General features: G+C 56.0%; 56 protein-coding genes (1 of these 56 cut by a window edge). 34 read left to right on the top strand and 22 right to left on the bottom strand.

The window, feature by feature from the left end; all coding sequences use genetic code 11:
- The 4 genes from feoB to greB all read right to left on the bottom strand — a co-directional run.
- Nucleotides 1-2,078 carry the 5' portion of a Fe(2+) transporter permease subunit FeoB gene (feoB, locus tag F0319_RS13200; RefSeq protein ID WP_149367153.1) on the bottom strand. 241 nt of this gene lie to the left of the window's left edge, so only the first 2,078 of its 2,319 coding nucleotides appear in the window; it begins with the start codon at nucleotides 2,076-2,078; its stop codon lies beyond the left edge, outside the window.
- Nucleotides 2,079-2,108: 30 nt separating this feature from the next.
- Nucleotides 2,109-2,336 (bottom strand): ferrous iron transporter A, encoded by a 228-nt coding sequence (gene feoA, locus F0319_RS13195; RefSeq protein WP_008503050.1) that lies wholly within the window; start codon nucleotides 2,334-2,336, stop codon nucleotides 2,109-2,111.
- Nucleotides 2,337-2,672: 336 nt separating this feature from the next.
- Nucleotides 2,673-5,003, bottom strand: coding sequence for a Tex family protein (locus F0319_RS13190; protein ID WP_149367152.1), 2,331 nt, complete (start codon nucleotides 5,001-5,003; stop codon nucleotides 2,673-2,675).
- 88 nt (nucleotides 5,004-5,091) lie between these two features.
- The gene (gene greB / locus F0319_RS13185) at nucleotides 5,092-5,565 is read right to left on the bottom strand and encodes a transcription elongation factor GreB (protein ID WP_111963763.1); all 474 of its coding nucleotides are present in this window, start codon (nucleotides 5,563-5,565) and stop codon (nucleotides 5,092-5,094) included.
- A 232-nt stretch (nucleotides 5,566-5,797) separates the two neighbouring features.
- Between greB and ompR the strand changes: the two genes are divergently transcribed.
- Together ompR and envZ are read left to right on the top strand one after the other, a co-directional pair.
- Nucleotides 5,798-6,517 carry an osmolarity response regulator transcription factor OmpR gene (gene ompR, locus F0319_RS13180; RefSeq protein ID WP_001157751.1) on the top strand — a complete coding sequence of 240 codons (720 nt, stop codon included), beginning with the start codon at nucleotides 5,798-5,800 and terminating at the stop codon, nucleotides 6,515-6,517.
- On the top strand, nucleotides 6,514-7,860 hold the full coding sequence (gene envZ / locus F0319_RS13175; RefSeq protein WP_023309494.1) for a two-component system sensor histidine kinase EnvZ: 1,347 nt from the start codon (nucleotides 6,514-6,516) through the stop codon (nucleotides 7,858-7,860). Before ompR ends, envZ begins: the two co-directional genes overlap by 4 nt.
- 66 nt (nucleotides 7,861-7,926) lie before the next feature.
- Here the strand turns inward: envZ and pckA are convergent, their stop codons facing one another.
- From pckA to F0319_RS13150, 5 genes are all read right to left on the bottom strand, one after another.
- Nucleotides 7,927-9,546: a phosphoenolpyruvate carboxykinase (ATP) gene (gene pckA, locus F0319_RS13170; protein ID WP_149367151.1), complete on the bottom strand. Its 1,620-nt coding sequence runs from the start codon at nucleotides 9,544-9,546 to the stop codon at nucleotides 7,927-7,929.
- A gap of 360 nt (nucleotides 9,547-9,906) precedes the next feature.
- The gene (gene hslO / locus F0319_RS13165; protein ID WP_161495995.1) at nucleotides 9,907-10,791 is read right to left on the bottom strand and encodes an Hsp33 family molecular chaperone HslO; all 885 of its coding nucleotides are present in this window, start codon (nucleotides 10,789-10,791) and stop codon (nucleotides 9,907-9,909) included.
- A 17-nt stretch (nucleotides 10,792-10,808) separates the two neighbouring features.
- Entirely contained in the window at nucleotides 10,809-11,210 is a 402-nt protein-coding gene (gene hslR, locus F0319_RS13160; RefSeq protein WP_149367150.1) for a ribosome-associated heat shock protein Hsp15, read from the bottom strand.
- Nucleotides 11,207-11,890 (bottom strand): GMP/IMP nucleotidase, encoded by a 684-nt coding sequence (gene yrfG / locus F0319_RS13155; RefSeq protein ID WP_032641117.1) that lies wholly within the window; start codon nucleotides 11,888-11,890, stop codon nucleotides 11,207-11,209. The genes hslR and yrfG overlap by 4 nt, the downstream gene beginning before the upstream one ends.
- A 66-nt stretch (nucleotides 11,891-11,956) precedes the next feature.
- A complete protein-coding gene (locus F0319_RS13150) occupies nucleotides 11,957-14,092 on the bottom strand; it encodes an intracellular growth attenuator family protein (protein ID WP_149367149.1) in 2,136 nt (711 codons plus the stop codon).
- Nucleotides 14,093-14,416: 324 nt separating this feature from the next.
- Between F0319_RS13150 and nudE the strand changes: the two genes are divergently transcribed.
- Entirely contained in the window at nucleotides 14,417-14,977 is a 561-nt protein-coding gene (gene nudE / locus F0319_RS13145; protein WP_008503041.1) for an ADP compounds hydrolase NudE, read from the top strand.
- A gap of 87 nt (nucleotides 14,978-15,064) precedes the next feature.
- On the opposite strand, the gene mrcA is transcribed toward nudE, so the two are convergent.
- On the bottom strand, nucleotides 15,065-17,617 hold the full coding sequence (gene mrcA / locus F0319_RS13140) for a peptidoglycan glycosyltransferase/peptidoglycan DD-transpeptidase MrcA (protein WP_188035106.1): 2,553 nt from the start codon (nucleotides 17,615-17,617) through the stop codon (nucleotides 15,065-15,067).
- 120 nt (nucleotides 17,618-17,737) lie between these two features.
- Between mrcA and pilM the strand changes: the two genes are divergently transcribed.
- From pilM to trpS, 12 genes are all read left to right on the top strand, one after another.
- Complete coding sequence (gene pilM / locus F0319_RS13135; protein WP_149367147.1) at nucleotides 17,738-18,514, top strand: pilus assembly protein PilM; 777 nt, start codon at nucleotides 17,738-17,740, stop codon at nucleotides 18,512-18,514.
- Nucleotides 18,511-19,005 (top strand): PilN domain-containing protein, encoded by a 495-nt coding sequence (locus tag F0319_RS13130; RefSeq protein WP_149367146.1) that lies wholly within the window; start codon nucleotides 18,511-18,513, stop codon nucleotides 19,003-19,005. Before pilM ends, F0319_RS13130 begins: the two co-directional genes overlap by 4 nt.
- A gap of 105 nt (nucleotides 19,006-19,110) precedes the next feature.
- The gene (locus tag F0319_RS13125; protein ID WP_240168102.1) at nucleotides 19,111-19,464 is read left to right on the top strand and encodes a HofO family protein; all 354 of its coding nucleotides are present in this window, start codon (nucleotides 19,111-19,113) and stop codon (nucleotides 19,462-19,464) included.
- Nucleotides 19,454-19,858: a HofP DNA utilization family protein gene (locus F0319_RS13120; protein ID WP_149367144.1), complete on the top strand. Its 405-nt coding sequence runs from the start codon at nucleotides 19,454-19,456 to the stop codon at nucleotides 19,856-19,858. The genes F0319_RS13125 and F0319_RS13120 overlap by 11 nt, the downstream gene beginning before the upstream one ends.
- The gene (hofQ, locus tag F0319_RS13115; protein WP_111963771.1) at nucleotides 19,770-21,008 is read left to right on the top strand and encodes a DNA uptake porin HofQ; all 1,239 of its coding nucleotides are present in this window, start codon (nucleotides 19,770-19,772) and stop codon (nucleotides 21,006-21,008) included. Before F0319_RS13120 ends, hofQ begins: the two co-directional genes overlap by 89 nt.
- 286 nt (nucleotides 21,009-21,294) lie before the next feature.
- Entirely contained in the window at nucleotides 21,295-21,816 is a 522-nt protein-coding gene (gene aroK / locus F0319_RS13110) for a shikimate kinase AroK (protein WP_003861630.1), read from the top strand.
- 57 nt (nucleotides 21,817-21,873) lie between these two features.
- Nucleotides 21,874-22,962, top strand: a complete 1,089-nt coding sequence (gene aroB / locus F0319_RS13105; RefSeq protein ID WP_111963772.1) for a 3-dehydroquinate synthase — start codon at nucleotides 21,874-21,876, stop codon at nucleotides 22,960-22,962.
- A 92-nt stretch (nucleotides 22,963-23,054) separates the two neighbouring features.
- Nucleotides 23,055-24,371: a cell division protein DamX gene (gene damX / locus F0319_RS13100; protein ID WP_149367143.1), complete on the top strand. Its 1,317-nt coding sequence runs from the start codon at nucleotides 23,055-23,057 to the stop codon at nucleotides 24,369-24,371.
- Nucleotides 24,372-24,438: 67 nt separating this feature from the next.
- Nucleotides 24,439-25,251: an adenine-specific DNA-methyltransferase gene (gene dam, locus F0319_RS13095; protein ID WP_111963774.1), complete on the top strand. Its 813-nt coding sequence runs from the start codon at nucleotides 24,439-24,441 to the stop codon at nucleotides 25,249-25,251.
- A 41-nt stretch (nucleotides 25,252-25,292) separates the two neighbouring features.
- On the top strand, nucleotides 25,293-25,970 hold the full coding sequence (gene rpe / locus F0319_RS13090; RefSeq protein WP_024907923.1) for a ribulose-phosphate 3-epimerase: 678 nt from the start codon (nucleotides 25,293-25,295) through the stop codon (nucleotides 25,968-25,970).
- Entirely contained in the window at nucleotides 25,963-26,724 is a 762-nt protein-coding gene (gph, locus tag F0319_RS13085) for a phosphoglycolate phosphatase (RefSeq protein ID WP_111963775.1), read from the top strand. Before rpe ends, gph begins: the two co-directional genes overlap by 8 nt.
- Nucleotides 26,717-27,721 (top strand): tryptophan--tRNA ligase, encoded by a 1,005-nt coding sequence (trpS, locus tag F0319_RS13080; RefSeq protein WP_111963776.1) that lies wholly within the window; start codon nucleotides 26,717-26,719, stop codon nucleotides 27,719-27,721. The genes gph and trpS overlap by 8 nt, the downstream gene beginning before the upstream one ends.
- A gap of 143 nt (nucleotides 27,722-27,864) precedes the next feature.
- On the opposite strand, the gene F0319_RS13075 is transcribed toward trpS, so the two are convergent.
- The 4 genes from F0319_RS13075 to nirB all read right to left on the bottom strand — a co-directional run bounded on the left by F0319_RS13075 (nucleotide 27,865) and on the right by nirB (nucleotide 32,553).
- Complete coding sequence (locus F0319_RS13075) at nucleotides 27,865-28,035, bottom strand: YhfL family protein (RefSeq protein ID WP_008503029.1); 171 nt, start codon at nucleotides 28,033-28,035, stop codon at nucleotides 27,865-27,867.
- 143 nt (nucleotides 28,036-28,178) lie between these two features.
- Nucleotides 28,179-29,552, bottom strand: coding sequence for a siroheme synthase CysG (cysG, locus tag F0319_RS13070; protein WP_149367142.1), 1,374 nt, complete (start codon nucleotides 29,550-29,552; stop codon nucleotides 28,179-28,181).
- Between the two features lie 134 nt (nucleotides 29,553-29,686).
- Entirely contained in the window at nucleotides 29,687-30,013 is a 327-nt protein-coding gene (nirD, locus tag F0319_RS13065; protein ID WP_008503027.1) for a nitrite reductase small subunit NirD, read from the bottom strand.
- Nucleotides 30,010-32,553, bottom strand: a complete 2,544-nt coding sequence (nirB, locus tag F0319_RS13060) for a nitrite reductase large subunit NirB (RefSeq protein ID WP_149367141.1) — start codon at nucleotides 32,551-32,553, stop codon at nucleotides 30,010-30,012. The genes nirD and nirB overlap by 4 nt, the downstream gene beginning before the upstream one ends.
- 240 nt (nucleotides 32,554-32,793) lie before the next feature.
- On the opposite strand from nirB, the gene F0319_RS13055 reads away from it, so the two are divergent.
- A complete protein-coding gene (locus F0319_RS13055; protein ID WP_149367140.1) occupies nucleotides 32,794-34,095 on the top strand; it encodes a cytosine deaminase in 1,302 nt (433 codons plus the stop codon).
- Nucleotides 34,096-34,113: 18 nt separating this feature from the next.
- Here the strand turns inward: F0319_RS13055 and tsgA are convergent, their stop codons facing one another.
- Entirely contained in the window at nucleotides 34,114-35,298 is a 1,185-nt protein-coding gene (gene tsgA / locus F0319_RS13050; RefSeq protein WP_115876870.1) for an MFS transporter TsgA, read from the bottom strand.
- A gap of 278 nt (nucleotides 35,299-35,576) precedes the next feature.
- Here tsgA and ppiA point away from each other — a divergent pair, with 278 nt between their 5' ends.
- From ppiA to argD, 4 genes are all read left to right on the top strand, one after another.
- Nucleotides 35,577-36,149 carry a peptidylprolyl isomerase A gene (gene ppiA, locus F0319_RS13045; RefSeq protein WP_014885514.1) on the top strand — a complete coding sequence of 191 codons (573 nt, stop codon included), beginning with the start codon at nucleotides 35,577-35,579 and terminating at the stop codon, nucleotides 36,147-36,149.
- 106 nt (nucleotides 36,150-36,255) lie between these two features.
- Nucleotides 36,256-36,840 carry a putative adenosine monophosphate-protein transferase Fic gene (locus F0319_RS13040; protein WP_149367139.1) on the top strand — a complete coding sequence of 195 codons (585 nt, stop codon included), beginning with the start codon at nucleotides 36,256-36,258 and terminating at the stop codon, nucleotides 36,838-36,840.
- 30 nt (nucleotides 36,841-36,870) lie between these two features.
- Nucleotides 36,871-37,434 carry an aminodeoxychorismate synthase component 2 gene (pabA, locus tag F0319_RS13035; RefSeq protein ID WP_111963783.1) on the top strand — a complete coding sequence of 188 codons (564 nt, stop codon included), beginning with the start codon at nucleotides 36,871-36,873 and terminating at the stop codon, nucleotides 37,432-37,434.
- Between the two features lie 86 nt (nucleotides 37,435-37,520).
- On the top strand, nucleotides 37,521-38,741 hold the full coding sequence (gene argD / locus F0319_RS13030; protein WP_188035105.1) for a bifunctional acetylornithine/succinyldiaminopimelate transaminase: 1,221 nt from the start codon (nucleotides 37,521-37,523) through the stop codon (nucleotides 38,739-38,741).
- On the opposite strand, the gene F0319_RS13025 is transcribed toward argD, so the two are convergent.
- Nucleotides 38,738-40,825 (bottom strand): YccS/YhfK family putative transporter, encoded by a 2,088-nt coding sequence (locus F0319_RS13025; protein WP_149367192.1) that lies wholly within the window; start codon nucleotides 40,823-40,825, stop codon nucleotides 38,738-38,740. The two genes, argD and F0319_RS13025, sit on opposite strands and share 4 nt — an antisense overlap.
- Nucleotides 40,826-40,882: 57 nt before the next feature.
- Nucleotides 40,883-41,515, bottom strand: coding sequence for a cAMP-activated global transcriptional regulator CRP (crp, locus tag F0319_RS13020; RefSeq protein ID WP_000242758.1), 633 nt, complete (start codon nucleotides 41,513-41,515; stop codon nucleotides 40,883-40,885).
- Between the two features lie 311 nt (nucleotides 41,516-41,826).
- On the opposite strand from crp, the gene F0319_RS13015 reads away from it, so the two are divergent.
- Nucleotides 41,827-42,231, top strand: coding sequence for an OsmC family protein (locus tag F0319_RS13015; RefSeq protein WP_149367137.1), 405 nt, complete (start codon nucleotides 41,827-41,829; stop codon nucleotides 42,229-42,231).
- Between the two features lie 66 nt (nucleotides 42,232-42,297).
- Here the strand turns inward: F0319_RS13015 and F0319_RS13010 are convergent, their stop codons facing one another.
- The 4 genes from F0319_RS13010 to F0319_RS12995 form a co-directional block, all read right to left on the bottom strand.
- The gene (locus F0319_RS13010) at nucleotides 42,298-43,167 is read right to left on the bottom strand and encodes a phosphoribulokinase (RefSeq protein WP_008503017.1); all 870 of its coding nucleotides are present in this window, start codon (nucleotides 43,165-43,167) and stop codon (nucleotides 42,298-42,300) included.
- Nucleotides 43,168-43,197: 30 nt separating this feature from the next.
- On the bottom strand, nucleotides 43,198-43,416 hold the full coding sequence (locus F0319_RS13005; RefSeq protein ID WP_008503016.1) for a YheU family protein: 219 nt from the start codon (nucleotides 43,414-43,416) through the stop codon (nucleotides 43,198-43,200).
- The gene (locus F0319_RS13000; protein ID WP_111963786.1) at nucleotides 43,413-44,435 is read right to left on the bottom strand and encodes a hydrolase; all 1,023 of its coding nucleotides are present in this window, start codon (nucleotides 44,433-44,435) and stop codon (nucleotides 43,413-43,415) included. Before F0319_RS13000 ends, F0319_RS13005 begins: the two co-directional genes overlap by 4 nt.
- Before the next feature lie 112 nt (nucleotides 44,436-44,547).
- Nucleotides 44,548-46,452, bottom strand: coding sequence for an ABC transporter ATP-binding protein (locus F0319_RS12995; protein ID WP_149367136.1), 1,905 nt, complete (start codon nucleotides 46,450-46,452; stop codon nucleotides 44,548-44,550).
- 138 nt (nucleotides 46,453-46,590) lie between these two features.
- Here F0319_RS12995 and kefG point away from each other — a divergent pair, with 138 nt between their 5' ends.
- The 4 genes from kefG (at nucleotide 46,591) to slyD (ending at nucleotide 49,846) form a co-directional block, all read left to right on the top strand.
- Nucleotides 46,591-47,142, top strand: a complete 552-nt coding sequence (gene kefG / locus F0319_RS12990) for a glutathione-regulated potassium-efflux system ancillary protein KefG (RefSeq protein ID WP_014885493.1) — start codon at nucleotides 46,591-46,593, stop codon at nucleotides 47,140-47,142.
- A complete protein-coding gene (gene kefB / locus F0319_RS12985) occupies nucleotides 47,142-48,947 on the top strand; it encodes a glutathione-regulated potassium-efflux system protein KefB (protein WP_149367135.1) in 1,806 nt (601 codons plus the stop codon). Before kefG ends, kefB begins: the two co-directional genes overlap by 1 nt.
- A 13-nt stretch (nucleotides 48,948-48,960) precedes the next feature.
- Nucleotides 48,961-49,161: a YheV family putative zinc ribbon protein gene (locus F0319_RS12980; protein WP_010436300.1), complete on the top strand. Its 201-nt coding sequence runs from the start codon at nucleotides 48,961-48,963 to the stop codon at nucleotides 49,159-49,161.
- A gap of 94 nt (nucleotides 49,162-49,255) precedes the next feature.
- The gene (slyD, locus tag F0319_RS12975; RefSeq protein ID WP_008503010.1) at nucleotides 49,256-49,846 is read left to right on the top strand and encodes a peptidylprolyl isomerase; all 591 of its coding nucleotides are present in this window, start codon (nucleotides 49,256-49,258) and stop codon (nucleotides 49,844-49,846) included.
- Between the two features lie 51 nt (nucleotides 49,847-49,897).
- On the opposite strand, the gene F0319_RS12970 is transcribed toward slyD, so the two are convergent.
- Nucleotides 49,898-50,116 carry a protein SlyX gene (locus F0319_RS12970; RefSeq protein WP_008503009.1) on the bottom strand — a complete coding sequence of 73 codons (219 nt, stop codon included), beginning with the start codon at nucleotides 50,114-50,116 and terminating at the stop codon, nucleotides 49,898-49,900.
- A 238-nt stretch (nucleotides 50,117-50,354) separates the two neighbouring features.
- On the opposite strand from F0319_RS12970, the gene fkpA reads away from it, so the two are divergent.
- The 9 genes from fkpA to F0319_RS12925 form a co-directional block, all read left to right on the top strand.
- Entirely contained in the window at nucleotides 50,355-51,176 is an 822-nt protein-coding gene (gene fkpA, locus F0319_RS12965) for an FKBP-type peptidyl-prolyl cis-trans isomerase (protein ID WP_111963789.1), read from the top strand.
- Between the two features lie 165 nt (nucleotides 51,177-51,341).
- Entirely contained in the window at nucleotides 51,342-52,064 is a 723-nt protein-coding gene (locus tag F0319_RS12960) for a helix-turn-helix transcriptional regulator (protein WP_003861697.1), read from the top strand.
- Nucleotides 52,064-52,450 carry a sulfurtransferase complex subunit TusD gene (gene tusD / locus F0319_RS12955; RefSeq protein ID WP_111963790.1) on the top strand — a complete coding sequence of 129 codons (387 nt, stop codon included), beginning with the start codon at nucleotides 52,064-52,066 and terminating at the stop codon, nucleotides 52,448-52,450. Before F0319_RS12960 ends, tusD begins: the two co-directional genes overlap by 1 nt.
- Entirely contained in the window at nucleotides 52,450-52,809 is a 360-nt protein-coding gene (gene tusC, locus F0319_RS12950; RefSeq protein WP_111963791.1) for a sulfurtransferase complex subunit TusC, read from the top strand. Before tusD ends, tusC begins: the two co-directional genes overlap by 1 nt.
- 7 nt (nucleotides 52,810-52,816) lie before the next feature.
- A complete protein-coding gene (gene tusB / locus F0319_RS12945) occupies nucleotides 52,817-53,104 on the top strand; it encodes a sulfurtransferase complex subunit TusB (protein ID WP_045909310.1) in 288 nt (95 codons plus the stop codon).
- A 124-nt stretch (nucleotides 53,105-53,228) separates the two neighbouring features.
- Nucleotides 53,229-53,603 (top strand): 30S ribosomal protein S12, encoded by a 375-nt coding sequence (rpsL, locus tag F0319_RS12940; protein WP_000246815.1) that lies wholly within the window; start codon nucleotides 53,229-53,231, stop codon nucleotides 53,601-53,603.
- A 96-nt stretch (nucleotides 53,604-53,699) separates the two neighbouring features.
- Nucleotides 53,700-54,170: a 30S ribosomal protein S7 gene (rpsG, locus tag F0319_RS12935; RefSeq protein ID WP_004106370.1), complete on the top strand. Its 471-nt coding sequence runs from the start codon at nucleotides 53,700-53,702 to the stop codon at nucleotides 54,168-54,170.
- Between the two features lie 96 nt (nucleotides 54,171-54,266).
- Nucleotides 54,267-56,381, top strand: coding sequence for an elongation factor G (fusA, locus tag F0319_RS12930; protein WP_008503004.1), 2,115 nt, complete (start codon nucleotides 54,267-54,269; stop codon nucleotides 56,379-56,381).
- A 69-nt stretch (nucleotides 56,382-56,450) separates the two neighbouring features.
- A partial coding sequence (locus F0319_RS12925) for a GTP-binding protein (RefSeq protein WP_044347782.1) occupies nucleotides 56,451-56,638 on the top strand: 188 nt, incomplete at its 3' end.

Genomic DNA, 56,638 nt, shown 5'->3' with positions numbered 1-56,638 from the left:
ATCCAGCCGCGGCTGGACTCGCGAGCAATCGCCCCCATCACGGAGATGCACGGAATGTAGAGCAGAACAAAAATGAGGTAGCTGTAGGCCGCAGACGCGCTGCCAAATTTCTCGCTCATCACCCCCATGGCACCCGTCGCCATTTCGCCGTCGCCTTTACTCGCTTCAATCGGGTTCGCCAGCACGCTCAGGCTGAAGGTGTCCTTCAGGCTCTGCCAGGTTTCCTCTACGGCACCCAGCAGTTCATCACCGAGATGAAACTCAGCCGGATTAAATTCCTGCTCCTGAATGTTCTCGGCGGTGTAGAGCGTGTTCAGGGTACCGACAACCACCTCTTTTGCCATCGCGCCGGTAAACAGCCCGACGGTTGCCTGCCAGTTATCCTCATGCACGCCAATCGGTTTGAAGACCGGCGTGATGACGCGGCTGACGGAGGCGAGGGCAGAGTCGTTAATGTTATCTGCCGCCTGTCCGCTGAGGGTGAAGCTGTTCAGCGCGCTCAGGAAAATACTGACGATGACAATCACCTTACCAGCGCGCAGGACGAAGCCTTTCAGGCGCTGCCAGGTCTGGATCGCCAGGCTTTTCAGATGGGGGACGTGGTACACCGGCAGCTCCATCACGAACGGTGACGCTTCACCGCGCATTATGGTGTGTTTCAGCATTAAGCCGGTGAGGATCGCCATCACGATGCCCAGCACGTAGAGCGAGAAGACCGCCAGCGCGCCCTGCTGGCCAAAGAAGGCTGCCGCAAAGACCGCGAAGATCGCCAGTCGGGCACCGCAGGACATAAACGGCGCCATCATAATGGTCATCAGACGTTCACGCGGCGCATCCAGGGTGCGTGCGCCCATCACCGACGGCACGTTACAGCCGAAGCCGACAATCAGCGGGACGAAGGATTTACCCGGCAGGCCCAGCGCCTGCATCAGACGGTCCATCACGAACGCCGCGCGCGCCATGTAGCCGGAATCTTCCAGAAACGAGAGGAACAGGTACATCATACCGATCTGCGGCACCAGCGGCAGAACGGTATTAATACCGCCGCCGATCCCCTGCGCGAGGAAGATGGTTAGCCATTCCGGGAAGTGCAGAGTGTAACCTACCCACTGGATCCCGTGGACGAAGACCGCGACGGAACCGGCGTCAAAAATCGGCTGCAGTGCGCCACCGATGTTAATGGCAAGCAGGAACATCACGTACATCACCAGCAGAAAGATCGGCAAACCCAGGAAGCGGTTAAGCACGACCTTATCCACCGCCGCCGTAAAGCGGCTGGGTTCCGCCGTCAGCGCGTTACTCACCACGTCGCAAATCGAGGCGATGGCCTGGTAACGGGCATCGGCTATGTGCAGCGCCGGGTCGTCCAGCTCGTCGCTAAGACGAGCCATCGTCGCGTCCAGCTTCTCTGCTGCATGCCCGGCGTAAGCGCGGCTGTAGATATCCCCTTCCAGCATCTGCAGGCCAAGCCACAGGCGCTGTTTTGCTGGCATACCGGTATCCATCTCCTGCGCCAGCACGTTGGCTTCACGCAGGAGGGGCTTCGCGTAATGCACCAGCTCAACGTCGCGATTTCCCGCGTGACGGTCAATGGCCAGCTTCAGCGCATCAATACCGCGAGCCCGCGTCGAAACCAGCGGAACTACCGGGCATCCCAGGCGCGCGGAGAGGGCATCGACGTCGATGCGCAGCTTTTGTTTCTCTGCGATGTCGAGCATGTTGAGCGCCACGATGCAGGGGATACCCAGCTCCAGCAGCTGCAGCGTCAGATAGAGGTTACGCTCGAGGTTTGAGGCATCGACCACGTTGATCAGCAGATCCGCGTCGCCGCCAAGAATATAGTGACAGGCGATTTGCTCATCGAGCGAGGTTTGTGACGAAATGGTGGTTAAGGAGTAGGTGCCGGGAAGGTCAACCAGCGTCACCTGGTTGTCTGTCGTCGTGAACTGGCCCTCTTTACGCTCAACCGTCACGCCCGCCCAGTTGCCTACGCGCTGGCGTGCCCCGGTCAGCTGGTTAAAAAGCGTGGTCTTGCCGGAATTAGGATTGCCAATTAAGCCAATAGTTAACTTTTTCATTTTTTTAGACTCACTGAAACCGCTGGCTTGTTATCGGGATAAGGCTTCGACTTCTATTAATGCGAGGTCTTTCTTACGCAGGACCAGATTCACGCGGCGGGTTTCGATATGAACCGGGTCCCCTAGCGGCGCCACGCGCACGACCTGAAATGACGAGCCGGGCAGCATGCCCAGCGACAGCAGCTTTTGCCGATAGGCTGGGCTAATTTCGCGGGTAAAACCGGTAATCTTCCATGCACTGTCTGGAGTGAATTGCATAACGCCTGATTCCACGAAAGGTTAAATTATCTACTATGGGATGATAATGAGAATAGTTTTTATCAGCAATATTAAAACTGTGACGGAATGTTGTTTGCGGTATTAATTTACGGCCTGTTTGACCTTGCTCAATATTTGCTGAATTGCCTGGAAAACGAAAAGGGGAGTATTTGTTAACGGGGTGATAATTAGTGGTTTAAATATGGCTATGCAATCGGTTTCATATATTTCGATATGAATTTATTCCCCCACCCATGAGGACGAGGGGAAAAGACCGCACCGTGCGATCCCCTCTCCCCTTTGGGGAGAGGGTTAGGGTGAGGGGCATTTACAACCTTAGCGTTTTTTACCCATCGCTGCCGCCAGCGCATCCATCATCGCGCTGTTGCCTGCAGGCTGAGCATCACGTCCGCGCGGTTTTGCCGCTTTCGCGGCGGGACGCTGCGGTTCGCGGCCCCCGCCGTTGCCGCCGCGGCGCGCGTTGGTGTCGCCCGGCTGCTCGTCCAGACGCATGGTCAGCGCGATACGCTTGCGCTGCAGATCCACTTCCAGCACTTTGACCTTCACGATGTCGCCCGCTTTAACCACGGTGTGCGGGTCTTCAACAAACTTGTCGGCAAGGGATGAGATATGCACCAGACCATCCTGATGCACGCCGATATCCACAAATGCGCCAAAGTTGGTCACGTTGGTCACCGCGCCTTCCAGCACCATGCCCGGCAGCAGGTCGTTCATGGTCTCGATACCGTCAGCAAAGGTCGCCGTTTTGAACTCAGGACGCGGATCGCGGCCCGGCTTTTCCAGCTCTTTGATAATATCGGTGACGGTTGGCACACCAAATTTGTCGTCAGTGAAATCAACGGCTTTCAGGTTGCGCAGGGCGCTGCTGTCGCCCATGAGATCTTTCAGCGCCTGCTGGGTGGCGGCCAGGATGCGTTCCACCACAGGGTACGCTTCCGGGTGAACGGTGGAGGCATCCAGCGGGTTATCGCCGTGGTTGATGCGCAGGAAGCCCGCACACTGCTCAAATGCTTTTGGACCCAGACGGCTCACCTTCAGCAGCTGCTGACGGTTCTGGAACTGACCGTTCTCATCACGCCAGGCGACGATGTTCTGCGCCATCATGCGGGTTAAGCCCGCCACGCGGGTCAGCAGGGGAACGGAGGCGGTATTCAGATCAACGCCGACGGCGTTTACGCAGTCTTCCACCACCGCATCCAGCTTGCGCGCCAGCTGAGTCTGGCTCACGTCATGCTGATACTGGCCCACGCCGATGGATTTCGGATCGATCTTCACCAGCTCCGCCAGCGGATCCTGCAGGCGGCGAGCGATAGAAACTGCCCCGCGCAGGGAAACGTCCAGGTCCGGGAATTCCTGGGCCGCCAGCTCGGACGCGGAATAGACGGATGCCCCGGCCTCGCTGACGATCACTTTCTGTGCCGTCACTTTCGGGAACTGCTTCTGCACGTCGAGGTAGAAACGCTCGGTTTCACGAGAGGCCGTACCGTTGCCGATGGCAACCAGCTCGACGTTGTATTTTTCGCACAGCGCCGCCACCACGACGGCCGCTTTCGCTGCCTGGCCGGTGTGCGGATAAATGGTATCGGTCGCCACCAGCTTGCCGGTGCCGTCAACCACAGCGACCTTCACGCCGGTACGCAGACCCGGGTCGAGACCCATGGTCGCGCGCAGGCCGGCAGGGGCGGCCATCAGCAGGTCGTGCAGGTTACGGGCGAAGACGTTAATCGCTTCATCTTCGGCGCGTTCGCGCACGGTGCCCATCAGCTCGGTTTCGAGGTGCATCAGCACCTTGATGCGCCAGGTCCAGCTTACTACGCCTTTACGCCAGCTGTCCGCCGGGGCGTTGTTCAGACGCAGGCCGAGATGGTCGATAATGATCTGCTCGCAGTGGCTCTCTTTCGGCGGCTCGTCAAACTGCGGGTCGGCGTTCAGGGAGAGCTGGAGCACGCCTTCGTTGCGGCCGCGGAACATTGCCAGCGCGCGGTGGGAAGGGGTAGTAGAAATCGGTTCGTGGTGATCGAAATAGTCGCGGAATTTCGCGCCTTCTTCCTCTTTACCCGCGACGACGGTAGAGACGATGTGGGCATTCTTCCACAGGTAATCACGCACTTTAGCGAGCAGCGCGGCGTCTTCGGCGAAGCGCTCCATCAGAATGTAGCGTGCGCCGTCGAGGGCGGCCTTGGTGTCCGCCACGCCTTTGTCAGCGTCGATAAATTTCGCCGCTTCGGTTTCCGGATCGTGCGACGGCTCGTTCCACAGCAGGTCGGCCAGCGGCTCAAGGCCCGCTTCAATCGCAATCTGCCCGCGCGTGCGGCGCTTCGGTTTGTACGGCAGATAGAGATCTTCTAATTCGGTTTTGCTCAGGGTGCCGTTAATGGCGCTTTCCAGATCGCTGGTCAGTTTGCCCTGTTCGCCGATGGATTTGAGGATCGCCTGACGACGTTCTTCCAGTTCGCGCAGATAACCGAGACGGGTCTCCAGGTTACGCAGCTGCGTGTCATCCAGACCGCCGGTGACTTCCTTACGATAGCGTGCAATAAACGGCACGGTGTTCCCTTCATCAAGCAGGCGAACGGCAGCTTCTACCTGTTCGGCTCTGGCCTGAATATCACCCGCAATAATGCGGCAGAGCGAATCATTCATCATGGCTTTATCATCTGTTGAGTCGAAAAAATCAGGGGATAGTTATACGGGCTGACACGGCAAAATGCCAGCCGGGGAGGGCGCTCTCGGACTATTTTACGTAGACGATCTCATTGACGTACCAGCTGGCTTCACCAGCTGGAGTCTGAACGATGGCCAGATCGCCCACTTCCTTTTTCAGCAGCGCGCGGGCCATCGGGGAGTCGATGGAGATGTAATCCTTACGACCAAAAATTTCATCGTAGCCGACAATCCGAAAACGCAGGGTGTCACCATCGTCGTTTTCAATCTCCACCCACGCGCCGAAGAACACTTTGCCCTCCTGCTGCGGAGAGTAATCGACAATTTTAAGATTCTCGAGGCACTTCGTCAGATAGCGAACCCGGCGGTCAATTTCGCGCAGCCGCTTTTTGTTGTACTGGTAGTCAGCGTTTTCGCTGCGATCGCCCAGGCTTGCCGCCCAGGTCACCTTTTTGGTTACTTCAGGACGCTCTTCGCGCCAGAGGTAATCCATCTCTTTTTTGAGCTTTTCGTACCCTTCGCGGGTGATCAGGGGCGTTTTCATGGTAAAGCCTTTGCTGCCTGCCGGTTAACTGTCTTGCGCACAATACGTACCACACAGTGTAACAGACAGGATTAATAATGATTTATGTGATGAAATGAGCAGATAAGCTGCTGTTAAATATGCTTTGTAACAATTTCGACTAGAATTTATACCAGAATTAACTGGTCGAATACGTGCACTTTTTTAGAATACGCTGTTACAAAGACTATCCGAACCTTTGGGAGTACACACAATGCAAGAGAACTACAAAATTCTGGTCGTGGATGACGACATGCGCCTGCGTGCGCTGCTGGAACGTTATCTGACCGAGCAGGGCTTCCAGGTTCGTAGCGTCGCGAACGCTGAGCAGATGGACCGTCTGCTGACCCGTGAATCTTTCCACCTGATGGTTCTCGACCTGATGCTGCCTGGCGAAGACGGGCTTTCTATTTGCCGCCGTCTGCGCAGCCAGAGCAACCCGATGCCGATTATCATGGTGACGGCGAAGGGCGAGGAAGTTGACCGTATCGTGGGCCTCGAAATCGGCGCGGACGACTACATTCCAAAACCGTTTAACCCGCGTGAACTGCTGGCACGTATTCGCGCCGTGCTGCGCCGTCAGGCGAACGAGCTGCCGGGCGCGCCGTCGCAGGAAGAAGCCGTTATTGCCTTCGGCAAGTTCAAGCTGAACCTCGGCACGCGCGAAATGTTCCGTGAAGACGAGCCGATGCCGCTCACCAGCGGCGAGTTTGCGGTCCTGAAAGCGCTGGTCAGCCACCCGCGTGAACCGCTTTCCCGTGACAAGCTGATGAACCTGGCGCGCGGTCGCGAATACTCCGCAATGGAACGCTCTATCGACGTGCAGATCTCCCGTCTGCGCCGCATGGTGGAAGAAGATCCGGCGCATCCTCGTTATATTCAGACCGTATGGGGTCTGGGCTACGTGTTCGTCCCGGACGGCTCTAAAGCATGAGGCGAATGCGCTTCTCGCCGCGAAGCTCGTTTGCCCGCACCCTGTTACTGATCGTCACCCTGCTGTTCGTCAGCCTGGTGACGACCTACCTGGTGGTGTTGAACTTTGCGATCCTGCCGAGCCTCCAGCAGTTCAATAAGGTCCTGGCCTACGAAGTCCGTATGCTGATGACCGATAAGCTGCAGCTGGAGGACGGCACGCAGCTCGTCGTTCCCCCGGCGTTTCGCCGTGAAATCTACCGTGAACTGGGCATTTCGCTCTATTCCAACGAAGCGGCGGAAGACGCTGGCCTGCGCTGGGCGCAGCACTACGAATTCCTCAGCCAGCAGATGGCGCAGCAGCTGGGCGGTCCAACGGAAGTGCGCGTTGAGGTCAACAAAAGCTCGCCCGTCGTCTGGCTGAAAACCTGGCTGTCACCCAATATTTGGGTTCGCGTTCCGCTGACCGAAATCCATCAGGGCGATTTCTCGCCGCTGTTCCGCTATACCCTGGCGATTATGCTGCTGGCGATAGGCGGCGCGTGGCTATTTATCCGTATACAGAACCGACCGCTGGTCGACCTGGAGCACGCTGCGCTGCAGGTCGGTAAAGGGATTATTCCTCCTCCGCTGCGCGAGTATGGCGCCTCGGAAGTCCGTTCAGTAACGCGTGCCTTTAACCATATGGCGGCAGGCGTGAAGCAGCTGGCGGATGACCGTACGCTGCTGATGGCGGGCGTCAGCCACGACCTGCGCACGCCGCTAACGCGTATCCGTCTGGCGACGGAGATGATGGGAGAAGAGGATGGTTATCTTGCCGAGTCCATCAACAAGGATATCGAAGAGTGTAACGCCATCATTGAGCAGTTCATCGACTACCTGCGCACCGGTCAGGAGATGCCGATGGAGATGGCGGATCTGAACGCGGTGCTGGGCGAAGTGGTGGCGGCGGAAAGCGGCTACGAGCGCGAGATTGATACCGACCTTCAGGCCGGTGAAATTCAGGTTCGTATGCACCCGCTCTCCATTAAACGTGCGGTCGCCAACATGGTGGTCAACGCGGCGCGCTACGGCAACGGCTGGATTAAGGTCAGCAGCGGGTCTGAGCTCAACCGCGCCTGGTTCCAGGTGGAAGACGACGGTCCGGGCATCAAGCCCGAGCAGCGTAAGCATCTGTTCCAGCCGTTTGTGCGCGGCGACAGCGCGCGCAGCACCAGCGGTACGGGCTTAGGCCTGGCGATAGTGCAGCGTATTATTGATAACCATAACGGGCTGCTGGAGATTGGAACCAGCGAGCGGGGTGGGTTGAGCATTCGCGCCTGGCTGCCGGTACCGGTGACGCGGGGGCAGGTGAAAGAGAGTTGAAAAAAGGGTGGCACGAGCCACCCTTTTTTACAGGTCGGGTAAGGCGAAGCCGCCACCCGACATGGACTACAGTTTTGGACCCGCACTCACTAGCGCAGCACCCGCCGGGGTATCGGTATACTTCTCGAAGTTCTCGACAAACAGCTTCGCCAGCGATTCCGCCTTCTCACGCCACTGCTCCGGAGAACCGTACGTATTGCGCGGGTCGAGGATATGCGTATCTACACCCGGCAGCGACGTTGGGATCGCCAGGTCAAACATCGGCAGCGTGAAGGTTTCGGCGTCGTCCAGAGAACCATCCAGAATGGCGTCGATAATCGCGCGGGTATCTTTGATAGAGATACGTTTGCCGGTACCGTTCCAGCCGGTGTTCACCAGGTATGCCTGCGCGCCGGATGCCTGCATGCGTTTCACCAGCACTTCAGCATACTGCGTCGGGTGCAGCGACAGGAAGGCTGCGCCGAAGCAGGCGGAGAAGGTTGGGGTTGGCTCCGTCACGCCGCGCTCGGTACCCGCCAGCTTGGCGGTGAAACCGGAAAGGAAGTGGTACTGCGTTTGGCTGGCCGTCAGGCGAGACACCGGAGGCAGAACGCCGAACGCATCCGCCGTCAGGAAAATAACCTTCGTGGCATGACCCGCTTTTGACACCGGCTTCACGATATTGTCGATGTGGTAGATCGGATAAGAGACGCGGGTGTTTTCCGTTTTCGACGCATCGTCGAAGTCGATGGAGCCGTCGGCACGCACGGTGACGTTTTCCAGCAGCGCATCGCGACGGATCGCGTGGAAGATATCCGGCTCGGCCTCTTCAGACAGGCGAATGGTCTTCGCGTAGCAGCCGCCTTCAAAGTTGAATACGCCGTCGTCATCCCAGCCGTGTTCGTCATCGCCAATCAGACGACGTTTTGGATCGGTGGACAGGGTGGTTTTCCCGGTGCCGGACAGGCCGAAGAAGACCGCCACGTCGCCTTTTTCACCGACGTTAGCCGAGCAGTGCATGGAGGCGATGCCCCGCAGCGGCAGCAGGTAGTTCATGACCGAGAACATCCCTTTCTTCATTTCGCCGCCGTACCAGGTACCGCCGATCAGCTGGATACGCTCGGTCAGGTTGAAGGCCACAAAGTTTTCGGAGTTCAGACCCTGCTCTTTCCACTGTGGGTTGGTGCATTTCGCACCGTTCATCACGATGAAATCAGGGGTGAAGTCCTGCAGCTCTTCGTCGGTTGGACGAATAAACATGTTTTTCACGAAATGCGCCTGCCAGGCCACTTCGGTGATAAAACGCACGGAGAGACGGGTATCGGCGTTAGCGCCGCAGAAAGCGTCGACAATGAACAGACGCTTGCCGGAAAGTTGATGGGTGACGAGCCCTTTCAGGTGCTGCCAGGTTTCCGGGGAGAGCGGTTTGTTGTCGTTCTTCCCTTTGCCCTTGTCAGCCCACCACAGCGTATCGCGGGTGGTTTCGTCTCGGACGATATACTTATCTTTCGGCGAACGACCGGTAAAAATACCGGTATCGACGGCGATAGCACCAAGATTCGTCAACACACCACGCTCGTATCCTTCCAGTGTTGGATTGAGCTCTTCCTGATACAGCGTATCGTAGTCGGGGTTGTAGACGATTTCCTGGACGTCGTGAATACCATAAGCCTTGAGATCTTGCGGGGTTAAACCAGTAACACGCATATCACTGCTCCTTAGCCAATATGTACTGCCTGAAATTGTAGGGTTTTTCTGAGGTTGTTTACCGCGACGGGGCTCATAGATTCACGCATCTGGACAAAACCCTTACTAACGGAAAACGCTGCGACTCCAGTCACGGCGCAGGCGGATTATCGCAGGAATCGCTTTTTGGGTGGGGAAAATGTTCCGAAAAGGTTAAAGGCTGGTGATTTTATCGGAAAGAATGTGAATGTAATCGCATACACGTAAGAAAATTACGTAAGAGTTACATTGGGAAAACGATTCAGCTTGGGTGGAGTTTTTTGCCCCTCAGCCCAGCCCTCTCCCCTTTGGGGAGAAGGTTAAGGTGAGGGGAAGAGAGGTTTAGTGAACCTGCGGATCCGCCGGGGAGGCGTTGTTGCGGATCTCAGCGATATCCATCGAATTGAATACATAGTGCGTACCGCAGTAGTCACAGTGCATATCAATTTCGCCGTCTTCCGCCATGATGCTGTCGATCTCTTCATCCGGCAGGGTTTTCAGTGCGCCAGCGCAGCGCTCGCGTGAGCACGTGCACTTGAACTCCACGGACTGCGGGTCGTAAACGGTCACTTCTTCTTCGTGGTACAGACGCCACAGCACGTCGGTCGCCGACAGGTTGAAGAGTTCTTCCGCTTTGATGGTTTCGGTCAGCGTCGCCAGGTGCTCAAAATCATTGGTCTGAGCGTCCTGGGCAGGCAGAACCTGCAGCAGCATACCGCCCGCAGCAGGCTGGCCGTCCACTTCACCGGTGCGGATGAACAGACGCGTCGGCAGCTGCTCAGAACGCATGAAGTAATCTTCCAGGCAGGCTGCCAGGGTATCGCCTTCCAGACCGACCACGCCCTGATAGCGCTCACCTTCCTCTGGGGAGATGGTGATCACCAGGTAGCCGTTACCTACCAGCGTTTTGAGGTCAGCATTTTCTGGCACGTCGCCCTGAACGCGCGCCACGCCGCGCATCTGCTGCTGGTTATTGCCGTTGATGACCGCCAGCGTCATCGGGCCGTCGCCCTGCAGCTGCACGGTGATATCCCCGGCAAACTTCAGCGTTGCGGTAAGCAGGCTGGTGGCAACCAGCAGTTCGCCCAACAGGGTCTTCACCGGCAGCGGGTAATTGTGGTTTTCCAGAATCTGTTTCCAGGTTTCGGATACGGTGACCAGCTCGCCGCGCACGGCGAATTGTTCAAACAGATAGCGGTGTAATTGGTCGTGTTGGGCCATTTTCATCTCTCGTGCGGGTGAGGTTAATCAGTCTCACCGTGTTTAAATTTCATCAGGTCGCGGCGCTCTTTTTTGTCCGGCCGCCGGTCCGGGTGAGGCATCGTCAGCGCGTTCATTTTGCGCGCCAGCGCGGTCTTCTCGCGCTTTTCAATGCTTTCCGCCGTCTCTTCATAAAGCATTACGGCTTCCGCTGCGGGTCGACGTTGTTCGGTAACGGCTTTAACCACCACCGTACGTTCATCGTTGCCCTGACGCAGCGTTAAGGTGGCATTCAGCTCAACCGTCTTGCTCGGTTTGCTGCGCTGGCCGTTGTAATGCACTTTTCCGCCGTCAACCATCTCGCGGGCAAGGGCGCGCGTTTTATAAAAACGCGCTGCCCACAGCCATTTATCCAGTCTTACCCCGTCTGAGGGTTTTTCTTTCATGGCGTCTCCTTCACGGTCAGTGAGGGGATCATCTGGCGATAGTCGTTCAGTCCCGGGTGGCGCAGATAGCTTTTTTCAGCCAGGCCAGAGTCAGGATTGGTGACGCCCAGACAGTAGCGAATGCCAAACCTTGCGGCAGAATCCAGAATGGGCTCGCTGTCATCAATGAACAACGTACGTTCCGGCTGCAAACCCGTCTCTTCCTTAACCGCATGCCACAACCGCTGATCCTCTTTCGGATAACCAAATGTGTGGGTGGAAAGTAATAAATCAAGGTGCGACGCCAGACCCGTATGTTCCAGCTTCACCGCCAGATTATGTGGATGAGCGTTGGTCAGCAAGATACGGCGCTTGCCGCTTGCTTTCAGCGCATCCAGAAAGGGCACTGTGTCTTCGCGCAGAACGGCGCGCGGGCCCTGGGCGGTAGTCATGGCACAAATATCCAGACCGAGGCGCTCGCTCCAGTAGTCAAGACAGTACCAGTTTAGCGTATGTTGCACGGCGCTATATTGCGAACGAATGAATGCCTGCGCTTCTGCCGGGGAGATCCCCTGCTGCTCGCCATAGGTTTCTGGAACCAGCGTTTGCCAGAAATAGTTATCAAAGGCGAGATCGAGCAGCGTGCCGTCCATATCCAGCAGAACGGTATCAACCTCCTGCCAGGCGATATCAAGATGCATTAGGGGAACTCCAGCCAGAAGAAACGTGCGCGACAGGGTAGCACATCTTGTCGCGCAACGACGTTATCAGATCAGGCTCTCAGACGAGGGGATCAGCTTAGGATTGAGGCAGTTTTCGTAATATTGCTGGATGTCGGCAAGCCGCGTGCGTGAGCGCTGGTAGCGGCGCAGGGCCATAAAACCGTTCCAGAAAATGGCGATCAGCATCGCGATCATCAGCAGCGAGGTGCCGATGTAGCGCCACAGCCCAGCGCTATCCGGCATCCGGTGCAGGCCGATATGGCGAGTGCCGTTGGCGTCGGTATAAATACTCGTGACAATCCCTTCTGCGCTGAACGGCGTTTGCATCAGCATCTGCGCCAAGCGCTGGAATTGGCTCCACTGCTCCTGCGCCGGATAATCATAAAGCGCCACCTGCGGATAAGGCTGATCGACCAGGTCGCTGCCCTCATCGCTTGCAATTACAAAGCCGCCCGGTGCCGGGCTGTTCAGCGCCTGAGCCGCACGGGTGGTCTCGCGCATCATGAACGGTGACGTCGAGGTCGCGACCAGGTTATCCAGAGATTCAGCGCTAACCGGCCGCAGCAGCACGTTGACGCCATCCAGTCGTCCCGCTTCGGCGCGTTTCACCAGCGAGTCCCAGTCTTTACTGTTCCCGAGGTTTACCAGGGCATTTTTAAGACGTATGCACTCATCCTGAGAGGAACAAAGATCCTGCGTTTTCAGGACGATGTCACCAAAATCATCCAGCAGAACCATGCCCGATTTTTGAATGGCCGAACGCAGTGCGGGACTAACGCGTGAATCATCGTCCGGTTTCGGGTGCAGCTGGCGGTTAACCGTCTGGGTAAGAGCCGTGGCTTTATTCACGACTTCGGATTCCGGCAGCGGCAGCGGCGGTGCGTCGTTCCAGATAATTTGTGAGCAATCGAACGGCATAAACGGTGAGTTCTGGCGCGTGTTCCACGCCCCCGGGGTGTGAATATTACACATCCCGGTTCCCTTCAGGCGCAGCGTGTCCCCCACGCGCACACCGGCTTCATCCAGTTTGTTGACGCTGGTCGCTTCAATGGTTTGCGCCCCTTTGATCCACGACAGGGTGAATTTGATGGGCATATCCAGCGGCACGAAAAGCAGCAGCATGACTAAGACCAGCGCCGCGCCGCCGGCAATGACCGTGCTGCGAAGCCAGTGCTGAAGCGGAAAATTTTTCACTTCATCATGCAGGGATAAGAAGCGCCCCTGACGCACAACGTGGCGGTCAAGGTAGATATCAATGTCGGTTTTCTGCCCCAGGTCCTGCGCGATCCACGGTTGCCAGTGACGCGGGTAGATCAGGTCGATAATACCGAGCGAGATATTGTTGAGATGTTCCTGATCGTTTTCACCGAAGAGGCCCCAGCGCTTTGGCGTTCCGCGCAGGCAGTGGATTTCGCGCAACGAGGTTTTGGCCGGTGGGGCAAAGAGCCCCCAAAGCCCGCCCGCCAGCAGCAGAACCGCACCGCCAGCCAGCCAGGGGACAAACACATCCGGCGTGAGGAGGCAGATAAAAAAGAGCAGGAAGGCAGCAACGATCAGAATGGCTTCGCGGATGCCGTCCGGGCGGCTCAAAGCGTACTCTTCATGGGTTTCCTGGCGAATATTCAGCAGTTCAATCTGCTCAGTCTCTTCGCCACGAATGGAGGCCTGCGTTGAACTGGCGCGTTCCAGCGCAAAACGAGGTGCTTCCTGAAGGTATTCATTCAGCGTATGGCCGTTAAGCGAGATAACCAGGGGCAACGAGTCGGTGTGAATCAGCTCAACGCTGTTTTCGTCGTTAATGTATTGCTCCCAGGACGGGGGCAGATGCACTTCGACGGAATCAAGGTAATAGCGCCATTTGTTAGGGTCATCAGTAGTGATGCCATAGCGCGTGATGGAGCGCGTCACGCAGAGCACGGTATCACTTTGTGCGTTAAGATTTAGCGCGACGGGCGCAGCGGTGGCTCCCGTTGGCCCAGGCGTTAACTGAGTACGGTTCAGGATTTCGAGATAGTTTTCAACCGCATCGCGCTCGTCTTGCGTAAGTTTACGCGTGCTCGCACCCGCAAATGCATTTAAAAAGGGCAGGCGATAACGGCGCTGTACGCGGCGCCTGTACAACCACCCTGCAACCAACGCACCGGCCAGCATAGCAGCGAGAACAATCAAAATGGTGCTCATGCTTTCCCCATCTTACTTATCTTCTTACAGGTGTAGTCAGTAGCACCTTTACATTGAATGAGAGTCTGTGGTTGGCTATCGGCAAGTATGGAGTCGAACTTGAGCATTCTGAAGCGCATCCCAGTGACCGGTGATGATAGCAAAGCCTGTTATGGCGCGATATCAGCAAATTCCTGGAAACATTTCAACCTCTTGACATTTGTTTTGAATTGAGGATTGATCCCAAATACGTTGCATAAATGTAAATAAAGAACAATTGACATTGCCGAAACCGTGCAGCGTATCGCACAATAACGCCAGTTCTCACTGCTAAGACCCATCAAGATGAGCAAACCACTACAAAAACCCACCATTCTGAATGTTGAAACTGTCGCCAAATCGCGCCTGTTTAATGTCGAAAGTGTGGATCTGGAGTTCAGCAACGGTGTGCGTCGCGTTTATGAACGTATGCGCCCTTCTTCGCGCGAAGCGGTGATGATTGTTCCCATTGTCGACGATCATCTGATTTTGATCCGCGAATACGCTGTGGGAACGGAATCTTACGAGCTCGGGTTCTCGAAAGGGCTTATCGACCCGGGTGAAACCGTCTTTGAAGCGGCGAACCGCGAGCTGAAAGAAGAGGTGGGGTTCGGGGCTAATGAGCTTTCATTCCTGAAAAAGCTGAGCATGGCACCGTCCTATTTTTCCAGCAAAATGAATATCGTGGTAGCTGAAGATCTCTATCCTGAATCGCTGGAAGGGGATGAGCCGGAGCCGTTGCCGCAGGTTCGCTGGCCGTTAGCGCACCTGATGGATCTGCTGGAAGACCCTGACTTTAATGAGGCCCGCAACGTGAGCGCGCTGTTCCTGGTACGGGAGTGGTTGAAGGGGCAGGGGCGACTGTAGTGGCCTGATGTCCTCACCCCAACCCCTCCCGAGGGAGAGGGAGCAAACACAAAAACGGCAACCAGAGGTTGCCGTTTTGCTTTGTGGTTAGAACAGCTCGTGCGTTTCGCCGTTATCGATGATCTCCGTACCCACCTCGTGCACCGCCTGTGTGGTTGGCTGGGTGCCCTCAATGAAATACTCTTCGCGACTATTACCGCCGTTGGCAAGCTGACCGGTGCTGCGGTCGATATTGACCGTCACCACGCCTGGCGGCGGCGTTAACGGCTGCTCCGGCACACCTTCAAGAACGGACTTCATGTAGGCATCCCAGGCCGGCTGCGCGCTCTTCGCTCCGCCTTCGTAGCCGGAAATCTGATCCTTAATCGCCCCGGAGGCCGTTGTACGACCTAAGTCACGGCGGTGATCGTCGAAGCCGATCCAGACCGAGGTCACCACGCCCGGACCGTAGCCGGAGAACCACGCATCTTTCGAGCTGTTGGTTGTCCCCGTTTTACCGCCGATATCATGGCGCTGCAAGTCGCGTCCTGCGCGCCAGCCGGTACCCTGCCAGCCCGGTTCACCGAAGATGTTGGTGTTCAGCGCGCTCTTAATCAGGAACGACAGCGGCGTGTTGATCACATGCGGTGCGTACTCCTGCGCGCCGGTCTGCGCCACCAGCGCCTGGTTCGCCTGCTCGAGCTGCGGCTGCGGCACAACGCCGTTCTGCTGCTCCTGCGACACGGCAGGGTCTTCCATGTCCTTATTCTCAAGCACCTCGGATTTCGGCGTATTGCCATAAATGACCGGAATATCGCAGTCAGGGCAGGCAATTTTCGGCTTCGCTTCGAACAGCACGCCGCCCTGATCGTTTTCGATCTTGCTGATGAAGTACGGGTCAATCAGGAAGCCGCCATTAGCCATCACCGAGTACCCGCGGGCGACCTGAAGCGGCGTAAAGGAGGCTGAGCCTAACGCCAGCGACTCGGTGCGAACGATGTTCTGTGCCGGGAAACCGAAGCGCTGCAGATACTCTGCGGCATAGTCGACGCCCATCGCGCGCATGGCGCGCACCATCACCACGTTTTTCGACTGCCCCAGACCCTGACGGAGACGAATAGGACCGGCATACTCCGCAGGGGAGTTCTTCGGCTGCCAGTCGGAACCCGCACCGGCATCCCAGCGGGAGATTGGCACGTCGTTGAGGATGCTGGCGAGGGTCAGTCCCTTATCCATCGCGGCCGTGTAGAGGAACGGTTTGATATTGGAACCGACCTGACGCAGCGCCTGCGTGGCGCGGTTAAATTTGCTCTGGTTGAAATCAAACCCGCCGACCAGGGCCAGGATCGCACCGTTCTGTGGATTGATAGAGACCAGGGCCGAGTTGACGTCCGGCACCTGTGCCAGCCACCAGGCTTCGCCTACTTTGCGCACCCAGATTTGCTGCCCGGTCTGAACTGCATCGGTCACTTTACGCGGCGTTGCGCCCTGTAGGGTATCCGAGCGGTACGGACGCGCCCAGCGGACACCGTCCATGCGCAGAGAGACGGTGGTGCCGTCCGCGAGCGTCGCAACGGCTTCCTGAGGATCGGCCTGCGTCACCACGGCAGGCAGGAGCGGACCATAGGTTGGCAGCGCCTTCAGCGTACTGGTGATTTTTTTGCTGTCCCACGCGCTTTCGCCCACTTTCCAGAGCACGTTTGACGGGCCGCGATAGCCGTGACGCATATCGTAGTCCATCACGTTGTTCCGTACCGCTTCCTGAGCCGCCTGTTGGACTTTGCGGGTGACGGTGGTGTACACGCGATAGCCATCTTCATAGGCCTTGTCACCATAGCGATTCACCATCTCCTGGCGAACCATTTCGGTCAGATAAGGAGATGCAAAGGCGATCTCAGGGGCGTGGTAGTTAGCGTCAATGACATCGTTACGCGCCTGGTCGTATTCGCTCTGGCTGATGTAGCCTTCGCTCAGCATACGTGACAGGACGACGTTGCGACGCGCGGTGGCGCGATCGAGCGAGTAGAGCGGGTTAAACGTGGATGGCGCTTTTGGCAGACCTGCTATGGTGGCCATTTCGCTTAAGGTGAGTTGCTCAACAGGCTTGCCGAAGTAAACCTGTGCGGCAGCCCCCACGCCATAGGCGCGGTAGCCCAGGTAGATTTTGTTGAGGTACAGCTCAAGGATTTCGTCTTTGCTCAGCAGCTGCTCAATACGGATCGCAAGGAATACCTCTTTGATCTTACGTATCAGCGTCTTTTCAGGGCTGAGGAAGAAGTTACGCGCCAGCTGCTGCGTAATGGTGCTCGCCCCCTGAGAGGCGTGACCAGAGAACAACGCAATGCTCGCGGCACGGAAAATTCCCACCGGATCGACACCGTGGTGCTCGTAAAAACGGCTGTCCTCCGTGGCGATAAAGGCTTTCACCATCACGGGTGGAATTTGGTTTAAGGTCAGCGGAATACGGCGCTTCTCGCCATACTGCGCCATCAGCTCGCCATCGGCGCTATAGACTTGCATCGGGATCTGGAGGCGCACATCGCGAAGCGTGGCGACATCAGGCAGCTGTGGCTCAATATATTTGTACAAACCGTAAATCGAGCCTGCTCCCAGCAGAATGCAACAGACTGCAAGGATGAATAAATACTTTACGAACTTCACCGGAGATTTCCCATTTGGTTTCACTTGGGCAGTTTCTAAACAATCGCGCGGTAGTATAAAGGCAAGCCTGATTCATTGATATAGCCGTCAAGACGACGGGCGATAAGGAGATCGTGAAGCATGGCTTTCAAAATATGGCAAACGGGCGTTCATATTCAACAGGATAGGGTGCGAATCGTCTCGTTGGCCCGGGAGAGGTCTGGCTGGTGCTTACGCCGCTGGTGGGCGATACCTCTGGCCGAAGGTATCATTCGTGACGGCAAAATTTGTCAGCCAGAACAGATGGTTGATGCGTTACGCGACTGGCGAAAAACGCTGCCCCACTACCACCGCGTGTTCCTCTCTTTCCCGGCAGCACGCACCCTGCAGCGGTCGCTTCCCCTTCCGGCCGCTGTGCTACGCGACAGCGAGCAGCTCACATGGCTCGGTGCGGCGCTCGCGCGAGAACTGGAGATGTCTGCCGAAACGCTCTGTTTCGATTACGCGCAGGATACCTTCAGCAATACCTTTCACGTGACTGCCGCACAAAATAACGAGGTCGACACCCTACTGGCGCTGGCGAGAACGCTGCGTTTGCGGCTGGTGACCATTTCTCCCGATGCCAGCGCGCTGGCTAATCTTCTTCCTGCGGTGGCACCAGCGAAATGCATCGCCTGGCGGGACGATCGGCAGTGGCTCTGGGCTATGCGCCACCAGTGGGGACGCCGCTTAACTACCGAAGCAGAAAGCGTGGCTGAGCTGGCGGCGCTGCTGGCTCTTGGGCCGGATGACATCGCGCTGTTTGATAGCCGACGTGACCCGTGGGAAATCCTGGAACGTTACCATGCTCCATTACCGGACTGCGGCGCTGATTATACCGTTGCGCTGGCTTTGGCCATGAGCGAGGTACCCGCATGAGCATCATGAACTTTCTGCCGTGGCGACAGCAGCGGCGCTCGCGATGCCTGCGCTTCTGGGGCGTAATGTGTGTCGGCACAGTGCTGTTGCTGTTCGTGACCATTTTCTGTCTGCGGATGAACCATCTCGTGAGGCTGCGCGCGCTGCAAACGGATCTGACGGGAATGCAGTCCGTGCAGCACGCGCTTGTCGCCCGGCAAAGACTGACCGCACAGGCGCAGATGCCCGTGCAGACCCTGCAACAACGGGCATGGCAACCGGTGCTGGAATCCCTTTCCCGCGCCGTTCCGGCACAGGTCTGGCTGACGGAGTTGCGCTATCAGCCCCCTGCTCTGATGCTGAGCGGGTATGCCATAACCCTGCCGGCCCTGTCTGCTCTGCGCGATGCGCTTGGCCTAATAGCGGATTTTACGCCCGGGACGACGGGTGAGCTTCGGCAGGACAGCCAGGGGCGATGGATGTTCACCCTTCATCTTAAAAGCGAGGGGTAACGCGTGGATACCCTGTTAGAACGCTGGTGCGAAAGCCGTCCCTTGAATCGGGTGCTCTTCTGGTTTCTGGCGAGCCTCCTGGCTGGACTGGCAGCGTGGGGCACCATGCTCAGACCGGTATACGGGCAGAGTGCCGAACGGCAACGCCAGCTGATTCAGGACGTGAGGACGAATGCAGCGTTATGGTCTGCCGTCAGAAAGACGCCGTTTCGTCCGAAAATAACGGAAGTACTGGAGAAGACGCCGTTCTCCCCGCTCGATTTTCAGGGCGATGACGCGACGCTCGTTCACTGGAAGCCGCTACAGAACGGAGGAGAACTGATGCTGGAGGTAGAGTGGCAGGCTATCCCGGCGCTTTTTTCCCGGCTGGCGCAGCGGGATGTGCAGATCGCCGCTTTCGCGATTACACCACATGGCACAGCGTTGCGCCTGCGGCTGGAGCTAGAACATGCGAAATAGCACGCGATGTTTGCTGGTTTGCTCTGCGCTGCTACTGACCGGTATGCGCGATCCCTTTCACCCGCCGGACGATCCCTGCGCCATTGCCGAGCTGGCGCAGTGGCACTATCGCGGCATGGTGGGTGGACAGCAGGCTATCGGCATTTTACAGGATGGGCAAAAGCGCTGGTATCGGCTGAAAACGCATGAGCGCTTTCCGGAAGGCTGGACGATAACAACCATCAATGAAACGGATCTGGTTGTTGATGTGGGTGACACATGTGAACCAGGAAAATGGACGTGGCAACGAGAAGGAAAGGATAAGAATGAATTTACGGATAATGCTGTGGCTGCTGGCGTTCAGCCATCCGCTGTGGGCCGCCGCGCCAAAACCGGTCACGCTGGTGGTGGATGACGTTCCTGTAGCCCAGGTACTACAGAGTCTGGTTGCCCAGGAGAATAGAAATCTTGTGATATCGCCTGATGTCGGCGGCACGCTTTCGCTCAATCTGAAGCGCGTCCCCTGGCGACAGGCATTACAGACGGTTGTCGCCAGCGCTGGCCTCGTTTTGCGAGAGGAGGGCGGCATTTTTTATGTGTATACCGCGGCCTGGCAGCGTGAACAGCAGGAACGCTCGGAACAGGAGCGGGCCCGAAGACAGCTTGATGCGCCGCTGGTGTCTCACAGCATCGCTTTTTCCTATGCCGATGCCGGAGAGCTGCAGAAAGCCGCGGAAAAACTCCTGAGTCCAAAGGGGAGTTTATCCGTCGACACGCGTACCAACCGGCTGCTGATTCGGGATAACCAGACGGTGGTGGAGACTCTACAGCGCTGGGCCGCCCAGATGGATATTCCCGTCGAACAGGTCGAGCTGGCGGCGCACATTGTGACCATTAATGAAAAAAGCCTGCGCGAGCTAGGGGTGAAGTGGAATCTCGCCGACGCCACCGATGCGGGCAAAGTTGGACAGCTCACCACGCTTGGCAGCGATCTTTCCGTTGCCAGCGCCACCAGCCACGTGGGTTTTAACATCGGACGGATCAATGGTCGGCTGCTTGATCTGGAACTCTCTGCGCTGGAGCAAAAACAGCAGGTCGATATTATCGCCAGCCCGAGGCTTCTGGCCTCGCATATGCAACCAGCCAGCATCAAGCAGGGGAGTGAGATCCCGTATCAGGTCTCAAGCGGTGAAAGCGGGGCGACCTCAGTTGAGTTTAAGGAGGCGGTATTAGGCATGGAGGTCACGCCGGTGGTATTGCCGGGGGGGCGCGTGCGCCTGAAATTGCATATTAGTGAAAATATGCCGGGACAGGTTCTGCAGCAGGCTGACGGCGAAACGCTGGCGATCGACAAACAGGAGATTGAAACCCAGGTGGAGGTAAAAAGTGGAGAAACGCTGGCGTTGGGCGGAATTTTTTCGCAGAAAAACAAAACCGGCAGTGACAGCGTGCCCGGGCTCGGGAAAATCCCCTGGCTTGGGCAGCTTTTTCGTCACGATGGTAAGGATAATGAACGGCGCGAGTTAGTGGTGTTTATTACGCCACGTCTGGTCGGTATTCGCTGACGGGTAACGATCCCCACAATGATTTTGCATTCAGTTTGTTGCAGATGTTTGACGTGGGGCATGAATTAGCATACAAGGAGTACCGATTTGAGTTGGACTTACGTCTTATTACCTTATGCGCCCGACGCGGTGATTTAATCAGTTGCCAAACAAGCCGGAGTATTGAGATAATTTTTAGTCTGACTCTCGCTCTATTGCATATGAGGTTTCAGTTCATGTCCTGCTACGCTGGGTGTCTGCGAAGCGGGGATTACCATTAACGAATAGTCTTAGTAGTACCGATAAAATGGCAGAGAAACGCAATATCTTTCTGGTTGGGCCTATGGGTGCCGGCAAAAGCACTATTGGGCGTCAGTTAGCTCAACAACTCAATATGGAATTTTACGATTCTGATCAAGAGATTGAGAAACGAACCGGAGCTGATGTGGGCTGGGTTTTCGATGTAGAAGGCGAAGAAGGTTTCCGTGACCGAGAAGAAAAAGTGATCAACGAACTCACGGAAAAACAGGGCATCGTTCTGGCAACAGGCGGCGGTTCTGTGAAATCTCGCGAAACCCGTAACCGTCTCTCCGCCCGTGGCGTAGTGGTCTATCTTGAGACGACTATCGAGAAACAGCTGGCACGTACGCAGCGCGATAAAAAGCGCCCGCTGCTGCAGGTTGAAACGCCACCACGCGAAGTTCTGGAAGCATTGGCCGATGAACGCAATCCGCTGTATGAAGAGATTGCCGATGTGACCATTCGTACTGACGACCAGAGCGCTAAAGTGGTTGCAAACCAGATTATTCATATGCTGGAAAGCAACTGATTCTGGCTTTATATACACTCGCCTGCGGGTAAAAGCATTAAAGGTGGATGTCGCGTCATGGAGAGGATTACAGTTACTCTCGGGGAACGTAGTTACCCTATCACCATCGCGGCTGGTTTGTTTAACGACCCAGCTTCCTTTTTACCACTGAAAGCGGGTGATCAGGCGATGCTGGTCACCAATGAGACGCTGGCTCCGCTTTATCTCGACCGCGTACGCCATCTGCTTGAGCAGGCGGGCGTAAAAGTCGACAGTGTGATTCTCCCCGATGGCGAGCAGTATAAAAGCCTGACGGTACTGGATACCGTCTTTACCGCATTGCTGCAAAAACCGCACGGTCGCGATACAACACTGCTTGCCCTGGGCGGCGGTGTTGTGGGCGATCTGACCGGCTTTGCGGCCGCAAGCTATCAGCGCGGCGTCCGTTTTATTCAAATCCCAACCACGTTGCTGTCCCAGGTCGACTCCTCTGTGGGTGGCAAAACGGCAGTCAACCATCCGCTCGGCAAAAACATGATTGGTGCGTTCTACCAGCCTGCATCGGTGGTGGTGGATCTCGACTGTCTGAAAACCCTGCCGAAGCGCGAACTGGCTTCGGGTCTGGCGGAAGTGATCAAATACGGCATTATTCTGGATGGCGAGTTCTTTGTCTGGCTTGAAGAGAATATGGATGCGTTGCTGGGCCTGGATGAGGCTAAACTGGCATACTGCATTCGTCGTTGCTGTGAGCTGAAAGCAGAAGTTGTCGCAGCAGACGAGCGTGAAACGGGCTTACGTGCTTTACTGAATCTTGGGCATACGTTTGGTCACGCGATTGAAGCCGAAATGGGTTACGGCAACTGGCTGCACGGTGAAGCCGTCGCGGCCGGAATGGTCATGGCAGCCCGCACCTCTGAACGCCTCGGACAGTTCAAACCGGAAGAGACGGCACGTATCATTGCGCTGCTTGAACGTGCAGGTTTGCCGGTGACCGGGCCGCAGGAGATGTCGGCGCAAGCGTATTTACCCCACATGATGCGCGATAAAAAAGTATTGGCAGGTGAGATGCGTCTTGTACTCCCGCTTGCAATAGGGAAGAGTGAAGTGCGCGGCGGAGTGCCGCACGATGTCGTTCTTGGCGCTATCGCTGATTGTCAGCAGGCGTAACAACTAGAAAGGTCAGGCCACTGTCGCAGGTGGTCGTTTAGCTTCAGGTGAAATGCAAAGTCGTTGGCATAAGCCTTTGAGTGGGGTGTTAAATGGATGAATTCAAACCAGAAGACGAGCTGAAACCCGATCCCAGCGATCGTCGTACTGGTCGTTCTCGTCAATCTTCAGAACGTGATAACGAGCCGCAGATCAACTTTGACGATGTTGATCTGGATGCAGACGATCGTCGCCCTTCGCGCAGCCGCAACGCGCACGAAGAGCGAGCAGAAGAGGATTATGAGTCCGAAGAAGATTCAATGGACGAACAGCCTGTAGAGCGTCGCCCGCGTAAACGTAAAAAAGCCGCTGCGCCGAAACCGGCTTCCCGCCAGTACATCATGATGGGCCTTGGCGTTCTGGTGCTTGTGCTGCTGATTGTCGGCATTGGCTCCGCGCTTAAAGCGCCGTCAACGAACTCAACCGAGCAAACGGCTTCCGCTGAGAAGAGCATCAACCTGTCCGGTAACGATGCGACCAATCAGGCGAATGGCGCACAGCCAGCGCCGGGAGCGACTTCTGCAGAGCAGACCGCAGGCAACACCACAGCGCCGCAGGATGTTTCTCTGCCGCCCGTTTCTTCAACCCCTGCTCAGGGCCAGGCACCTGCTACGCCTGAAGGTCAGCAGCGCGTAGAAGTTCAGGGAGACCTGAACAATGCGCTGACGCAGCCGCAGAACCAGCAGCAGGTTGATAACGTCGTGGTTAACTCTACGCTGCCAACTGAACCTGCAACCGTTGCCCCGATTCGCGGTGGTAACGCCCAGCCACAAACGGCTGCGACGGAAACCAAACCGCGCCAGACGCAAACTGCGACACGTCCTGAACGTAAGCAGGCGGTGATTGAGCCTAAGCGTGAAACCAAACCTCAGTCAGTAGTCAAAGCGCCTGAAGTGAAAGCCGTACCGGCACAGCCGAAACATACTGAAACGGCGGCGGTGAGCGAGCCTGCGAAAGCGCCAGTCACGCAGACGGCGCCGAAAGCAACGGCGACCACAACAGCACCGGCTGCCACAGCTGCGCCTGCAGCAACGGCTCCAGCTGCCACGGCAACAGCCTCCAGCAGCACCGCAGGCAAAACTGCAGGTAACGTTGGTTCGCTAAAGTCTGCGCCATCCAGCAACTACACGCTGCAGCTGAGCAGTTCGTCTAACTATGACAACCTCAACAGCTGGGCGAAGAAATCAAATCTGAAAAACTATGTTGTTTATCAGACGACCCGTAACGGTCAGCCCTGGTATGTGCTGGTGAGCGGTGTTTATTCGTCCAAAGATGAAGCAAAACGTGCCGTTGCGGCACTGCCAGCGGATGTTCAGGCGAAAAACCCCTGGGCGAAGCCGATTCATCAGGTTCAGGCCGATCTGAAGTAATGTTTAAAGCGCAGGATGCTGTCGGAGCTTTCTCCACAGCCGGAGAAGGTGTAATCAGTTAGTCAGCATGAAAAAAAATCGCGCTTTTCTGAAATGGGCAGGGGGAAAATACCCCCTGCTCGATGATATTAAAAAACACCTGCCTGAAGGCGAGTGTCTAATCGAGCCTTTCGTGGGTGCAGGATCGGTGTTCCTCAACACCGATTTTTCTCGTTATATCCTGGCGGATATCAACAACGATCTTATCAGCCTCTATAACATCGTTAAGCTGCGCACTGAAGAGTATGTCGCAGAGGCGCGCAAACTGTTTACGCCAGAGAACAACACCCCTGACGTCTACTATCAGTTCCGCGCGGAGTTTAATCAGAGCCAGGATCCATTCCGTAGAGCGCTGCTATTCCTCTATCTCAACCGTCATGGTTACAACGGCCTGTGCCGGTATAATCTTCGTGGGGAATTTAACGTGCCGTTTGGTCGCTATAAGCGCCCGTATTTCCCGCAGGACGAGCTGTATCACTTTGCCGAAAAAGCGCAGAACGCTGAGTTTCATTGCCTCTCCTATGAAGAGTGTATGGAGCTGGCAGGCGTAAACTCGGTGGTTTACTGTGATCCGCCTTACGCACCATTGTCTGCAACGGCGAATTTCACCGCTTATCACACCAACAGCTTCAGCCCGGCCGAACAGGCTCGTCTGGCTGAGATGGCGGAAAAGCTGGTCAGCAAAAGAATTCCGGTGTTAATTTCAAATCACGACACGCCTGATACGCGCGAATGGTACAAAGCCGCGAAGCATTTTCAGGTTAAGGTGCGGCGTAGCATTAGCAGCAACGGCGGCACGCGTAAAAAGGTGGACGAACTTCTGGCTCTTTATCGCCCCTGAGCCGTTTTGCCCGCCGGTAAACACATTTCAAGGAGAAGCGGATGAAACAGTTTTTGATTGCTCCCTCAATTCTGTCGGCCGATTTTGCCCGCCTGGGTGAAGACACTGCCAAAGCTCTCGCGGCTGGTGCAGATGTTGTCCATTTCGACGTTATGGACAACCACTACGTCCCTAATCTGACCATTGGCCCAATGGTGCTCAAAGCATTACGTAACTACGGCATTACCGCCCCGATCGACGTTCATCTTATGGTGAAGCCTGTTGATCGCATCGTGCCTGACTTCGCCGCAGCGGGTGCCAGCATCATCACTTTCCATCCGGAAGCCTCTGAACACGTAGACCGCACGCTGCAGCTGATCAAAGAGAACGGTTGTAAAGCGGGCCTGGTGTTTAACCCGGCCACGCCGCTGAGCTATCTCGATTATGTCATGGATAAACTGGACGTGATCCTGCTGATGTCCGTTAACCCGGGCTTTGGCGGTCAGTCGTTTATCCCCCACACGCTGGATAAGCTGCGTGAAGTACGCCGTCGCATTGATGAGTCAGGTTACGATATTCGTCTGGAAGTGGACGGCGGTGTGAAAGTGAATAACATTGGTGAAATTGCGGCGGCAGGTGCGGATATGTTCGTTGCCGGTTCAGCCATTTTCGACCAACCGGATTACAAAAAAGTCATTGATGAAATGCGCCGCGAGCTGGCGAAGGTAAGTCATGGATAAATTGCAGGCAATTCGGGGTATCGCATTTGACCTCGACGGCACGCTGGTCGACAGCGCGCCGGGCTTAACGAGCGCCGTAGACCAGGCGCTGTACGCGCTTGAACTCCCCGTTGCGGGTGAAGAGCGTGTCGTCACGTGGATTGGCAACGGGGCCGATGTTCTGATGGAGCGCGCGTTGACGTGGGCGCGTCAGGAGCGTGCGTCACAGCGTTCCGCCCAGGGTAAACCGAGCGTCGATCACGCGGATATCCCGCAGGAAGAGCAGCTGCGTATTCTGCGCAAACTGTTCGATCGTTTCTATGAAGAGACGGTCGAAGAGGGCAGCTTCCTGTTCCCGGACGTTCAGGAAACGCTGAGCGCGCTGTCCGCGAAGGGCATTCCGCTGGGACTGGTGACCAACAAACCGACACCTTTTGTCGCACCTCTGCTGGAAGCGCTCGATATCGCGAAGTATTTCTCCGTGATTGTGGGCGGCGACGACGTGCAAAACAAAAAGCCCCATCCGGAACCGCTGCTGCTGGTGGCAGGAAAATTATCCTTAACGCCTGCGGAGCTGCTCTTTGTCGGCGATTCACGCAATGATATTCTGGCTGCCCGCGCGGCTGGATGTCCTTCCGTGGGGTTAACCTATGGCTACAACTACGGTGAAGCCATCACGCTGAGTGAGCCGGACGTTGTTTTCGACCACTTCAAAGATTTGTTGCCCGCTCTCGGGCTTTCGCACAGTGAAAATCAGGAATTGAACAATGACTAAGCCCATCGTTTTTAGTGGCGCACAGCCTTCAGGTGAATTGACCATTGGTAACTACATGGGTGCGCTACGTCAGTGGGTCAGCATGCAGGATGAGTACCATTGCATTTACTGCATCGTCGATCTCCATGCGATTACCGCGCGTCAGGATCCTGAGAAGCTGCGCAAAGCCACGCTGGACACCCTGGCGCTGTACCTGGCCTGCGGCATCGATCCTGAGAAGAGCACCATTTTCGTTCAGTCCCACGTGCCGGAGCACGCGCAGCTGGGCTGGGCGCTGAACTGCTACACCTATTTCGGCGAGCTGAGCCGCATGACCCAGTTCAAGGATAAATCTGCCCGCTACTCTGAAAACATCAACGCCGGTCTGTTTGACTATCCTGTGCTGATGGCGGCAGACATCCTGCTGTATCAAACCAACCAGGTGCCGGTGGGTGAAGACCAGAAGCAGCACCTGGAGCTGAGCCGTGACATCGCCCAGCGCTTTAACGCGATCTATGGCGATGTGTTTAAAGTGCCTGAGCCATTCATTCCGAAGTCCGGCGCGCGCGTGATGTCGTTGCTGGAGCCGACCAAGAAGATGTCCAAGTCTGACGATAACCGCAACAACGTTATCGGCCTGCTGGAAGATCCGAAATCCGTCGTCAAAAAGCTCAAGCGCGCGGTCACGGACTCCGACGAGCCGCCTGTAGTGCGCTACGACGTGCAGAACAAAGCGGGCGTCTCCAACCTGCTGGATATCCTCTCCGGCGTCACCGGCCAGAGCATCCCTGAGCTGGAAAAACACTTCGAAGGCAAGATGTACGGCCACCTGAAAGGCGAAGTGGCAGATGCCGTTTCCGGCATGCTTACTGAGCTGCAGGAGCGTTATCACCGCTACCGTAACGACGAAGCTTTCCTGCAGAAAGTGATGAAAGAGGGCGCGGAAAAAGCCAGCGCGCGCGCGTCCGAAACCCTGAAAGCGGTGTATGAAGCGATTGGGTTTGTTGCGAAGCCTTGAGTCTGCTTGCCGGGTGTCGCTAACGCTTACCCGGCCTACAGGATCGTGTAGGTCGGGTAAGGCAAAGCCGCCACCCGACAAAAAACACACTCTCCAAAACTAAAAAACCGGGACATCCCGGTTTTTTTACGCCTGTAAAACGCTTACTGCTGTGCCGCCGGACCGCAACCACCGATGATCTTCGAAATGGAGATCGCCGGGTGCAGCAGGTAATCGTAGCTGCAGTTATTTTTGGTGTTCTGTACATGACCGGTACAGGCAGTCAGAGTCGATAACAGGCCAACCAAAACGGCGGCCTTTGCCAGTTTGAACATACGCATTCCTTGTCTTAAAAACAAAAGTTAGATGTATATCAAGGGAATAAAGGGGAAAGTTCCACTTCGGGGCAGTATGTTATCGACAGCAGTAAGAGCGGAGTAGTCCGCATAGGGACTACTCCGGAAAGGAAGAATATGCGTTAGTGATTCGAGAACCAGTTCAGCTTATCGCGCAGCTCAACCACGCGGCCCACCACGATCAGCGCCGGGCTTTCGACCTGCTGCGCCAGCTCGCCTAGCTGCGTCAGCACGCCATCCACCACGCGCTGCGTAATGGCGGTGCCGTTTTCGACCAGCGCGACGGGCATATCCGCATTCATACCGTGCTCCAGCAGCTTCGCCTGAATCGTGGCTGCCTGGTTTAGCCCCATGTAGAACACCAGCGTCTGCTTTTCAGCGGCCAGGTTATGCCAGTCCAGCTCGCTGCCGGTTTTAAGATGCCCCGTCACCAGACGCACGCTTTGGGCGTAGTCGCGGTGGGTCAGCGGAATGCCAGAGTACGCTGAACAGCCGGATGCCGCCGTAATGCCCGGCACGACGGAGAAGGGAATACCCGCGTCACAGAGAGTTTCCAGCTCCTCGCCGCCGCGACCAAAGATAAACGGATCGCCACCCTTAAGGCGCACCACGCGTTTACCTTTCTGCGCCTCGCGCAGAAGGATCTGGTTAATCTCCTCCTGCGGCACGCAGTGGTAGCCCGCCCGTTTGCCCACGAAGACGCGGTCGGCATCGCGGCGCACCAGGTTCATGATGTCATCGGAGACCAGGCGATCGTAAACCACGGTATCGGCCTGCTGGATCTGCTGTAGCCCTTTTAGCGTCAGCAAGCCCGCATCGCCGGGGCCTGCGCCCACCAGCACCACTTCACCGCGGTGCTCCAACGGCTCGCTCAGCAGCTGTTCGGTGGTCTCTTCAACGGCTTTGGTGTCCTGATTCGCCAGCGACTGCGCCAGCCTGTCGTTCACAAAGAATTTTTCCCAGAAGCGACGACGCTCGCCCACGGTCAAAAAGGTTTGCTTCACGCGGGAGCGGAGCTGCCCGGCGTAATGCGCAATCTGACCAAGATGCTGCGGCAGCAGGGCTTCCAGCTTTTCCCGCAGCAGGCGGGCGAGAACCGGGGAGCGTCCGCCGGACGATACGGCTATCATCAGCGGCGAGCGGTCGATAATCGACGGCATGATGAAGCTGGCCTCTTTCGGCGCATCCACCACGTTGCAGAAAATTCTGCGCGCTTCGCAGGCATCGCTCACGCGCTGGTTCACTTCATCGTCATCCGTCGCTGCAATGGTCAGCCAGCAGGTATCCAGCAGGGACTCATCAAACTCTCCCTGTTCCAGAGTGAGCATCCCTTCCTGAGCCCAGACCTCAAACTGTGGGGCGAAGGCAATGGCGTTAACGGTCAGTCGGGCGCCAGCCTCTAACAGCAGGCGCGCTTTGCGTTCAGCCACATCGCCGCCGCCCACGAGCAGGCAGTCGCGGTTGCGTAATTGACAAAAAATCGGCAGGTGATCCACGACGTTACCTCACAGCATTCATGGCGGGGGAAGAATTGACGTCAGGATAACAGCAGGAATCGTACAGAACATACGGTTTTTCCTGCCGTTACCCATAAGGGGTCATAAGCCTTTCCTATTGAAAAGGCGAGGGGTTAAGCTTTCAGCTGCACCTCGCCGTCCTTCACGCGGACGTCGTAGTGTTTGACCGAGAAGCTTTCATCTTCCATGCAGAGTCCGTCGGTTAAGCGGAAACGCTGCTTTTTCAACGGGCTGGCGACCCACAGTTCACCCTGATGCTCGGCAATCAGTCCGCGGGAGAGCACGCTGGCCTCGAAGAACGGGTCGATGTTGCTGATAGCAAAGACCTGTTCATCGTGGCGAGGGCGAAAAATCGCCACCTGCTCGTTGCCCAGCAGCGCACAGACGCCGGTTGCGGGGAGAATGTCGTTAATATTGCAGATGTTTACCCACTGGCTCATGCGTTTTCCTCCACCAGCGTAACCGGAATGCGTTCATACGGTGTCGCCGGACGATGCTGTTCACGCTCCGGCACTACCTGCACGTTCGGGTCGCGCTGGGTGCTATTTATGAAGTGTTTGAAGCGCGTCTGCGCCGCCGGGGTGTTGACGGTTTCCGTCCATTCGCAGATCACCGCCTCGCGCAGGCGGGCCATCTCGGCTTCCAGATGCTCGTTCAGGCCCAGCTTGTCGTCGATAATGACTGATTTAAGGTAGTCGATGCCGCCTTCCAGGTTATCGAGCCAGGAAGCGGTACGGGTCAGCTTATCGGCGGTGCGGATATAGAACATCATGAATCGGTCAAGATACTGAATCAGCGTGTCGCGATCGAGATCCGCCGCCAGCAGGTCCGCATGGCGCGGTTTCATCCCGCCGTTGCCGCACACATACAGGTTCCAGCCTTTCTCGGTGGCAATAATACCCACGTCTTTACCCTGCGCTTCCGCACATTCGCGGGTGCAGCCGGAGACGCCGAACTTCATTTTGTGCGGGGTACGGATGCCTTTGTAGCGGTTTTCCAGCTCCACGCCGAAGCCCACGCTGTCGCCCACGCCGTAGCGGCACCAGGTGCTGCCCACGCAGGTTTTCGCCATGCGCAGCGCTTTGGCATACGCGTGACCGGTTTCGAAGCCCGCCTCAATCAGCTGACGCCAGATTTCCGGCAGGTCGTCCTTCTGCGCGCCAAACAGGCCGATACGCTGGGAACCGGTGATTTTGGTGTAGAGGTTAAATTCACGCGCGATACGGCCCACGGCGACCAGCCCTTCCGGCGTGATTTCGCCCCCGGCTGAGCGTGGAATAACGGAGTAGGTGCCGTCTTTCTGGATGTTCGCCAGGAAGTTGTCGTTGGTGTCCTGCAGCGGCGTATGCTCGGGCTTGAGCACGTACTCGTTCCAGCAGGAGGCCAGCAGGGAGCCGACGGTCGGTTTACACACTTCGCAGCCGTAGCCTTGGCCGTGCTTCGCCAGCAGTTCGTCGAAGGACTTAATGCCCTCCACGCGGATCAGGTGGTACAGCTCCTGGCGAGAATAAGCGAAGTGCTCGCACAGGTTGTTGTTCACTTCGATGCCCTGTTTCGCCAGTTCGGCGTTCAGCACCTGAGTGACCAGCGGAATACAGCCGCCGCAGCCGGTACCGGCTTTGGTTTCGGCTTTCAGGGCCGCAACGGTGTGGCAGCCTTTGTTGATGGCGGAGATCAGCATGCCTTTGGTGACGTCGAAGCAGGAGCAAATCTGCGCGCTGTCCGGCAGTTTATCCACGCCGATTGACGGCTTGCCGCTGGAGGCATGAGCCGGAAGGATCAGCGCGTCCGGGTTTTCCGGCAGTTCGATGGCGTTGAGCACCAGCTGGAGCAGATTGCCGAAGTCACTGGTGTCGCCCACCAGCACCGCGCCGAGCAGGGTTTTGTTGTCCTGACTGACGATGAGTCGTTTGTAGACCTCTTTGCTTTCGTCGAGATAGACATAGCTGCGGGAATTCGGGGTGCGGCCGTGCGCATCGCCAATACCGCCGACATCTACGCCCAGCAGCTTCAGCTTGGCGCTCATGTCTGCGCCGGTAAAGGCGTTTTCGCTGCCGAGGATATGGTCCACTGCGACCTGCGCCATTTTGTAGCCGGGCGCCACCAGACCGTATACGCGGTTGTTCCAGCTGGCGCATTCGCCAATCGCGTAGATATCCGGATCGGAGGTTTGGCAGGTGTCGTTAATCATGATCCCGCCGCGCTGCGCCACGGCAAGACCGCACTGGGTCGCCAGCTTGTCGCGCGGACGAATACCGGTGGAGAAGACGATGAAGTCCACTTCCAGCTCGCTGCCGTCGGCAAAGCGCATGGTTTTGCGCGCTTCAGTCCCTTCCTGAACGATCTCTTTGGTGTTCTTGCTGGTGTGAACCTTCACGCCCATGCTTTCGATTTTACGACGCAGCTGGTCACCGCCCATGTGGTCGAGCTGTTCTGCCATCAGCATCGGGGCAAATTCGATGACATGGGTTTCAACGCCGAGGTTTTTCAGCGCGCCTGCCGCTTCCAGACCCAGCAGGCCGCCCCCCACCACCGCGCCGCGTTTGCTTCGACGCGCGCAGGATTCGATGGCGTTAAGGTCTTCAATGGTACGGTAGACGAAGCAATCCTGAGTTTCCGAGCCTTTAATTGGCGGGATCCACGGATAGGAGCCCGTCGCCATGATCAGCTTGTCGTAAAAAACCGTACGTCCGGCGCTGGAGTGGATCACTTTTTCCTGACGGTTGATGGTGATAGCGCGTTCGCCCACCAGCACTTTTACGCCATGCTTCTCGTAGAAACCTTCACGCACCAGAGAGAGCTCTTCGGCGGTATGATGGGAGAAGTAGGAAGACAGGTGCACACGGTCGTACGCCTTGCGGGGTTCTTCACAGAACACGGTAATATCGAACTGCTCAGCATCGGCCTTATCGAGAAGATCCTCAATAAAGCGGTGGCCGACCATGCCGTTACCGATGATAGCGAGTCTGAGTTTGCTCATTATTGCCTCGATTTCTTTTCTATTATTGCCTACCTTAACGATTCAGCAGTGGCGCTTATTGATGCAAATCAAATACGTCTTAGCCTACTCCTTAGGTGGTATGCGACTGATTTGTCAGGATTTTTATAAGTGGCGGAAATCGCAGGCTTTTCGTGCTCGTTGAATTTGTGTACAAATCAGGAGATGGTTTTGCCAAAATCGATACGCCTGAAAATCAGCGGCGTTTTTTAGGGGAAGGGTATGTCTACAACACCGTTATGGCTTGTTCAGAATGTTCGTTTACCGGGTCGGGAAGGGCTGTGGCAGCTCGCCATTGAGAACGGGCGATTTGGTGACATCACCCCGATGGACGACACCCACGCCGAAAGTTATGAAGTATTGAATGCGCGCGGTGGGCTGGCTATCCCGCCGTTCATTGAGCCGCATATCCATCTTGATACGACCCAGACGGCGGGCGAGCCGAACTGGAACCAGTCCGGCACGCTGTTTGAGGGTATTGAGCGCTGGGCGGAGCGCAAGGCGTTGCTCAGCCATGACGACGTGAAAGCGCGCGCCTGGAAAACGCTGAAGTGGCAAATCGCTAACGGCATCCAGTTTGTCCGAACCCATGTGGATGTCTCCGACCCGACGCTTACCGCCCTGAAGGCGATGCTGGAGGTGAAGCAGGAGGTGGCCCCGTGGGTAACGCTGCAAATCGTTGCGTTTCCGCAGGAAGGGATTCTCTCTTACCCGAACGGCGCGGCGCTGCTGGAAGAGGCGTTAAAGCTGGGCGCCGACGTGGTGGGGGCGATCCCTCACTTCGAGTTCACCCGCGAGTATGGCGTGCAGTCGCTGCATATCGCTTTTGAACTGGCGAAGAAGTATGACCGTCCGCTGGATATCCACTGCGATGAAATCGACGACGAGCAGTCGCGGTTTGTCGAGACGGTGGCAGCGCTGGCGTATGAGGCCGGCATCGGCCCGCGCGTGACGGCGAGCCATACCACCGCCATGCACTCCTACAACGGCGCTTACACCTCGCGGCTCTTCCGTCTGCTGAAGATGTCGGGGATTAACTTCGTCGCTAACCCGCTGGTCAATATCCACCTGCAGGGGCGCTTTGATGACTATCCGAAGCGCCGCGGCATCACCCGCGTGAAAGAACTGCAGGAAGCAGGTATTAACGTCTGCTTTGGTCATGACGATGTCTTCGATCCGTGGTACCCGCTCGGCACCGGCAACATGCTGCAGGTGCTGCATATGGGGCTGCACGTCTGCCAGATGATGGGCTATCCGCAAATCGACAGCGGCCTGAACCTGATTACCCATAACAGCGCCCGCACCTTTGGCCTGAGCGATTACGGTATTGCTACGGGAAACCCGGCAAACCTGATTATTTTGCCTGCTGAGAGTGGGTTTGAAGCGGTGCGCTGTCAGGTGCCGGTGCGCTGGTCGATTCGTCAGGGGCGAATTATTGCCACCACGCAGCTGGCGCAGACCTGGATCCAGATGGATAACGGAGGAGAAGAGGTGAGCTTCGCCAGAAATAGCCCCTCTGCGTAATGCAAAGGGGCGCAGGGTTTAGTGCGATGCCGCTGCCGCGTTGTGCTGGCGGTGGCGGGTCACGAAGCCCAGAACGAAGCACATGATGAACACCACGGCGTACAGACCGTTCGCGGTGTGCAGCGCGGCCAGCGGGCCGCTGTGGGCAACGATCGGGCCCGTCACCACGAAGGTCAGCATGGTGCCGATGGTGCCGCAGGTCAGAACGAAGTTAACCAGCTTCGGCGAAGCCACTTTGGTCTGCAGGGAACCCAGGGTGATGATCGAGGTGTAAATCGCGCTGGAGAAAAAGCCCAAGGTCAGAATGAACCACGGCATATGTTCCGGGGAGCCGTTAATGAACAGATACATCAGCACGGTCGCCAGGCCCGCCAGCACGGTCAGAATGCGCTGCAGGTCGAAGAAGCGCAGGATGAAGCTAAACGCCCACATGCCGAACATGTAAGACATCCAGAAATCGCTCACCAGTTTACCCGCATCGTTCAGGCTCATACCCAGACCTTTGGCGTATTCCGGTACCCAGGAGATAAAGCCCAGCTGGCCCAGGATGTAGCACAGGGCGGCGATGGAGAGGAACAGCACGCCGATACCCCATTTCTCTTTCGCGACGGGTTCTGCAGTGGTTTGCGCTTTTTTGCCCAGCACCGGGAACTCGCAGCCGAAGGTCAGAATAAAGATCGCCACGTAGACCAGACCAATGCAGGCATAGACCCAGTACCACTCAATGCTGCGGGCCAGCAGAACGGCCGCGACCATTGGGAAAATCATCCCGGCCATGCTGAAGAAGGAGTCGGTAAACAGCAGACGCGCGCCGCGCTGGCGGCCTTCATACATATGGGTAATCAGGAACGTACCAATCGACATAGTGATCCCGCTGACCAGACCGAGAACGAACATGGCGGCTGAGAACAGGGCGATGCTGTGGCTTAGCATCAGACCCGCCACGGCGGCGACCATCAGTACAAAGCCAAAGCGTAACTGGGTTTTCAGCGGGACGATTTCCATCAGCCAGGCATTCAGGAAGATAGAGATCAGGATCCCCGCGTTGAGGAAGGTGAAGGTGTTACTCATGCTGGAAACGGGCAGATGGAAGTAGTCTGCGATATTCCCCATCACCATCCCGGTGACGATCACCAACGCGCCGGTCAGGGCGTAGGAGAAGAAGCTGATCCATGTGAGCTTGATGCGATTGCTGTTAGTCATGTCTGGCCTGTTCAGAAAAAGAAAAGCGCCCAGGGGGCGCTGAGAGCGGGCAGATTTTAGTCGTTAAAGTGATCTATTCCCATCTTTTAAGGGCAATGAATGTGTCATTGCAGGTTTTAGTGTGATCTAAATCACATTAATTGGCGGCATAACCAATCGTTTGCGTAGTAATAATTGTTTCAACTTCGTAAAATTAGGTAAAAGGCTGGTCTCCGTTCATACTGCTCTTTAGAATCAAGCCATTCGCTTTTTATACTGCGCTTTGTTAAGGAATTCTCATGCTCAAATCAACACTGGCGGCTGTCGCAGCTGTGTTTGCTCTTTCTGCCGTTTCCCCTGCTGCGCTGGCAGCAAAAGGGGACCCTCACGTTCTGCTGACCACCTCCGCCGGGAATATTGAGCTGGAACTGAATAGCCAGAAAGCCCCTGTTTCCGTGAAAAACTTCCTCGACTATGTGAACAGCGGTTTCTACAACAACACCACATTCCACCGCGTGATCCCAGGCTTCATGATTCAGGGTGGCGGTTTCAACGAGCAAATGCAGCAGAAACAGCCAAACCCGCCTATTAAAAACGAAGCGGACAACGGCCTGCTGAACAAGCGCGGCACCATCTCAATGGCGCGTACCGCGGACAAAGACAGCGCGACCAGCCAGTTCTTCCTCAACGTAGCGGATAACGCCTTCCTCGACCACGGTCAGCGCGACTTTGGCTATGCGGTCTTTGGTAAAATCGTGAAAGGGATGGACGTGGCTGACAAGATTTCTCAGGTGCCTACTCACGACGTCGGTCCGTATCAGAATGTCCCGTCAAAACCAGTGGTTATCCTCTCCGCCAAAGTTCTGCCGTAACTCTTCTGAGCGCGGGCTTCTCCGGCCCGCGTTATGTAGCCCTCCCTGCGAAAGCGCGTTTTGCTGCTTATACTTGTGGCAAACGGACTATTCAGGGAGGCGTTAAGTGAAAAAACTCACCGACAAGCAAAAATCCCGTCTCTGGGAACAGCAGCGTAACGTCAATTTACAGGCCAGTTGTCTCCTTGAAAAAGGTAATGGTCCCTCAGAACCCCATATTGAGACGCTGGAGCTTGGGCCTTCCGCGCCCGGGCTACCCCATCTGTGCCTTATTCATCGTCATCTGTACCGCAGTGAGATGAAGCGGGCAGGTGAGCTCCGTACCGAGGATATTTTTAAAGGTGACATTCCCTTCTGCCATTTTGAGTACATCGAAAAGATGGGGAACGAGCTGATGGCGGCGCTGGAAAGCGAAAAGTATCTTGTGGGTCTTGAGAAAGCTGCGTTTGTTGACAGAGTTAGCCACTACTACTGCGAAATCAACATGCTGCATCCGTTTATGCGTGGCAACGGTATTGCCCAACGCGTTTTCTTTGAGCAGCTGTCGCTCCACGCGGGCTACTCGCTGGACTGGCGTGATATCGACCCCGAGCAGTGGGTTGCGGCTAACCGAAGTGGCGCAACGGGAGATTTAACCGCGTTAAACGCAATCTTTGCCAAAGTAGTGAGCGAAGCGCGGGAATCTGAGTAGAATAGGGCGGCATTTTTTTCGGGAGCCGCCATGATTCTGCTGATTGATAACTACGATTCCTTCACCTGGAACCTTTACCAGTATTTTTGTGAACTGGGTGCAGAGGTGGTTGTCCGCCGTAACGACGAGATCGCTCTCGCCGATATCGAGACGCTGGCGCCGCAGAAAATAGTGATTTCACCCGGCCCCTGCACTCCGTCGGAATCGGGTATTTCGCTGGAGGTTATCCAGCACTATGCCGGCAAGCTGCCAATCCTGGGCGTCTGCCTGGGGCATCAGGCAATTGCCCAGGCGTTTGGTGCCACCATCGTGCGCGCCGTGAAAGTGATGCACGGTAAAACCTCTCCGGTCACCCACGCCGGCACCGGGGTGTTTACGGGGCTCAATAATCCGTTAACCGTGACGCGCTACCATTCCCTGGTCATTGACCCGTCGACGCTGCCCGACTGCTTTGAGGTGACCGCCTGGAGCGATACGCAGGAGATCATGGGGATTCGCCACCGCGAATGGGATCTCGAAGGCGTGCAGTTCCACCCGGAAAGTATCCTCAGCGAGCAGGGGCACGCGCTGCTGGCAAATTTCCTCCATCGCTGAATATCTGTTGCCTTGCTGTGATTTTTTATGCATATTTTGTGATTATATTTTCACAATCACTGTGACATAAAATGGATGGTCATGACATGGCAACTGAACAACCAGCAATTACCCGCGCGACATTTGATGAAGTGATCCTGCCGATTTATGCACCGGCTGAATTTATCCCGGTGAAGGGAAAAGGCAGCCGCGTCTGGGATCAGCAGGGTAAAGAGTATGTGGATTTCGCGGGTGGTATTGCGGTCACGGCGCTGGGTCATTGCCATCCCGCGCTGGTGGAGGCGCTGAAAACCCAGGGCGAAACCCTGTGGCACACCAGCAACGTGTTCACCAACGAACCGGCGCTGCGCCTGGGCCGCAAGATCATTGATGCGACCTTCGCGGAACGCGTGCTGTTTATGAACTCTGGCACTGAAGCCAACGAAACTGCCTTTAAGCTGGCGCGCTACTACGCGACAACGCGCCACAGCCCGTATAAAACCAAAATCATCGCCTTCCACAACGCCTTCCACGGACGCTCCTTCTTTACCGTCTCTGTTGGCGGCCAGCCGAAGTATTCCGACGGGTTTGGCCCAAAACCGGCCGATATCGTCCACGTGCCGTTTAACGATCTGCACGCGGTGAAAGCGGTGATGGACGACCACACCTGCGCAGTTGTTGTCGAGCCGATCCAGGGTGAAGGCGGCGTGACTGCGGCAACCCCGGAATTCCTGAAAGGGCTGCGCGCGCTGTGCGACGAGCATCAGGCGCTGCTGGTCTTTGATGAAGTGCAGTGCGGGATGGGGCGTACCGGCGATCTGTTCGCTTATATGCACTACGGCGTGACGCCGGATATTCTGACCAGTGCCAAAGCGCTTGGCGGTGGTTTCCCGGTGAGTGCGGTACTGACGACACAGGAGATCGCCTCTGCGTTCCACGTCGGTTCTCACGGCTCCACCTACGGCGGTAACCCGCTGGCCAGCGCCGTGGCGGGTGCCGCATTCGACATCATCAACACGCCAAAGGTGTTGAACGGCGTTAGCGCGAAGCGCGAGCTGTTTGTGAAGCACCTGAAAAAGATTGATGAGCAGTACGACGTGTTCAGCGAGATCCGCGGGATGGGGCTGCTGATTGGCGCCGAGCTGAAGCCGCGGTACAAGGGCCGCGCGCGCGACTTTCTGCACGCCGCCGCTCGCGAAGGGGTGATGGTGCTCAACGCCGGGCCGGACGTGATGCGCTTTGCGCCGTCGCTGGTGGTGGAGGATAAGGATATTGAAGACGGGTTAACCCGCTTTGCCGCGGCGGTTGCGAAGATCGTTAAAGGCTAATATTCGGTTCGTTTCAACCGGCGCGTTAACCAAATGCCGTGATGCGGACGCTGACGCCATGCCACCGACGAAATGGTGTGCATGGTGTTCAGATGCCCCAGCACGCGCTGCAAGTGCTGCTCCAGCGTGCTCATTGGCCCGTGGGTCAACGTCTCCGGCGCTTCCAGAATGTTTGAGTCTCCCGACTCGCCCGGCGCGTCATACTCCAGGCGCTGCTGGCACCTCTGCAACGCAATTTCACATGACTGCAGATAGCGCTGCGCCAGGTCCGGCGTCAGCATCGTGTGCTCGCGCGCCAGCGTGGTCATGGCGTTAATGTGCTCGACGATAAACTGGCTGTGCGTCACCCAGAGCTTCATATCGGCAAGATAGTGCGAGTTAAAGCCTGGCTCCTGCATCGCCTGGTTGAGCGAGTTGAAAAGGGCGTTGTGCGCCTGGTTGACCTTCATGCGCTGATACGCCAGCGGGGACGGCTGCGGGTCGTCGCTCAGGATCAGGCGAATGGCCTGCTGGTCGGCCTCCAGCGCGTCGTGGGCGTTCTGTCTCAGCAGCCCGCTCTGCCATTGCGGCCAGAGCCAGACCATGCCGCCAAAGGCAATCAGGCAGCCGATCAGAGTATCAATCAGCCTGGCGACAATAAACTGTTCGCCATTGAGCGTAAGCAGCTGCAGGGTATATACCGCCGTCACCGTAAAGCCCACCATCGCCCAGCCGTAGTTTTTGCGGATAATTAGATAGCTCACCAGCGTGATCGCCAGCATCCCTGCAAGGGTATAGCCTTCCGGCACGTGGAAGTGCAGCGTCACGCCCGCAATGATCAGTCCGGCCATGGTGCCGCCCGCCCGGTGCAGAATACGCACCCGCGTGGCACCGTAGCCGTTCTGGGTGACAAACAGCACGGTCATTAAGATCCAGTAGGGCTTCGGCAGATGCAGCGCCATGCCCATCAGGCTGGCGGTACTGAGCATCACGCTAATCCTTGCGGCGTTGCGCAGGGCGGAAGATTTAAAAGAAAGATAGCTTTTGAGCGCGGGCAATAACGGCAGCCGTTTTTGCTTATCCGCCATCAGGTCTCGTGGATAAAGCGGACGCTGGGTGCGCAACACCCGGGCGATGCGGCTGAAGTGCCAGGCGGCAAACTGTCCGACCGGGTTATCCGGATGCTGGCGGGCGATTTTCTCCAGCGCGCCGAGCTGTTTATCCATGTTAAAGCGCGTGGGGTAGCGGTGATAGAGAATATCATCGGCCAGCACCCGCAGGCGTGCGGAGACGGACTGCGCGTTCCAGCGGATCACCGCTTCGGCGTGGCTGCGCTCGACCAGCTTTTGCACCTCCTGCGGATGATGAAGGCTAACGGAGATATGTTCCTGCAGATCGAGCCCGACCTGGAAGGTGCGCAGCAGCCGTTTGTATTCGTGATTCTTGTTGGCGGTGAGCATGTGTAGCTGCTGATAGCACTGGCTTATGAGATCCACCACCTTCTGCTGGCGCGTCAGCAGCGGCGGTAAGGATTTTTCCGGATCGGTATGCTGAGTGAGCAGGGTGTATTTGGCCTCGCAGTAATCCGCAAGCTGTACATAGAGCAGGCTCAGGGATTCGCGCAGCGGCTGTTCCCGCCACAGCCAGAACCAAAACCAGTTAAACAGCCCGTACCACAGCGTCCCCAGGGCGTAGATCAGCAGCGGCTCCCACACCGGCATATTCCCGGCGAGACTCAGCGTGAAGATGGCCGCAATCAGCGACGCGGGAAGCAGGCGGGCGTGCAGCGAACTTATTTCTGCCGTGACGCCGAGGGTCATCGCCAGCACGGTCAGGATCAGCGGCAGCGGGATATCACGAGCCAGTAAAAGCTGTACGGCGAGGCTACAGCCCGCAAACAGGCAGCCGCCAACGATCAGGCGTTTGAAAAAGCGCTTATGCGGCGTGTCCAGACCGGCGATGTTGCAGCAGGCGGGCACGAGGGAAAACAGCAGGCCTTGTTGAAGATGTCCGAGGATCAGGCCTATGGCCACAGGAAGACACAACACCAGCGTTTGTCGCAGTGCGTAGTTAACTTCCGGGTGATAGATCAGCCTGCGCCACATGGGGAATAGAGACAAAAACGGCGTGACACCTTGCGATGGCACGCCGTTTAAGCGGAATTAACGCGTTCCGTAGACCACGATGGTTTTACCGTGGGCGGAGATCAGGTTTTGATCTTCCAGCATTTTCAGGATACGGCCTACTGTTTCACGGGAGCAACCGACGATCTGACCAATTTCCTGACGGGTAATTTTAATTTGCATGCCGTCCGGGTGGGTCATGGCGTCTGGCTGTTTCGCCAGGTTCAGCAGGGTCTGCGCGATACGACCGGTAACGTCCAGGAAGGCGAGGTTACCCACTTTCTCTGAGGTGACCTGCAGACGGCGCGCCATCTGGGAAGAAAGACGCATCAGGATGTCAGGGTTAACCTGAATCAGCTGACGGAACTTCTTGTAAGAAATTTCAGCCACTTCACATGCTGTCTTTGCTCGAACCCAGGCGCTACGTTCCTGGCCCTCTTCAAACAGGCCCAGTTCACCGATGAAATCGCCCTGGTTCAGATAAGAAAGGATCATCTCTTTCCCTTCTTCATCTTTGATCAGCACTGCCACCGAGCCTTTAACGATGTAATACAACGTTTCCGCTTTTTCACCCTGGTGAATCAGCGTGCTCTTAGATGGGTACTTATGAATGTGGCAATGAGACAAGAACCATTCGAGAGTCGGGTCTGTTTGCGGTTTGCCAAGCACCATGCGCTGTTATCCTCTGTTATAAGCTGTCACCAGAGTCATCAGATGCATCCGGACTCTGGGGTTGCAATCGAATTCTTACCCATACCCTGGGAAGTCGGCTACCGTAACGTTTCGCAGCCAGTAAAGTTTGATGTCCTCTGCATACATGTGTAACGTCAATGTATTACTGTAGCATCCAGAGTGTTTTAGCATAGCTTTCGCCGCGTGTCTCCTGGTGTCTCGCTTCAGCATGATGCAGGTCGCCTTCCATTGCGAGAAATGTAACGCACGCGTAATCTGTCACCAAAAATGCAACGTTGGAGTTTAAGAATATGCAAGCGCGCGTGAAATGGGTTGAAGGTTTAACGTTCCTGGGCGAGTCCGCGTCAGGGCACCAGATTTTAATGGACGGTAACTCCGGCGATAAAGCGCCAAGCCCAATGGAAATGGTGCTGATGGCGGCAGGCGGATGCAGCGCCATTGACGTGGTGTCGATTCTGCAAAAAGGTCGTCATGACGTGACGGATTGTGAGGTTAAACTCACCTCAGAACGTCGTGAAGAGGCGCCACGTCTGTTCACCCATATTAACCTGCACTTTGTGGTCACGGGTAAAGAACTGAAAGACGCGGCGGTCTCGCGTGCGGTGGATCTGTCTGCGGAGAAGTACTGCTCTGTAGCGTTAATGCTGGAGAAAGCGTTAAAAATCACGCATTCGTATGAAGTGATCGAGGCGTGATCCATGGGGCATCGTGCGTGTTGATGCCCTCACCCTAACCCTCTCCCACAGGGAGAGGGAACATGCTCATGCGATCTGTTTCCCTTCCATCAACCGCTCCACCAGCGGCGTCATGATGAGCTCCATCGCCAGCCCCATTTTTCCGCCCGGTACGACCAATGTATTCATGTGAGAAATAAACGAGCCCTGCAGCATCGCCAGCAGCCAGGGGTAATCAATACCTTCAAGATTGCGGAAATGAATAACCACAAAGCTCTCATCCAGGGATGGGATACTTTTGGCGGCAAACGGGTTGGAGGTATCCACAGTCGGCACGCGCTGGAAGTTGATATGGGTGCGGGAGAACTGCGGCGTCAGGAAGTTGATGTAATCTTCCATGGAGCGTACCACCGAGTCCATTACCGCCTCTCGCGAATGGCCACGCTCGCTCATGTCGCGCGTCAGCTTCTGGATCCATTCCAGGTTAACGATAGGGACCACACCGACCAGCAGGTCCACGTGGCGCGCCACGTCGTGTTGCGGGGTGACCACGCCGCCGTGCAATCCTTCGTAAAACAGGACGTCAGTGGGTTCCGGCAGCGGTTGCCATGGGGTAAAGGTTCCCGGCACCTGATTCCAGGGAACGGCTTCATCATAGGTATGCAGATACTTGCGGGACTGCCCTTTGCCGCTCTGACCATACTCGATAAAGGTTTGTTCCAGCAGGCCGAAGTCGTTAGCCTCCGGGCCGAAGTAGCTAATGTGTTTACCCAGATCGCGCGCCTTACGGATGGCCATGTCCATCTCCGGACGCGTGTAGCGGTGAAAGCTGTCGCCCTCGACCTCCGCCGCACGGAGATTTAGCTGGGCGAAAATCTTGCGAAATGCGAGGCTTGTGGTGGTGGTTCCCGCACCACTCGATCCCGTAACGGCTATAACCGGATGTCTGGCAGACATAGCAACTCCCTGACTGAAAAGGGTGGAAGATCAGCCGTGAAACGCGTTGCGGGGCATGATATTGACCGTCTCATGCAGTTCTGACCACACCAGCACCACGTCGCCGCTTTTCAGCTGGCGCTTTACATCGTTGACCTTTTGCTCAAGCGAGCGTTCCTGTTCACCATAATCGGTGCCTTCGCGTAATACAAAGCTTTCAATCAGATTATCGAGCGTTTCGGGAGCCAGATCCTGCCAGGGAATAATCATTTTGCACCGTCCAGATAAGGGGTTAGCCAGTCAGGAATACGCGCCTCAAGCCACATTTTCGGGCGGCGCAGCGTGCCGCCGATAAACCCGACGTGGCCGCCGTGCTCGGTCAACTGATAGTGAACGTTGTCGGGCAGGAATTCCTGCGCGGGGATCGAGTGATGATCCATAAACGGGTCATCTTTGGCATGAATAATCAGCGTTGGCTGCGTGATCTTGCTGAGCAGCGGCATGGCGCTGCACTGACGATAATAGTCAATCGCATCGGCGAAGCCGTGAATTTTCGCGGTGATCAGGTCGTCGAACTCGCGAATGCGGCGCACCTTTTTCAGCTGCCGCAGGCTGACCGGCAGCGTATCCGGGTAGGCCTTCAGTTTACGTGCCGCGTTGGCCTTCAGGAGGTTGAGCAGGTAGCGCTGGTAGACGCGGGAGAAGCCTTTATCCATATGGTAGCTGCACTGCTCGAGCATAAATGGCGCGGAGACAATGACGGCGGCCTCCAGCGGCACGCTTTCGCCCTCTTTGGCCAGCAGACAGGCCAGCATATTGCCGCCCAGCGAGTAGCCCACGGCGGCCGTTGGCACGGTGCCATAATTTTCCCGCAGCCAGTGTAAAAACCACGTCCCGTCTTCTGTCTCACCCGAGTGATAAATGCGTTTCTGACGATTCGGTTCGCCGCTACAGCCGCGAAAATGCATCACCACGCCGAGCCAGCCGCGCGCTTTTGCCGCTTCAATTAGCCCATGGGCATACGGGCTGTGCAGGCTGCCTTCCAGACCGTGAAAGACCACCAGACGCGGCTTATGGCGAGCCTGTTCCGGCGCTTCGCTCCAGGCGAGATCCAGAAAATCACCGTCTGGCAGGTCAAGCCGTTGCCAGTGCGGGGTGAACTGAACCTTGCGGCGGATCAGTCGTGGCAGCATGGTCTGCAAATGGGGATTGGCCACGCCGCGCATAGGCACGAACTCAGTGCTGTCTTCGGCCGCAATGTCGAAGTCTGATGGAATGATTTGGGTCATAAGCGCGATGCTGATTCTTGTCGGAAATTTACGATACTTTCCGAATTGTACCCCGTTTAAGCTGGATTTCCGAACCCGGTACGGATTCTGTTCTTAAAACGGGGTAAACAGGTCAGTCAGCCTGCAGCATCGCTTCCAGCTGTTCCTGCGCGTCGAGCCACGCCATCTCACACTCTTCAAGGCTGGATTTGGTCTTCGCCTGGGTTTGCAGGCAGTCCGTCAGTTCAGCTTTACGGCTCTGGTCATACAGGCCGCTGTCGCCGAGCTTCTCTTCAACATCGGCAAGCGTGGCGTTGAGCTTTTCCATCTCTTTTTCGAGACGGGCAATCTCTTTACGCAGCGGCTGCGTCTGGGTGCGCAGCTCCGCTTCACGGCGCTTCTGGTCTTTACGTGCCTGCGCGCTGTTGGCGTTGTCTTTCGCTGACTCTTCCGGCTGGTTCTCCTGCTTCTGCACGTCCGTCAGCCACTGCTGGTAGTCTTCCAGATCGCCATCGAACGGTTCCACTTTGCCATCGTGCACCAAGTAGAGATCGTCCGTGGTGGAGCGGATCAGGTGACGGTCGTGCGAAACCACAACCAGCGCGCCTTCGAACTCAATCAGCGCTTCGGTCAGCGCCTGACGCATATCGAGATCCAGGTGGTTGGTCGGTTCATCGAGTAGCAGCAGGTTCGGACGCTGCCAGACGATCAGCGCCAGCACCAGACGGGCTTTTTCGCCCCCGGAGAAGCGCTCGGTGTTTTCAGTGACCTTATCGCCCTGGAAGCCGAAGCCGCCGAGGTAGTCGCGCAGCTTCTGCTCCATCTCCTGCGGCGCCAGACGCGCGAGGTGCTGAATCGGGGATTCATCCGCGCGTAAAAATTCCAGCTGATGCTGGGCGAAGTAACCCAGCTTGATGCCCTTCGCCAGGCCAATTTCACCCTTGACCGGGTTAAGCTCGCCCGCCAGCAGTTTGATCAGCGTCGATTTACCGGCACCGTTGCGTCCCAGCAGACCAATACGTGAACCCGGCACCAGGTTGAGCTTGATGGAGTCGAGAATAATGCGGTCGGCATAGCCCGCGCTGACTTTTTCCATCTTCAGCAGCGGGTTCGGCAGGCTTTCCGGGGCGCGGAAGCTGAAATGGAACGGGTTGTCGACGTGCGCCGGGGCGATCATCTCCATGCGTTCCAGCATCTTGATGCGGCTCTGGGCCTGCTTCGCTTTTGAGGCTTTGGCCTTGAAGCGATCCACGAAGCTCTGCAGGTGCGCCACGCGCTGCTGCTGGCTTTCGTACATGGACTGCTGCTGGGCAAGGCGCGTCGCGCGCTGGCGCTCGAAGGAGCTGTAGTTGCCGGTGTACTCGAACATCGTTTGCTGTTCGATATGAATGATTTTATCCACCACCGGGTCGAGGAAGTCTCGGTCGTGGGAGATCAGAATCAGAGTGCCCTGATAGCTCTTGAGCCACTTCTCCAGCCAAATAACCGCATCGAGATCGAGGTGGTTAGTCGGTTCATCGAGCAGCAGCAGGTCAGAGCGGCAGATCAGCGCCTGCGCCAGGTTGAGGCGCATACGCCAGCCGCCGGAGAAGTCGCTGACCGGGCGTTCCAGCTGTTCATTGCTGAAGCCCAGGCCGTGCAGCAGGCTGGAGGCGCGGGAGCGAATGGTCCACGCGTCAATGGCGTCCAGCTTGCCGTGAACGGTGGCGATGGCGTGGCCGTCGTTGCGCTCGTTAGCGGCGTTAAGTTCCGCTTCGAGCTTACGGTACTCACGATCGCCGTCGATAACATAGTCGAGTGCCGGTTCGCTCAGCGCGGGCGTCTCCTGGTTCACCCAGGCGAGCTGCCAGTTCCCCGGGAAGGTGAAGTTACCGCCATCCGCGCTAATCTCGTTTTTCAGCAGCGCCAGCAGGGTGGATTTACCACAGCCGTTTTTGCCGACCAGACCCACTTTCTGGCCCGGGTTGATGGTAGCAGTGGCGTTATCCAGCAGGACGCGCACGCCGCGACGAATTTGTAACGAGGAGAAAACAATCATAGAAGCGCCGTATGTTCCGACTATGTTAATTTGTCATTATGATAATGTAAGGTGTGGGCCATTTTCCGCACCGGGCCGCCATGGTAGCCCAAAACAACAACGATACACAAAAACAGAAACAAGACCGGGAGGGGAATGATGTCTCAGACAGCAAAAGTGCTGCTGCTGTATGCCCATCCGGAATCTCAGGACTCGGTGGCAAACCGGGTGCTGCTTAAGCCGGCCACACAGCTCAGTAACGTGACGGTGCACGATCTCTACGCGCACTATCCTGATTTCTTTATTGATATTCCTTACGAGCAGGAACTGCTGCGTCAGCATGACGTGATTGTGTTCCAGCATCCGCTTTATACCTACAGCTGTCCGGCGCTGCTCAAAGAGTGGCTGGACCGCGTGCTGAGCCGGGGCTTCTCCAGCGGGGTGGGGGGCAACCAGCTGGCGGGAAAGTACTGGCGTAGCGTGATTACGACCGGTGAACCCGAAAGCGCTTACCGCCACGACGGGCTGAACCGTTATCCGATGAGCGACATTCTGCGGCCTTTCGAGCTGACGGCGGCCATGTGCCGTATGCACTGGATGAGCCCGATTATTGTCTACTGGGCCCGTCGTCAGGATCCGAAAGAACTGGCCAGCCACGCCAGAGCCTACGGTGAATGGCTGGCGTCACCGATTCCGGCAGGAGGTCGTTAATGGAAGGATCGAATTTGCTCCTCGCCGGGGTGCTGTTTTTGTTTGCGGCCGTCGTCGCGGTGCCGCTTGCTGCACGTATTGGTATCGGTGCGGTACTGGGGTATCTGCTGGCGGGGATCGCGATTGGCCCCTGGGGACTGGGATTCATCAGCGATGTAGATGAAATTCTCCATTTCTCCGAGCTGGGCGTGGTGTTCCTGATGTTCATCATCGGCCTTGAGCTGAACCCTTCTAAATTGTGGCAGCTCCGACGCTCCATCTTTGGCGTGGGTGCCGCGCAGGTGGTGTTCAGCGCCGCGATTCTGGGGGGCCTGTTAATGCTGACGAATTTCTCCTGGCAGGCGGCGGTGATAGGCGGGATAGGCCTTGCGATGTCGTCAACGGCGATGGCCCTGCAGCTGATGCGCGACAAAGGGATGAATCGCAACGAAGCCGGTCAGCTGGGTTTTTCGGTACTGCTGTTTCAGGATTTAGCGGTGATCCCGGCGCTGGCGCTGGTGCCGCTGCTGGCGGGCTCCGGCGACGACCACTTTGACTGGGCGAAAATTGCCATGAAGGTGCTGGCCTTCGCGGGGATGCTGATTGGCGGACGTTTTCTTTTACGTCCTGTGTTCCGCTTTATTGCCGCGTCGGGCGTGCGCGAGGTCTTTACGGCCGCGACGCTGCTGCTGGTGCTGGGGTCGGCATTGTTTATGGATGCGCTGGGGCTGTCGATGGCGCTCGGGACCTTTATCGCCGGGGTGCTGCTGGCGGAGAGCGAGTATCGGCACGAGCTGGAAATTGCCATCGATCCCTTTAAAGGGCTGCTGTTAGGCCTGTTCTTTATTTCGGTGGGGATGGCGCTCAACCTTGGTGTACTCTATACCCATCTGCTGTGGGTGATAGTGAGCGTCGCTATCCTGGTGGCGGTGAAAACGCTGGTACTGTACGTCTTGGCACGCATTTACGGCTTGCGCAGTTCGGAACGCATGCAGTTTGCCAGCGTGTTAAGCCAGGGCGGTGAGTTTGCGTTTGTGCTGTTCTCCACCGCATCTTCCCAGAAGCTGTTTAAAGACGATCAGATGGCGCTTTTGCTGGTGACGGTCACGCTGTCAATGATGACCACGCCGCTGCTGATGAAGCTGGTGGATAAACTCCTGTCGCGCCGCCTGAACCCGTCAGACGATGAAGACGAAGCGCCGTGGGTAGAAGATGATAAGCCCCAGGTTATCGTGGTGGGCTTTGGCCGCTTTGGACAGGTGATCGGACGTTTGCTGATGGCGAACAAAATGCGCATTACGGTGCTGGAGCGTGATATCAGCGCGGTCAACCTGATGCGCAAATACGGATATAAGGTTTACTACGGCGATGCGACCCAGCTCGAGCTACTGCGCTCGGCGGGGGCAGAAGCGGCAGAGTCCATCGTGATTACCTGTAACGACCCGGAAGACACGATGAAGCTGGTGGATCTGTGCCAACAGCATTTCCCGCATCTGCATATTCTGGCGCGTGCGCGGGGACGTGTTGAAGCTCACGAATTATTGCAGGCGGGGGTGAAACACTTCTCCCGTGAGACGTTCTCCAGTGCGCTGGAGCTGGGGCGCAAGGCGCTGATCTCGCTTGGCATGCATCCGCATCAGGCGCAGCGAGCCCAGATGCACTTCCGCCGGCTGGATATGCGGATGCTGCGCGAGCTGATGCCGGTACATACCGATACGGCGCAGATCTCCCGCGTGCGGGAAGCGCGTCGCGAGCTGGAGGAGATCTTCCAGCGCGAGATGCAGCAGGAAAGACGCCAGCTCGATGGCTGGGATGAATTTGAATAAAGGGTAACGAAAGATGGCTGTACGTAAACGCTTTATCGCGGGTGCAAAATGCCCGACCTGCCAGGCGCAAGATACCCTGGCGATGTGGCGGGAAAATAATATTGATGTTGTTGAGTGTGTTAAGTGCGGTCACCAGATGCGTGAGGCCGACAAAGAGGCCCGCGATCACGTTCGCAAAGAAGAGCAAGTGATCGGCATTTTTCATCCAGACTAGCGATATGCTCTGAGTTTTTTTAAGCTTAAGGGTACACGGGTGCAGATTTCCGCTACAATCTGCGCCAGCAATTTTCCCACGCTCAGGAGATATCATGAAAGTAGCAAAAGACCTGGTGGTCAGCCTGGCCTATCAGGTACGTACAGAAGACGGTGTGTTGGTTGATGAGTCTCCGGTGAGTGCGCCGCTTGACTACCTGCATGGTCACGGTTCCCTGATTTCCGGCCTGGAAAACGCGCTGGAAGGTCATGAAGTTGGCGACAAATTTGACGTTGCTGTAGGCGCGAACGACGCTTACGGTCAGTATGACGACAACCTGGTTCAGCGCGTTCCTAAAGACGTGTTCATGGGCGTTGACGAACTGCAGGTTGGCATGCGCTTCCTGGCTGAAACTGACCAGGGTCCAGTTCCTGTTGAAATCACCGAAGTGGAAGATGACCACGTCGTGGTTGACGGTAACCACATGCTGGCTGGCCAGAACCTGAAGTTTAACGTCGAAGTTGTTGCGATCCGTGAAGCAACCGAAGAAGAGCTGGCTCATGGCCACGTTCACGGTGCGCACGGTCACGACCATGACCACGATCACGGCCACGACGGCTGCTGCGGTGGTCACGGCCACGACCATGGTCATGATCACGGCCACGGTAAAGGTGGTTGCGGTAACGGCGGCTGCGGCTGTCACTAATTCCGCCATGCGGAAAATAAAAAAGCGGGATAATCCCGCTTTTTTTACGCCTCAATAATGAGGAGGTGGCGTCTCTTCTGACTGAGAGGCAATGTTCGACGGCTGCGTAGCCTTCAGCTTTTCCGTCAGCAGGCGCATATGATCCCGCAGTTTTGCCATTTCGAGTTCATGTGCGGTCACGGTCTGGTTTAGCTCTTCGATGGTGATGTCCTGAAAAGCCAGGCGGCTTTCCAGCTCAGCCATTCTCGCTTCTATCGTTGTATCCTTCATCATTCACCTCGTTTGTTTCAGATTCACCATAATGGCACTGCGGCGGCGCAGTTTAACTGAGTTTATCCTTAAGTACAGTCTGCATCCCCTTGGCAGGAAACTTATTTAAACAAAAATAGTCTGAAAAGTGGCGAGAATTGGAAGTGTCTGTCTGTAGATTTCTTCCGCAACGTTTTATAGTACGTAACTCATTTACGTTTAACGCTGGGGTGAGAGTCCCCAGGCCCTGGAGATATGGATGAAATCACTGTTTAAAGTAACGCTGCTGGCGACGACGATGGCTGTTGCGCTGAACGCGCCGCTGTCATTCGCTGCTGATACTGCTGCGAAGCCTGCTGCCACTGCAGACAGCAAAGCGGCGTTCAAAAATGACGACCAGAAATCCGCCTACGCACTTGGCGCATCTCTGGGTCGTTACATGGAAAACTCTCTGAAAGAACAAGAGAAGCTGGGCATCAAACTGGATAAAGCTCAGCTGATAGCGGGCGTTCAGGACGCATTTGCAGATAAGAGCAAGCTGTCTGATCAGGAAATTGAGCAGACTCTGCAGGCGTTCGAAGCGCGTGTGAAGGGCGCCGCGCAGACTAAGATGGACGCGGACGCTAAAGACAACGAAGCGAAAGGCAAAGCCTACCGCGATACCTTCGCTAAAGAGAAGGGTGTGAAAACCTCTTCTACTGGCCTGGTGTACAAAGTTGAGAAAGAAGGCACCGGCGATGCGCCTAAAGACAGCGACACCGTTGTTGTGAACTACAAAGGTACGCTGATCGACGGTAAAGAGTTCGATAACTCTTACACCCGTGGTGAGCCGCTCTCCTTCCGTCTGGATGGTGTGATCCCTGGCTGGACTGAAGGCCTGAAAAACATCAAGAAAGGCGGCAAGATCAAGATGGTCATCCCACCGGATCTGGCCTATGGCAAAACCGGCGTTCCGGGAATCCCAGCTAACTCGACGCTGGTCTTTGACGTAGAGCTGCTGGACATCAAACCGGCACCGAAAGCGGATGCTAAAGCGGACGCACCTGCTGAAGAAAAAGCAGCGACAGACGCTAAGAAGTAATGTGATAAAAACCGCCGCCTTTCAGGCGGCGGTTTTTTTATTGTGGGGCAGATATAATTAACACTGGAAAGCGCTATACACGCTGTATTAATTTAGTTGTCCGTGTAGATAATGAGCCTGCCCTGAAAACCTAACGACAGGCTCCTGAAAAGGAGTGTTTTTTTCATGTCCAGGTCGCTTTTAACCAACGAAACCAGTGAACTTGATTTACTGGATCAACGTCCTTTCGATCAGACCGACTTCGATATTCTGAAATCCTATGAAGCGGTAGTGGACGGGTTAGCGATGCTCATTGGCTCCCACTGCGAAATCGTATTGCACTCCCTGCAAGATCTGAAGTGTTCCGCCATCCGCATTGCGAATGGTGAGCATACTGGCCGTAAAATTGGTTCGCCAATCACCGACCTTGCATTGCGTATGTTGCATGACATGACCGGCGCGGACAGCAGCGTCTCCAAATGCTATTTCACCCGTGCCAAAAGCGGCGTGCTGATGAAATCAGAAACTATCGCGATTCGAAACCGCGAGCATCGTGTGATTGGGCTGCTGTGCATCAACATGAACCTTGATGTGCCTTTCTCGCAGATCATGAGCACCTTTATTCCACCAGAAACGCCGGATGTTGGCTCTTCTGTTAACTTTGCCTCTTCCGTCGAAGATCTCGTCACACAGACGCTTGAGTTCACCATTGAAGAAGTGAATGCCGATCGCAACGTCTCGAACAACGCCAAGAATCGCCAGATCGTGCTCAATCTCTATGAGAAAGGGATTTTTGATATTAAAGACGCCATCAACCAGGTGGCCGATCGTCTGAACATCTCCAAGCACACGGTCTACCTCTATATTCGCCAGTTCAAAAGCGGTGATTTCCTGGGACAAGACAAGTAATGCGTTTTGCGTTAATGGTGACAGGACCTGCGTACGGGACTCAGCAGGCCAGCAGCGCGCTGCAGTTTGCGCATGCGCTGCTGGCGGCCGGACATGAGCTGGCGAGCGTCTTCTTCTATCGGGAAGGGGTGTACAATGCGAACCAGTTTACGTCGCCGGCGAGCGATGAGTTCGATCTGGTGCGCGGCTGGCAGGCATTAAACGAAAAGCAGGGCGTAGAACTGCACATCTGCGTGGCGGCGGCACTGCGCCGCGGCGTAACCGATACAACCGAAGCTGCGCGTCTTGGTTTATCGGGTTCTAACCTGCAGCCCGGTTTTTCGTTAAGTGGTCTGGGCGCGCTGGCACAGGCGGCGTTAACCTGCGACAGAGTGGTGCAATTCTGATGAAGCGCGTGGCATTTGTTTTTAAGTCTGCGCCGCACGGCAGCGCTTCTGGCCGAGAAGGGCTGGATGCGTTACTTGCAACGTCCGCGCTGACCGAAGATATCGGCGTCTTCTTTTTGGGGGACGGGGTGTTTCAGCTTCTGGCTGGGCAACAGCCTCAGGCCATTCTGGCACGGGATTACATCGCTACCTTTAAAGTGCTGCCGCTGTACGACATCGAAACCCTTTATGTCTGCGCCGATTCGCTGGCCGCTCGCGGTTTGGATGATAAGACGCCTTTCGTGCTGGATGTGACAGTCCTGTCTTCTGCTGCATTGCGCGAACACCTTTCCCACTACGACACCGTTCTGACTTTCTGAGGCTAACATGCTCCATACTCTGAGCCATTCACCGTGGCAATGTGATATCGACGCGTTACTGAGTATGCTGCGCGACGGTGATGACCTGCTGCTGATTCAGGATGGCGTACTTGCTGCACTGGAAGGCAGTCGTTTCGTTGAAATTCTCACGAATGCCCCCATAACAGTCTCTGCGCTGAAGGACGATCTGGATGCGCGGGGTCTTTCTGGTCAAATTTCAGCCAAAATTGACGTGGTTGGCTATACTGATTTCGTCAATCTTACTGTGACGCACGCCAGTCAAATGAACTGGTGATTTGAGATCGCTGTATATTTCTTGACACCTTTTCGACGTAGCCCTAAAATTTCGCGTCCTCATATTGTATGAGGTCGTTTTATTACGTGTTTACGAAGCAAAAGCTAAAACCAGGAGCTATTTAATGGCAACAGTTAACCAGCTGGTACGCAAACCACGTGCACGCAAAGTTGCGAAAAGCAACGTGCCTGCGCTGGAAGCCTGCCCGCAGAAACGTGGCGTATGTACTCGTGTATATACCACCACTCCTAAAAAACCAAACTCCGCACTGCGTAAAGTATGCCGTGTGCGTTTGACTAACGGTTTCGAAGTGACTTCCTACATTGGTGGTGAAGGTCACAACCTGCAGGAGCACTCCGTGATCCTGATCCGTGGCGGTCGTGTTAAAGACCTTCCGGGTGTTCGTTACCACACCGTTCGTGGTGCGCTGGACTGCTCAGGTGTTAAAGACCGTAAGCAGGCTCGCTCCAAGTACGGCGTGAAGCGTCCTAAGGCTTAATGGTTCTCCGTTAAGTAAGGCCAAACTGATTTATCTTAATGTCACACTAAACTCTTTGAGTTTTGGACAATCCTGAATTAACAACGGAGTATTCCCATGCCACGTCGTCGCGTCATTGGTCAGCGTAAAATTCTTCCAGATCCGAAATTCGGATCAGAACTGCTGGCAAAATTTGTAAATATCCTGATGGTAGATGGTAAAAAATCTACTGCAGAAGCAATCGTATACAGCGCGCTTGAGACCCTGGCTCAGCGTTCTGGTAAAAATGAACTGGAAGCTTTCGAAGTCGCTCTCGACAACGTTCGCCCAACTGTAGAAGTTAAGTCCCGCCGCGTTGGTGGTTCTACTTATCAGGTTCCAGTTGAAGTTCGTCCGGTTCGTCGTAATGCCCTGGCAATGCGTTGGATCGTTGAAGCTGCTCGTAAACGCGGTGATAAATCCATGGCTCTGCGTCTGGCGAACGAACTTTCTGATGCTGCAGACAACAAAGGTACTGCAGTTAAGAAACGTGAAGACGTTCACCGTATGGCAGAAGCCAACAAGGCGTTCGCACACTACCGTTGGTAATCCCTTCGGAGTCTTAGTCACCAGGCGGGCGCTTCAGAGAAGCCGCCCGCTCTGGGTAACTTAACTGAACGCCTAAAGATATAAACGAGGAATCAAATGGCTCGTACAACACCCATCGCACGCTACCGTAACATCGGTATCAGTGCGCACATCGACGCCGGTAAAACCACTACTACCGAACGTATTCTGTTCTACACCGGTGTAAACCACAAAATCGGTGAAGTTCATGACGGCGCAGCCACCATGGACTGGATGGAACAGGAGCAGGAGCGTGGTATCACTATCACCTCCGCAGCGACTACTGCATTCTGGTCAGGTATGGCTAAGCAGTACGAACCGCATCGCGTAAACATCATCGACACCCCAGGGCACGTTGACTTCACCATCGAAGTAGAACGTTCCATGCGTGTTCTTGACGGCGCGGTAATGGTTTATTGCGCAGTTGGTGGTGTTCAGCCACAGTCTGAAACCGTATGGCGTCAGGCGAACAAATATAAAGTTCCACGCATCGCGTTCGTTAACAAAATGGACCGTATGGGTGCTAACTTCCTGAAAGTTGTTGGCCAGATCAAAACCCGTCTGGGCGCGAACCCTGTTCCGCTGCAGCTGGCAATTGGTGCTGAAGAAGGCTTCACCGGTGTTATCGACCTGGTGAAAATGAAAGCCATCAACTGGAACGATGCAGACCAGGGCGTTACCTTCGAATACGAAGATATCCCAGCTGCAATGCAGGACCTGGCTGACGAATGGCACCAGAACCTGATCGAATCCGCTGCTGAAGCTTCTGAAGAGCTGATGGAGAAATACCTGGGTGGTGAAGAACTGACTGAAGAAGAGATCAAAAAAGCTCTGCGTCAGCGCGTTCTGAACAACGAAATCATCCTGGTAACCTGTGGTTCTGCGTTCAAGAACAAAGGTGTTCAGGCGATGCTGGATGCGGTAGTTGACTACCTGCCATCCCCGGTTGACGTTCCTGCGATCAACGGCATCCTGGACGACGGTAAAGATACTCCGGCTGAGCGTCACGCAAGCGACGAAGAGCCATTCTCTGCACTGGCGTTCAAAATTGCTACCGACCCATTCGTGGGTAACCTGACCTTCTTCCGCGTTTATTCTGGTGTGGTTAACTCCGGTGACACCATCCTGAACTCCGTGAAAGCGGCGCGTGAGCGTTTTGGCCGTATCGTACAGATGCACGCTAACAAACGTGAAGAGATCAAAGAAGTTCGTGCGGGCGACATCGCTGCAGCTATCGGTCTGAAAGACGTGACCACTGGTGACACTCTGTGTGACCCTGATCACCCGATCATTCTGGAGCGTATGGAATTCCCAGAGCCGGTAATCTCCATCGCAGTTGAACCAAAAACCAAAGCTGACCAGGAAAAAATGGGTCTGGCTCTGGGCCGTCTGGCGAAAGAAGACCCATCATTCCGCGTATGGACTGATGAAGAATCTAACCAGACCATCATCGCTGGTATGGGTGAACTGCACCTGGACATCATCGTTGACCGTATGAAGCGTGAATTCAACGTTGAAGCGAACGTGGGTAAACCTCAGGTTGCTTACCGCGAAGCGATTCGCGCGAAAGTTACCGACATTGAAGGTAAACACGCTAAGCAGTCTGGTGGTCGCGGTCAGTACGGTCACGTTGTGATCGACATGTACCCACTGGAGCCGGGCTCTAACCCGAAAGGTTACGAGTTCATCAACGACATCAAAGGTGGTGTAATTCCTGGCGAATACATCCCTGCCGTTGATAAAGGCATCCAGGAACAGCTGAAAGCGGGCCCTCTGGCTGGCTATCCGGTTGTTGACATGGGTGTTCGTCTGCACTTCGGTTCTTACCACGACGTTGACTCCTCTGAACTGGCGTTTAAACTGGCTGCGTCTATTGCCTTTAAAGAAGGCTTTAAGAAAGCAAAACCAGTTCTGCTTGAGCCAATCATGAAGGTTGAAGTAGAAACTCCTGAAGAGAACACCGGTGACGTTATCGGTGACTTGAGCCGTCGTCGCGGTATGCTGCGTGGTCAGGAATCCGAAGTAACTGGCGTTAAGATCCACGCTGAAGTTCCGCTGTCTGAAATGTTCGGATATGCGACTCAGCTGCGTTCTCTGACCAAAGGTCGTGCATCATACACCATGGAATTCCTGAAGTATGATGATGCGCCTAACAACGTTGCTCAGGCCGTTATTGAAGCCCGTGGTAAGTAATCCACAGGATTAAAACCTAAGTCCCGTGCTCTCTCCAGAGGGGAGAGCACTATAGTAAGGAATATAGCCGTGTCTAAAGAAAAATTTGAACGTACAAAACCGCACGTCAACGTTGGTACTATCGGCCACGTTGACCATGGTAAAACTACCCTGACTGCTGCAATCACTACCGTTCTGGCTAAAACCTACGGTGGTTCTGCTCGTGCATTCGACCAGATCGATAACGCACCAGAAGAAAAAGCTCGTGGTATCACCAT

It is taken from the genome of Enterobacter vonholyi (assembly GCF_008364555.1).
In the GTDB taxonomy this organism is placed as follows: Bacteria; Pseudomonadota; Gammaproteobacteria; order Enterobacterales; family Enterobacteriaceae; genus Enterobacter; species Enterobacter vonholyi.
This window is presented reverse-complemented; position numbering and strand designations above follow the sequence as displayed.

Coding starts and splice junctions, on each gene's coding strand:
- F0319_RS12960 (WP_003861697.1), top strand. CDS start 51,342: ATGTCCAGGTCGCTTTTAACCAACGAAACCAGTGAACTTGATTTACTG.
- feoA (WP_008503050.1), bottom strand. CDS start 2,336: ATGCAATTCACTCCAGACAGTGCATGGAAGATTACCGGTTTTACCCGC.
- F0319_RS13150 (WP_149367149.1), bottom strand. CDS start 14,092: ATGAGCACCATTTTGATTGTTCTCGCTGCTATGCTGGCCGGTGCGTTG.
- nirD (WP_008503027.1), bottom strand. CDS start 30,013: ATGAGCCAGTGGGTAAACATCTGCAATATTAACGACATTCTCCCCGCA.
- hslO (WP_161495995.1), bottom strand. CDS start 10,791: ATGAAAATGGCCCAACACGACCAATTACACCGCTATCTGTTTGAACAA.
- aroK (WP_003861630.1), top strand. CDS start 21,295: ATGGCAGAGAAACGCAATATCTTTCTGGTTGGGCCTATGGGTGCCGGC.
- ppiA (WP_014885514.1), top strand. CDS start 35,577: ATGCTCAAATCAACACTGGCGGCTGTCGCAGCTGTGTTTGCTCTTTCT.
- hofQ (WP_111963771.1), top strand. CDS start 19,770: ATGAATTTACGGATAATGCTGTGGCTGCTGGCGTTCAGCCATCCGCTG.
- yrfG (WP_032641117.1), bottom strand. CDS start 11,890: ATGCATCTTGATATCGCCTGGCAGGAGGTTGATACCGTTCTGCTGGAT.
- damX (WP_149367143.1), top strand. CDS start 23,055: ATGGATGAATTCAAACCAGAAGACGAGCTGAAACCCGATCCCAGCGAT.
- envZ (WP_023309494.1), top strand. CDS start 6,514: ATGAGGCGAATGCGCTTCTCGCCGCGAAGCTCGTTTGCCCGCACCCTG.
- nudE (WP_008503041.1), top strand. CDS start 14,417: ATGAGCAAACCACTACAAAAACCCACCATTCTGAATGTTGAAACTGTC.
- tsgA (WP_115876870.1), bottom strand. CDS start 35,298: ATGACTAACAGCAATCGCATCAAGCTCACATGGATCAGCTTCTTCTCC.
- pckA (WP_149367151.1), bottom strand. CDS start 9,546: ATGCGTGTTACTGGTTTAACCCCGCAAGATCTCAAGGCTTATGGTATT.
- ompR (WP_001157751.1), top strand. CDS start 5,798: ATGCAAGAGAACTACAAAATTCTGGTCGTGGATGACGACATGCGCCTG.
- F0319_RS13055 (WP_149367140.1), top strand. CDS start 32,794: ATGTCTACAACACCGTTATGGCTTGTTCAGAATGTTCGTTTACCGGGT.
- F0319_RS13120 (WP_149367144.1), top strand. CDS start 19,454: ATGCGAAATAGCACGCGATGTTTGCTGGTTTGCTCTGCGCTGCTACTG.
- kefG (WP_014885493.1), top strand. CDS start 46,591: ATGTCTCAGACAGCAAAAGTGCTGCTGCTGTATGCCCATCCGGAATCT.
- gph (WP_111963775.1), top strand. CDS start 25,963: ATGGATAAATTGCAGGCAATTCGGGGTATCGCATTTGACCTCGACGGC.
- hslR (WP_149367150.1), bottom strand. CDS start 11,210: ATGAAAGAAAAACCCTCAGACGGGGTAAGACTGGATAAATGGCTGTGG.
- tusB (WP_045909310.1), top strand. CDS start 52,817: ATGCTCCATACTCTGAGCCATTCACCGTGGCAATGTGATATCGACGCG.
- F0319_RS13190 (WP_149367152.1), bottom strand. CDS start 5,003: ATGATGAATGATTCGCTCTGCCGCATTATTGCGGGTGATATTCAGGCC.
- tusD (WP_111963790.1), top strand. CDS start 52,064: ATGCGTTTTGCGTTAATGGTGACAGGACCTGCGTACGGGACTCAGCAG.
- slyD (WP_008503010.1), top strand. CDS start 49,256: ATGAAAGTAGCAAAAGACCTGGTGGTCAGCCTGGCCTATCAGGTACGT.
- F0319_RS13005 (WP_008503016.1), bottom strand. CDS start 43,416: ATGATTATTCCCTGGCAGGATCTGGCTCCCGAAACGCTCGATAATCTG.
- kefB (WP_149367135.1), top strand. CDS start 47,142: ATGGAAGGATCGAATTTGCTCCTCGCCGGGGTGCTGTTTTTGTTTGCG.
- fkpA (WP_111963789.1), top strand. CDS start 50,355: ATGAAATCACTGTTTAAAGTAACGCTGCTGGCGACGACGATGGCTGTT.
- crp (WP_000242758.1), bottom strand. CDS start 41,515: ATGGTGCTTGGCAAACCGCAAACAGACCCGACTCTCGAATGGTTCTTG.
- pilM (WP_149367147.1), top strand. CDS start 17,738: ATGGCTTTCAAAATATGGCAAACGGGCGTTCATATTCAACAGGATAGG.
- F0319_RS12995 (WP_149367136.1), bottom strand. CDS start 46,452: ATGATTGTTTTCTCCTCGTTACAAATTCGTCGCGGCGTGCGCGTCCTG.
- F0319_RS13010 (WP_008503017.1), bottom strand. CDS start 43,167: ATGTCTGCCAGACATCCGGTTATAGCCGTTACGGGATCGAGTGGTGCG.
- dam (WP_111963774.1), top strand. CDS start 24,439: ATGAAAAAAAATCGCGCTTTTCTGAAATGGGCAGGGGGAAAATACCCC.
- F0319_RS13000 (WP_111963786.1), bottom strand. CDS start 44,435: ATGACCCAAATCATTCCATCAGACTTCGACATTGCGGCCGAAGACAGC.
- F0319_RS13075 (WP_008503029.1), bottom strand. CDS start 28,035: ATGTTCAAACTGGCAAAGGCCGCCGTTTTGGTTGGCCTGTTATCGACT.
- argD (WP_188035105.1), top strand. CDS start 37,521: ATGGCAACTGAACAACCAGCAATTACCCGCGCGACATTTGATGAAGTG.
- rpsL (WP_000246815.1), top strand. CDS start 53,229: ATGGCAACAGTTAACCAGCTGGTACGCAAACCACGTGCACGCAAAGTT.
- greB (WP_111963763.1), bottom strand. CDS start 5,565: ATGAAAACGCCCCTGATCACCCGCGAAGGGTACGAAAAGCTCAAAAAA.
- F0319_RS12970 (WP_008503009.1), bottom strand. CDS start 50,116: ATGAAGGATACAACGATAGAAGCGAGAATGGCTGAGCTGGAAAGCCGC.
- pabA (WP_111963783.1), top strand. CDS start 36,871: ATGATTCTGCTGATTGATAACTACGATTCCTTCACCTGGAACCTTTAC.
- aroB (WP_111963772.1), top strand. CDS start 21,874: ATGGAGAGGATTACAGTTACTCTCGGGGAACGTAGTTACCCTATCACC.
- tusC (WP_111963791.1), top strand. CDS start 52,450: ATGAAGCGCGTGGCATTTGTTTTTAAGTCTGCGCCGCACGGCAGCGCT.
- F0319_RS13125 (WP_240168102.1), top strand. CDS start 19,111: ATGCTCAGACCGGTATACGGGCAGAGTGCCGAACGGCAACGCCAGCTG.
- F0319_RS13025 (WP_149367192.1), bottom strand. CDS start 40,825: ATGTGGCGCAGGCTGATCTATCACCCGGAAGTTAACTACGCACTGCGA.
- F0319_RS13015 (WP_149367137.1), top strand. CDS start 41,827: ATGCAAGCGCGCGTGAAATGGGTTGAAGGTTTAACGTTCCTGGGCGAG.
- rpe (WP_024907923.1), top strand. CDS start 25,293: ATGAAACAGTTTTTGATTGCTCCCTCAATTCTGTCGGCCGATTTTGCC.
- F0319_RS12980 (WP_010436300.1), top strand. CDS start 48,961: ATGGCTGTACGTAAACGCTTTATCGCGGGTGCAAAATGCCCGACCTGC.
- trpS (WP_111963776.1), top strand. CDS start 26,717: ATGACTAAGCCCATCGTTTTTAGTGGCGCACAGCCTTCAGGTGAATTG.
- F0319_RS13130 (WP_149367146.1), top strand. CDS start 18,511: ATGAGCATCATGAACTTTCTGCCGTGGCGACAGCAGCGGCGCTCGCGA.
- rpsG (WP_004106370.1), top strand. CDS start 53,700: ATGCCACGTCGTCGCGTCATTGGTCAGCGTAAAATTCTTCCAGATCCG.
- fusA (WP_008503004.1), top strand. CDS start 54,267: ATGGCTCGTACAACACCCATCGCACGCTACCGTAACATCGGTATCAGT.
- nirB (WP_149367141.1), bottom strand. CDS start 32,553: ATGAGCAAACTCAGACTCGCTATCATCGGTAACGGCATGGTCGGCCAC.